50 protein-coding genes, 2 tRNA genes, 2 rRNA genes and 3 pseudogenes (2 of these 57 running past the window's edge) are annotated in these 57,519 nt (G+C 58.9%); 35 read left to right on the top strand and 22 right to left on the bottom strand.

The window, feature by feature from the left end; genetic code table 11:
* The 7 genes in view from M0746_RS01740 to M0746_RS01710 are tightly spaced (at most 52 nt apart) and all read left to right on the top strand, a layout consistent with a single transcriptional unit that may run on beyond the window.
* Window positions 1–89, top strand: the final stretch of a protein-coding gene (locus M0746_RS01740) for a nuclear transport factor 2 family protein (protein WP_258448033.1). 334 nt of this gene lie to the left of the window's left edge; only the last 89 of its 423 coding nucleotides appear in the window; its start codon lies off the left edge, out of view; it ends in the stop codon at window positions 87–89.
* Window positions 86–868 (top strand): SDR family NAD(P)-dependent oxidoreductase, encoded by a 783-nt coding sequence (locus M0746_RS01735; RefSeq protein WP_208939792.1) that lies wholly within the window; start codon window positions 86–88, stop codon window positions 866–868. The genes M0746_RS01740 and M0746_RS01735 overlap by 4 nt, the downstream gene beginning before the upstream one ends.
* Window positions 865–2,112, top strand: a complete 1,248-nt coding sequence (locus M0746_RS01730; RefSeq protein ID WP_258448032.1) for an NAD(P)/FAD-dependent oxidoreductase — start codon at window positions 865–867, stop codon at window positions 2,110–2,112. The genes M0746_RS01735 and M0746_RS01730 overlap by 4 nt, the downstream gene beginning before the upstream one ends.
* Entirely contained in the window at window positions 2,109–2,924 is an 816-nt protein-coding gene (locus tag M0746_RS01725; RefSeq protein ID WP_258448031.1) for a DUF1365 domain-containing protein, read from the top strand. The genes M0746_RS01730 and M0746_RS01725 overlap by 4 nt, the downstream gene beginning before the upstream one ends.
* The gene (locus tag M0746_RS01720) at window positions 2,911–4,176 is read left to right on the top strand and encodes an SAM-dependent methyltransferase (protein ID WP_258448030.1); all 1,266 of its coding nucleotides are present in this window, start codon (window positions 2,911–2,913) and stop codon (window positions 4,174–4,176) included. Before M0746_RS01725 ends, M0746_RS01720 begins: the two co-directional genes overlap by 14 nt.
* Window positions 4,169–4,660: a DUF2878 domain-containing protein gene (locus tag M0746_RS01715; RefSeq protein WP_258448029.1), complete on the top strand. Its 492-nt coding sequence runs from the start codon at window positions 4,169–4,171 to the stop codon at window positions 4,658–4,660. Before M0746_RS01720 ends, M0746_RS01715 begins: the two co-directional genes overlap by 8 nt.
* Before the next feature lie 52 nt (window positions 4,661–4,712).
* Window positions 4,713–5,018: a YkgJ family cysteine cluster protein gene (locus M0746_RS01710; protein ID WP_258448028.1), complete on the top strand. Its 306-nt coding sequence runs from the start codon at window positions 4,713–4,715 to the stop codon at window positions 5,016–5,018.
* Window positions 5,019–5,152: 134 nt separating this feature from the next.
* On the opposite strand, the gene M0746_RS01705 is transcribed toward M0746_RS01710, so the two are convergent.
* The 6 genes from M0746_RS01705 to hemA all read right to left on the bottom strand — a co-directional run bounded on the left by M0746_RS01705 (window position 5,153) and on the right by hemA (window position 10,511).
* Entirely contained in the window at window positions 5,153–5,671 is a 519-nt protein-coding gene (locus tag M0746_RS01705) for an acyloxyacyl hydrolase (RefSeq protein WP_024014291.1), read from the bottom strand.
* A 110-nt stretch (window positions 5,672–5,781) separates the two neighbouring features.
* Window positions 5,782–6,573 carry a glutamate racemase gene (gene murI / locus M0746_RS01700; RefSeq protein WP_258448027.1) on the bottom strand — a complete coding sequence of 264 codons (792 nt, stop codon included), beginning with the start codon at window positions 6,571–6,573 and terminating at the stop codon, window positions 5,782–5,784.
* A complete protein-coding gene (locus M0746_RS01695) occupies window positions 6,566–7,321 on the bottom strand; it encodes a molybdopterin-synthase adenylyltransferase MoeB (RefSeq protein WP_258448026.1) in 756 nt (251 codons plus the stop codon). The genes murI and M0746_RS01695 overlap by 8 nt, the downstream gene beginning before the upstream one ends.
* Window positions 7,315–8,145: a peptide chain release factor N(5)-glutamine methyltransferase gene (prmC, locus tag M0746_RS01690; protein ID WP_258448025.1), complete on the bottom strand. Its 831-nt coding sequence runs from the start codon at window positions 8,143–8,145 to the stop codon at window positions 7,315–7,317. The genes M0746_RS01695 and prmC overlap by 7 nt, the downstream gene beginning before the upstream one ends.
* Entirely contained in the window at window positions 8,146–9,228 is a 1,083-nt protein-coding gene (gene prfA, locus M0746_RS01685) for a peptide chain release factor 1 (RefSeq protein WP_258448024.1), read from the bottom strand.
* The gene (gene hemA / locus M0746_RS01680) at window positions 9,225–10,511 is read right to left on the bottom strand and encodes a glutamyl-tRNA reductase (protein ID WP_093098369.1); all 1,287 of its coding nucleotides are present in this window, start codon (window positions 10,509–10,511) and stop codon (window positions 9,225–9,227) included. The genes prfA and hemA overlap by 4 nt, the downstream gene beginning before the upstream one ends.
* 183 nt (window positions 10,512–10,694) lie before the next feature.
* On the opposite strand from hemA, the gene M0746_RS01675 reads away from it, so the two are divergent.
* The 8 genes from M0746_RS01675 (at window position 10,695) to ychF (ending at window position 17,616) form a co-directional block, all read left to right on the top strand.
* A complete protein-coding gene (locus M0746_RS01675; RefSeq protein ID WP_208939782.1) occupies window positions 10,695–12,419 on the top strand; it encodes a tetratricopeptide repeat protein in 1,725 nt (574 codons plus the stop codon).
* Window positions 12,420–12,422: 3 nt separating this feature from the next.
* Window positions 12,423–13,040 (top strand): lipoprotein insertase outer membrane protein LolB, encoded by a 618-nt coding sequence (lolB, locus tag M0746_RS01670; RefSeq protein ID WP_258448023.1) that lies wholly within the window; start codon window positions 12,423–12,425, stop codon window positions 13,038–13,040.
* Between the two features lie 3 nt (window positions 13,041–13,043).
* Window positions 13,044–13,895 carry a 4-(cytidine 5'-diphospho)-2-C-methyl-D-erythritol kinase gene (ispE, locus tag M0746_RS01665; protein ID WP_258448022.1) on the top strand — a complete coding sequence of 284 codons (852 nt, stop codon included), beginning with the start codon at window positions 13,044–13,046 and terminating at the stop codon, window positions 13,893–13,895.
* 36 nt (window positions 13,896–13,931) lie between these two features.
* Window positions 13,932–14,006, top strand: a tRNA-Gln gene (locus M0746_RS01660).
* A gap of 45 nt (window positions 14,007–14,051) precedes the next feature.
* Window positions 14,052–14,993, top strand: a complete 942-nt coding sequence (locus M0746_RS01655) for a ribose-phosphate pyrophosphokinase (protein ID WP_003171603.1) — start codon at window positions 14,052–14,054, stop codon at window positions 14,991–14,993.
* Between the two features lie 141 nt (window positions 14,994–15,134).
* On the top strand, window positions 15,135–15,737 hold the full coding sequence (locus M0746_RS01650) for a 50S ribosomal protein L25/general stress protein Ctc (protein WP_090286251.1): 603 nt from the start codon (window positions 15,135–15,137) through the stop codon (window positions 15,735–15,737).
* Between the two features lie 171 nt (window positions 15,738–15,908).
* Window positions 15,909–16,493 carry an aminoacyl-tRNA hydrolase gene (pth, locus tag M0746_RS01645; RefSeq protein WP_258448021.1) on the top strand — a complete coding sequence of 195 codons (585 nt, stop codon included), beginning with the start codon at window positions 15,909–15,911 and terminating at the stop codon, window positions 16,491–16,493.
* 22 nt (window positions 16,494–16,515) lie between these two features.
* On the top strand, window positions 16,516–17,616 hold the full coding sequence (gene ychF / locus M0746_RS01640; RefSeq protein ID WP_258448020.1) for a redox-regulated ATPase YchF: 1,101 nt from the start codon (window positions 16,516–16,518) through the stop codon (window positions 17,614–17,616).
* Window positions 17,617–17,708: 92 nt separating this feature from the next.
* On the opposite strand, the gene M0746_RS01635 is transcribed toward ychF, so the two are convergent.
* Entirely contained in the window at window positions 17,709–18,926 is a 1,218-nt protein-coding gene (locus M0746_RS01635) for an MFS transporter (protein WP_258448019.1), read from the bottom strand.
* 333 nt (window positions 18,927–19,259) lie between these two features.
* Between M0746_RS01635 and M0746_RS01630 the strand changes: the two genes are divergently transcribed.
* The 12 genes and pseudogenes from M0746_RS01630 (at window position 19,260) to M0746_RS01575 (ending at window position 32,208) form a co-directional block, all read left to right on the top strand.
* On the top strand, window positions 19,260–21,317 hold the full coding sequence (locus tag M0746_RS01630) for a methyl-accepting chemotaxis protein (RefSeq protein ID WP_258448018.1): 2,058 nt from the start codon (window positions 19,260–19,262) through the stop codon (window positions 21,315–21,317).
* Between the two features lie 115 nt (window positions 21,318–21,432).
* Window positions 21,433–21,509: transfer RNA gene (locus M0746_RS01625), tRNA-Met, on the top strand.
* 137 nt (window positions 21,510–21,646) lie between these two features.
* Window positions 21,647–22,918, top strand: a complete 1,272-nt coding sequence (locus tag M0746_RS01620) for a tyrosine-type recombinase/integrase (RefSeq protein ID WP_258448017.1) — start codon at window positions 21,647–21,649, stop codon at window positions 22,916–22,918.
* Between the two features lie 252 nt (window positions 22,919–23,170).
* The gene (locus M0746_RS01615) at window positions 23,171–23,710 is read left to right on the top strand and encodes a hypothetical protein (RefSeq protein ID WP_139273548.1); all 540 of its coding nucleotides are present in this window, start codon (window positions 23,171–23,173) and stop codon (window positions 23,708–23,710) included.
* Between the two features lie 74 nt (window positions 23,711–23,784).
* Window positions 23,785–24,018 carry a helix-turn-helix transcriptional regulator gene (locus M0746_RS01610; RefSeq protein ID WP_092233482.1) on the top strand — a complete coding sequence of 78 codons (234 nt, stop codon included), beginning with the start codon at window positions 23,785–23,787 and terminating at the stop codon, window positions 24,016–24,018.
* A gap of 2 nt (window positions 24,019–24,020) precedes the next feature.
* Complete coding sequence (locus tag M0746_RS01605; protein ID WP_092233480.1) at window positions 24,021–24,293, top strand: helix-turn-helix transcriptional regulator; 273 nt, start codon at window positions 24,021–24,023, stop codon at window positions 24,291–24,293.
* The gene (locus M0746_RS01600) at window positions 24,290–24,619 is read left to right on the top strand and encodes a hypothetical protein (RefSeq protein ID WP_092233477.1); all 330 of its coding nucleotides are present in this window, start codon (window positions 24,290–24,292) and stop codon (window positions 24,617–24,619) included. The genes M0746_RS01605 and M0746_RS01600 overlap by 4 nt, the downstream gene beginning before the upstream one ends.
* A gap of 537 nt (window positions 24,620–25,156) precedes the next feature.
* Window positions 25,157–25,441, top strand: coding sequence for a DUF3077 domain-containing protein (locus M0746_RS01595; RefSeq protein ID WP_235860982.1), 285 nt, complete (start codon window positions 25,157–25,159; stop codon window positions 25,439–25,441).
* 31 nt (window positions 25,442–25,472) lie between these two features.
* A pseudogene (locus tag M0746_RS01590) lies at window positions 25,473–28,226 on the top strand (DUF927 domain-containing protein).
* Between the two features lie 142 nt (window positions 28,227–28,368).
* On the top strand, window positions 28,369–29,037 hold the full coding sequence (locus tag M0746_RS01585) for an HK97 family phage prohead protease (protein WP_258448016.1): 669 nt from the start codon (window positions 28,369–28,371) through the stop codon (window positions 29,035–29,037).
* A gap of 1 nt (window position 29,038) precedes the next feature.
* Window positions 29,039–30,301, top strand: a complete 1,263-nt coding sequence (locus M0746_RS01580) for a phage major capsid protein (protein WP_258448015.1) — start codon at window positions 29,039–29,041, stop codon at window positions 30,299–30,301.
* 752 nt (window positions 30,302–31,053) lie between these two features.
* Window positions 31,054–32,208 (top strand): Fic family protein, encoded by a 1,155-nt coding sequence (locus M0746_RS01575; protein WP_258448014.1) that lies wholly within the window; start codon window positions 31,054–31,056, stop codon window positions 32,206–32,208.
* A 172-nt stretch (window positions 32,209–32,380) separates the two neighbouring features.
* On the opposite strand, the gene M0746_RS01570 is transcribed toward M0746_RS01575, so the two are convergent.
* Together M0746_RS01570 and M0746_RS01565 are read right to left on the bottom strand one after the other, a co-directional pair.
* Window positions 32,381–32,605, bottom strand: coding sequence for a SymE family type I addiction module toxin (locus M0746_RS01570; RefSeq protein ID WP_258448013.1), 225 nt, complete (start codon window positions 32,603–32,605; stop codon window positions 32,381–32,383).
* Window positions 32,606–32,685: 80 nt separating this feature from the next.
* Window positions 32,686–33,081, bottom strand: a complete 396-nt coding sequence (locus tag M0746_RS01565; RefSeq protein WP_208939774.1) for a helix-turn-helix domain-containing protein — start codon at window positions 33,079–33,081, stop codon at window positions 32,686–32,688.
* 328 nt (window positions 33,082–33,409) lie between these two features.
* On the opposite strand from M0746_RS01565, the gene ggt reads away from it, so the two are divergent.
* Window positions 33,410–35,242 carry a gamma-glutamyltransferase gene (ggt, locus tag M0746_RS01560; protein WP_258448012.1) on the top strand — a complete coding sequence of 611 codons (1,833 nt, stop codon included), beginning with the start codon at window positions 33,410–33,412 and terminating at the stop codon, window positions 35,240–35,242.
* A 73-nt stretch (window positions 35,243–35,315) separates the two neighbouring features.
* On the opposite strand, the gene M0746_RS01555 is transcribed toward ggt, so the two are convergent.
* The 5 genes and pseudogenes from M0746_RS01555 to M0746_RS01540 form a co-directional block, all read right to left on the bottom strand.
* On the bottom strand, window positions 35,316–35,948 hold the full coding sequence (locus tag M0746_RS01555) for a LysE family translocator (RefSeq protein ID WP_258448011.1): 633 nt from the start codon (window positions 35,946–35,948) through the stop codon (window positions 35,316–35,318).
* A 71-nt stretch (window positions 35,949–36,019) separates the two neighbouring features.
* Window positions 36,020–36,619 (bottom strand): flavin reductase family protein, encoded by a 600-nt coding sequence (locus tag M0746_RS01550; RefSeq protein WP_258448010.1) that lies wholly within the window; start codon window positions 36,617–36,619, stop codon window positions 36,020–36,022.
* A gap of 195 nt (window positions 36,620–36,814) precedes the next feature.
* Window positions 36,815–37,252: pseudogene (locus M0746_RS29345) on the bottom strand (methyl-accepting chemotaxis protein); the annotation flags it as partial.
* A 150-nt stretch (window positions 37,253–37,402) separates the two neighbouring features.
* A pseudogene (locus M0746_RS29340) lies at window positions 37,403–38,041 on the bottom strand (PAS domain-containing protein); the annotation flags it as partial.
* Window positions 38,042–38,245: 204 nt separating this feature from the next.
* The gene (locus tag M0746_RS01540; protein ID WP_258448008.1) at window positions 38,246–39,559 is read right to left on the bottom strand and encodes an MFS transporter; all 1,314 of its coding nucleotides are present in this window, start codon (window positions 39,557–39,559) and stop codon (window positions 38,246–38,248) included.
* Between the two features lie 315 nt (window positions 39,560–39,874).
* Here M0746_RS01540 and M0746_RS01535 point away from each other — a divergent pair, with 315 nt between their 5' ends.
* From M0746_RS01535 to M0746_RS01525, 3 genes are all read left to right on the top strand, one after another.
* Window positions 39,875–41,293, top strand: a complete 1,419-nt coding sequence (locus tag M0746_RS01535) for a short-chain fatty acid transporter (RefSeq protein ID WP_258448007.1) — start codon at window positions 39,875–39,877, stop codon at window positions 41,291–41,293.
* A 193-nt stretch (window positions 41,294–41,486) separates the two neighbouring features.
* Entirely contained in the window at window positions 41,487–42,674 is a 1,188-nt protein-coding gene (locus M0746_RS01530; RefSeq protein WP_258448006.1) for a hypothetical protein, read from the top strand.
* Between the two features lie 177 nt (window positions 42,675–42,851).
* Window positions 42,852–43,385 carry a lysine methyltransferase gene (locus tag M0746_RS01525; protein ID WP_258448005.1) on the top strand — a complete coding sequence of 178 codons (534 nt, stop codon included), beginning with the start codon at window positions 42,852–42,854 and terminating at the stop codon, window positions 43,383–43,385.
* On the opposite strand, the gene can is transcribed toward M0746_RS01525, so the two are convergent.
* Entirely contained in the window at window positions 43,382–44,026 is a 645-nt protein-coding gene (gene can / locus M0746_RS01520; protein WP_258448004.1) for a carbonate dehydratase, read from the bottom strand. The genes M0746_RS01525 and can overlap by 4 nt on opposite strands.
* A 142-nt stretch (window positions 44,027–44,168) precedes the next feature.
* Here can and M0746_RS01515 point away from each other — a divergent pair, with 142 nt between their 5' ends.
* On the top strand, window positions 44,169–44,573 hold the full coding sequence (locus M0746_RS01515; protein ID WP_208939765.1) for a serine kinase/phosphatase: 405 nt from the start codon (window positions 44,169–44,171) through the stop codon (window positions 44,571–44,573).
* Between the two features lie 100 nt (window positions 44,574–44,673).
* Here the strand turns inward: M0746_RS01515 and rimI are convergent, their stop codons facing one another.
* Together rimI and M0746_RS01505 are read right to left on the bottom strand one after the other, a co-directional pair.
* Window positions 44,674–45,126, bottom strand: coding sequence for a ribosomal protein S18-alanine N-acetyltransferase (rimI, locus tag M0746_RS01510; RefSeq protein WP_258448003.1), 453 nt, complete (start codon window positions 45,124–45,126; stop codon window positions 44,674–44,676).
* The gene (locus M0746_RS01505) at window positions 45,119–45,868 is read right to left on the bottom strand and encodes an energy transducer TonB (RefSeq protein ID WP_258451419.1); all 750 of its coding nucleotides are present in this window, start codon (window positions 45,866–45,868) and stop codon (window positions 45,119–45,121) included. The genes rimI and M0746_RS01505 overlap by 8 nt, the downstream gene beginning before the upstream one ends.
* 221 nt (window positions 45,869–46,089) lie before the next feature.
* Between M0746_RS01505 and mksB the strand changes: the two genes are divergently transcribed.
* Genes mksB through mksF form a run of 3 tightly spaced genes read left to right on the top strand, consistent with a single transcriptional unit; the run spans window position 46,090 to window position 50,898 of the window.
* The gene (gene mksB / locus M0746_RS01500) at window positions 46,090–47,370 is read left to right on the top strand and encodes an Mks condensin complex protein MksB (RefSeq protein WP_208939763.1); all 1,281 of its coding nucleotides are present in this window, start codon (window positions 46,090–46,092) and stop codon (window positions 47,368–47,370) included.
* Window positions 47,360–48,061: an Mks condensin complex protein MksE gene (mksE, locus tag M0746_RS01495; protein ID WP_064589195.1), complete on the top strand. Its 702-nt coding sequence runs from the start codon at window positions 47,360–47,362 to the stop codon at window positions 48,059–48,061. Before mksB ends, mksE begins: the two co-directional genes overlap by 11 nt.
* Window positions 48,058–50,898 (top strand): Mks condensin complex protein MksF, encoded by a 2,841-nt coding sequence (mksF, locus tag M0746_RS01490; protein ID WP_208939762.1) that lies wholly within the window; start codon window positions 48,058–48,060, stop codon window positions 50,896–50,898. The genes mksE and mksF overlap by 4 nt, the downstream gene beginning before the upstream one ends.
* Before the next feature lie 214 nt (window positions 50,899–51,112).
* Here the strand turns inward: mksF and M0746_RS01485 are convergent, their stop codons facing one another.
* The 5 genes from M0746_RS01485 to M0746_RS01465 form a co-directional block, all read right to left on the bottom strand.
* Window positions 51,113–53,416, bottom strand: coding sequence for a PqiB family protein (locus tag M0746_RS01485; protein ID WP_258448002.1), 2,304 nt, complete (start codon window positions 53,414–53,416; stop codon window positions 51,113–51,115).
* Window positions 53,409–54,032, bottom strand: coding sequence for a paraquat-inducible protein A (locus M0746_RS01480; protein WP_258448001.1), 624 nt, complete (start codon window positions 54,030–54,032; stop codon window positions 53,409–53,411). Before M0746_RS01480 ends, M0746_RS01485 begins: the two co-directional genes overlap by 8 nt.
* Window positions 54,019–54,678: a paraquat-inducible protein A gene (locus M0746_RS01475; protein ID WP_208939759.1), complete on the bottom strand. Its 660-nt coding sequence runs from the start codon at window positions 54,676–54,678 to the stop codon at window positions 54,019–54,021. The genes M0746_RS01480 and M0746_RS01475 overlap by 14 nt, the downstream gene beginning before the upstream one ends.
* A 146-nt stretch (window positions 54,679–54,824) precedes the next feature.
* A 5S ribosomal RNA gene (rrf, locus tag M0746_RS01470) occupies window positions 54,825–54,940 on the bottom strand.
* A gap of 156 nt (window positions 54,941–55,096) precedes the next feature.
* A 23S ribosomal RNA gene (locus M0746_RS01465) occupies window positions 55,097–57,519 on the bottom strand; it runs 471 nt beyond the window's last position.

Here is a 57,519-nt window from a genome sequence, read left to right as displayed (position 1 = left end):
GGGATTATTTCGATGCCGGGGCGCTGCTGTATGAGCATTTACCCGTATTGGGCCGGGTCATCGCCTGGCTAAAAAGGAGAATGGGATGAGTCGTACACCTCCACGGCGTTATTGGCTGACCGGTGCCAGCAGTGGCATCGGCGCGGCACTGGCTGAGGAAATTCTGAAAACCGGCGCGCACCTGGCGGTCAGTTCGCGGCAGATTGCGCCGCTGAAAGTCTTGTCGCAACGCTATCCGGGACAAGTGCTGGTGGTGCCGGGCGACCTGACCAACAGCCAGACCGTGCGCGAGATCGGCGAGCAGATCGCCGAAGACTGGGGCTCGCTGGATTCGGTGATCCTCAACGCCGGCACCTGTGAATATGTCGACGCGAAACAGTTCGACTCATCGATCATCGAGCACGTGGTGCGCACCAATCTGCTCGCCAGCAGCTACTGCATCGAAGCCGCCCTGCCCCTGCTGCGCAAAGGCACCGCGCCGCATCTGGTCGGTGTTGCCAGTTCGGTGACTTACCTGCCGCTGCCACGCGCCGAAGCTTATGGCGCGTCGAAGGCCGGCCTGCGTTATCTGTTCGAATCACTGCGCATTGACTTGGCCGACGAAGGCATCGAAGTCACCGTGGTCAGCCCTGGTTTTGTCGATACGCCGCTGACCGCGAAAAACGATTTCCCCATGCCGCTGAGCTGGCCTGTGGATAAAGCCGCGCGGCACATCTTCGCCAAGCTCAAGGACCGGCCGCTGGAGATCGCTTTTCCGGCGCTGTTCATGGCTGCGCTGTGGCCACTGTCGAAGCTGCCGTCGCGTGTGCAACTGGCGATCGGCAAACGCATGGTGCGCAAATCTCCGCCATTGACGGACCCGACATGAAAATCGCCATCATCGGCAGCGGCATCGCCGGGCTGACCTGCGCCTACCTGCTCAATCGCCGCCACGACATCACGGTGTTCGAGGCCAGCGACTGGATTGGCGGCCACACGCATACCGTGCCGGTGACGGTCGACGGGCGTGACTATGCGGTGGACACCGGTTTCATCGTGTTCAACGACTGGACGTACCCGAACTTCATCCGCTTGCTCGGGCAGCTGGGCGTGGCGTTCAAACCGACCCAGATGAGTTTCTCGGTCAGCGATCCCGACACCGGTCTGGAGTACAACGGCAACAATCTCAACAGTCTTTTCGCCCAGCGCAGCAATCTGTTGTCGCCGGGGTTCTGGGGCATGTTGCGCGACATTCTGCGCTTCAACAAAGAAGCCCAGCGCGACCTGCTCGAACTGCGCATCGCCGCCGACACCACGCTGGATGAATACCTCAAGGCCGGCGGCTACGGAGAGCGCTTCATCCTGCATTACATCGTGCCGATGGGCTCGGCGATCTGGTCGATGTCGATGGCGGAAATGCTCAATTTCCCGCTGCAGTTCTTTGTGCGCTTTTTCAAAAATCATGGACTGCTGTCGGTCAGCGACCGTCCGCAATGGCAAGTCATCGAGGGCGGTTCAAGCGCCTATATCGCGCCATTGACTGCTTCGTTCAAGGAACGCATTCGCACCAACTGCCCGGTCACCCGCGTCGATCGCGACACCCACGGCGTGGTCACTCACAGCCCGGCCGGCATCGAACACTTCGACCGCGTGGTGTTTGCCTGCCACAGCGATCAGGCACTGAAACTGCTGGCGACACCGAGTGACGCCGAACGGGCGATCCTCGGCGCCCTGCCCTACGCCGACAATGAAGTGGTGCTGCACACCGACACGCGCCTGCTGCCGACACGCAAACTGGCGTGGGCGAGCTGGAACTACCGGCTCAGTGGCGCCGGCCACACCCACGCCGCCGTCACCTACGACATGAATATTCTGCAGGGCATTCAAAGCGACACGACGTTTTGCGTAAGCCTCAACCAGAGCGCCGGCATCAGCCCGGACAAGGTACTCGCCCGCTACACTTACGCGCACCCTCAGTTCAGCATGGCGGCGGTCGCAGCACAGGAGCGCTGGGGCGAACTGGACGGCGCGCAGCACACGCATTATTGCGGCGCCTACTGGGCCAACGGTTTTCACGAGGACGGCGTGGTCAGCGGTTTGCGCGTGGCCGCCGCGTTCGGGGAAACCCTATGAACAGCGCCCTGTACAGCGGCTGGATCGGCCACCGGCGTTTCTCGCCGCGCCGCCATGAATTCCGCTACCGCATCGGTCTGCTGTATCTCGACCTGAGCGAACAGGACACGGTGCTCGCCCTGTCGCCGCTGGCCGGGCGCAGTCGCTTCGCGCCGTTTTCCTTCCGTGAAACCGACTACCTCAAGGCCTTCACCGGCCAGGGCATGCGCCTGATTGATGCGGTGCGCCAGCAGGTCGGCGTGGCCATCGGGCATGAGCCGCAAGGTTCGATCTGCCTGCTGACCCAGGTGCGCAGTTGGGGCTTGTCGTTCAACCCGGTGAGTTTCTTTTATTGCCACGAGGCGGACGGGCAACTGGCGGCGATTGTCTGTGAAGTCACCAACACACCGTGGCGCGAGCGCTATCACTACGTGCTGCCGGCGCGTGCACCGGTCAGTCTGGGCGATTTTCATCAGCACTTCGCCGTGGCCAAGGCTTTTCATGTGTCGCCGTTTTTGCCACGCAACCTCGAATACCGCATGAGCTTCAGCCCCGCCGCGCACAACCTCGGCGTGCACATGGCCGACTGGCAGGGCGAGCAGAAACTGTTCGACGCCACGCTCAATCTGCAACGCGAACTTCTTGACCGGCAGAGCCTGCATCGCTACCTGCGACGCTTTCCGTGGATGACCGCAAAAACCGCCTTGGCCATTTATTGGCAGGCCCTGCGCCTGCTGCTCAAGCGCGCGCCGATTTTCTCCCACCAGACTGCCGACGGCAGCTTTCAAACCGCCACTGTGCCTCCCAAGGAGCACCGCCATGAAACCCTCTAGTCTGTCGGCCGGTTGGCTCAGCACCAACGGTTTGACCGGTTCGCTGTTGCGCCGTGGCGTCTTGCGCCAATTGAGCCTGCTTAAACACGGACAACTGCTGGTGGTCGAGGATGGCGAACGCCTGCTGTTCGGCACCCCGGGCAGCTCGCTGCTGGGGGAAATTCACGTCAACGATCCTGCGCTCTGGGGCATGGTCGCCGGCAACGGTTCGATTGGCGCTGGCGAAGCGTTTATTCACGGCTATTGGAGCTCGCCGGATCTGACCGCGGTGGTGCGCGTGTTCGTCAGCAACCTCGACGTGCTCGATGCCATGGAGGGCGGCCTGGCGCGCATCAGTCGGCCGTTGGTGCAAGGTCTGCACTGGCTCAACCGCAACACGCGCAAGGGGTCGCAGAAAAACATCGCCGCGCACTACGACCTGGGCAACGACCTGTTCGAGCAGTTTCTCGACCCAACCATGATGTACTCGGCCGGGCAATTCCTGCGCCCCGACGACAGCCTCGAACAGGCGCAACTGAACAAACTGCAACGCATCTGCCAGAAGCTCGCACTGCAACCCGGCGACCACTTGCTGGAGATCGGCACCGGCTGGGGCAGCATGGCGCTTTACGCCGCGCAGCATTACGGCTGCCGCGTGACCACCACGACCCTGTCGAAAGAGCAGTACGCATTCACCGCGCAACGCATCGAACAACTGGGCCTGCAAGACCGCGTCACGCTGCTGTTGCAGGACTATCGCGACCTCACCGGGCAGTACGACAAACTGGTGTCGATCGAGATGATCGAAGCAGTCGGCCATCGCTTCCTGCCGACCTACTTCAAGCAGTGCGCGCAGTTGCTCAAAAGCAACGGCCTGATGCTGATCCAGGCCATCACCATTCGTGAGCAGCGCTACGAACAGGCCTGCCGCAGTGTGGATTTCATTCAGCGCTACATTTTCCCCGGGGGCGCCTTGCCCAGCGTGCAGAAGATGCTCGATGTGGTCAGTCGCGACACCGACATGAACCTGCTGCACATGGAAGATTTTGGCCTGCACTACGCGCGGACCCTGCGCCTGTGGCACGAAAACTTTCGCCAGGCCCACGGTCGGTTGACTGAGCTCGGCTACGACGATTATTTCCTGCGTTTGTGGGAGTTCTATCTGTGCTACTGCGAGGGCGGATTTCTCGAGCGTGCGATTGGCACCGCGCAATTGGTGCTGGCCAAACCGGCAGCAATCACCGCGCCGCTGCTCGGGCGCTTCGATGCTTAAAACTGTCGCCAACGCCGTGCTGTTCCAGCTCGGCTGGCTGACCTGCGTGATCGGCGGCAACAGTTTGTGGTTGCTGCTGGCATTGGCGGTGTTGGTGATTCATTTGCGCTGGGTCAGCAGTTGGGCGGCCGAGGGGCGGCTGGTGCTCAGTGTGGTGATTGTCGGCACCGCGCTGGACAGCGTTTTGCGCGCCTTGGGCGTGTTCGAGTTCAGCGATCAGTCGCCGCTGATTCCGCTGTGGCTGATGTTGCTCTGGGCCTTGCTGGCGACGACGTTGCGCCATTGTCTGCAGTGGAGCGCTCGGCCGTGGTGGCTGGCCAGCGCGCTGGGGGCCGTCGGCGGTGCACTGTCGTATTACGCGGGCGGGCGTCTGGCCGGGGTGCAATTGCCTTACGGCGAATGGCCGACGCTGATCGGCATCGCTGTGCTGTGGGCGCTGGTGTTTCCGTTGCTGCATGCGATGGCCCGGCGCCTGGCGCAGTGAGCGTCTGTCAGCGCATTCACACGCACAGCGGCCGCTGCCTTACACTGGCGCCATGAAAACCATCCCTCACCAACAAATCGCCGAACCGGCGGTCACTTGCTCGACCTGCGCCGCCTGCTGTTGCCAGCTCGAAGTCATGCTGATCACCGACACAGGCGTGCCTGAGCGTTTTATCGATACCGATGAGTGGGGCGGCGAAGTCATGCTGCGTCTGGACGACGGCTGGTGCGCGGCACTGGATCGCGACAGCATGATGTGCACGATCTACGAAAAACGCCCGCTGATCTGCCGCGAATTCGAAATGGGTGCGCCGGAGTGCATCGAGGAACGCAAAGGCATCACCACGGCCTACCGCTGACTTCAGGTACACCCTGAAAACCAATGTGGGAGCGAGCCTGCTCGCGAAAGCTGTTTCATGCTCAACGAAGATGTTGAATGAAATAGCACTTTCGCGAGCAGGCTCGCTCCCACAAAGGTTAAGGCGTTTAGTGGTTAGAGCGGCATCGTGTAATGCAGCGCGTAACTCTCTACGCCATCGTTGTCGCTGGACAAACCGGCGTTGGAATAGTGCGTCGCACGAATCCCGACTTCATGCCCGCCATTGAAGCGCAGGCCGAAACCGATGCGGTCTTCGAACTGGAAGGAGCCGCCCAGTTTGTTGCTTTCATATTCGGTGTTGGAGAAGAACGCCGCGCCGATACCCGCCTCAACGTACGGCTTGACCGACTGGCCGGCAAACTCGTAAACAAATACAGGCGAGAACGACAGGCTGTTGTTGCTGGAAGTCTTGTCACCTTCCCAGTAGGTGTAAGCGCCACTCCAGTAGCCGGTCAGGCGACCGACGTCGCTCTGCAGCCAGCTCTTGTCCCAGTCGAAATTCATGCCCAGGCGATAAGTCATGGTCGAATCGCTGGTACCGCCAACGGCGAATTCAACGCCAGCGGCTTGTGCAGAAATGCTTTGCCCCATCAGTGCGGCCGCAATCGCGGCCAAGCAGAATAGTCGCTTCACTTTGAAACTTCCTTTTCCGGAACGATCGTTTGGTTTTTAGTGCTGCTGTCGCTATAGAAGTCAGCGCTTGAACAGAAGTTCAGCGAATTTCGACTTATTTCACATTTTTTTTACAAGTCGAAGTTTTGCACATCAGCGGCGGGTTGGCCCAGCAGCGGCAGGATCTTTCTGAAGGACGCCGGATCGGCGCTGGTCCAGAATTTCACTGGCTGGCATGGGCCTGCGGCAAGCAGATCACGTTCACCGAGCAACCGTTGCAGTTGCCGCGCCACTGCCGCACCGGTATCGATCAGGCTGATATCGTCGCCGATCATTGTCTTTAACAGCGGCTTCAGGAAAGGATAATGCGTGCAGCCGAGAATTATCGTATCGCAGCCCTGGGCCAATAAGGGCGCGACATAGCCTTGCAATAAAATGCGCAGTTGCGCGCTGTGCAAGTCACCGTTTTCAATCAACTCGACCAGCCCCGGGCACGGCTGAGTGATGACCTTCACGTCAGCCGCGAAGCGATCAAGCAGCGCGGCGAACTTGGCGCTCTGCAAGGTGCCCGTGGTGGCGAGTACGCCGACCACACCGCTACGGGTTGCGGCGGCAGCAGGTTTGACCGCCGGCTCCATACCGACAATTGGCCACTCGGGGAAGTCGCGGCGCAGATCGGCCACACCGGCAACGGTCGCGGTATTGCACGCCAGCACCAGCGCCTTGGCGCCCTGCTCGCGGAAAAACCCGGCCATCGCAGTGCAGCGCTGGCGGATGAATTCCGGGGTTTTTTCACCATAGGGAATGTGCCCGCAATCGGCGACATAGAGCAGCGACTCGTTGGGCAGCAAGCGCTGGATTTCCGCCAGTACCGACAAGCCGCCGACACCGGAATCGAACACGCCGATCGGCGCTTCACGCATGGCGCGAACCACAGACACTGCAGCCCGGATCACGCTTGACGCGCAATTCGCGAAAACGCGAACCGAGCGCATCGATCAGCAGCAGGCGTCCCACCAGCGGCTCACCGAAACCGACCAGCAGCTTCAACGCCTCCAGTGCTTGCAGACTGCCGACCAGACCTACCAGCGGCCCGACCACGCCGGCCTCGCTGCAAGTCAGTTCGGCCTCGCTGCCATGCCCGTACAGACAGTGATAACACGGGCTCTCGGCACGCCGCGGATCGAACACCGACAACTGCCCTTCCAGGCGAATCGCCGCGCCGCTGACCAGCGGTTTACCCGCCGCTACGCACGCCGCATTGACGGCCTCGCGGGTGGAAAAGTTATCCGAACAGTCGAGCACCAGATCCACCGCCGTCACCGCAGCCGCCAGAGAATCCTCGTCGAGCGCCTGACGGTGGGCAATCAGCTGAATCTCGGGGTTGATCGCGCCCAGGCGCTTGAGTGCCGAATCGACCTTGCTCATGCCGACACTGTCGGTGTCATGAATGATTTGCCGTTGCAGATTGGTCAGGTCGACCGTGTCGAAATCCGCCAGATGCAACTCCCCGACCCCGGCGGCGGCCAGATACAACGCCACCGGCGCACCGAGACCGCCAAGGCCGACAATCAACACGCGACTGTCCTTGAGCTTCAGTTGCCCGTCGATGTCGATGTGTTGCAGCAGAATCTGCCGGCTGTAGCGCAGCAATTCCTGATCATTCAGCACGGCAGGCGCCCCAGACTGATGCGTTGGTGACCACCGAGATCGGTGCGGCTGTGAACCTCGGTAAACCCACGGGTCAGCAGCAGATCGCGCACGGCTTCGGCCTGGTCATAGCCATGTTCGAGCATCAGCCAGCCACCGGCTTCGAGATGATCCGGCGCCTGGGCGACGATCAAACGCAGATCGTCGAGCCCGTCTTCACCGGCGACCAAAGCACTGGCCGGCTCAAAGCGCACATCGCCTTCGACCAGATGCGGATCGGCTGCCGCAATGTAGGGCGGATTGCTGATGATCAACTGAAAACGCTGACCGGCCAGCGCGCTGAACCAATGACTGCTCAGCACCGTGGCGTTGTTCAGGTGCAGGCGCTGACGATTACGTTCGGCCAACGCGACGGCTTCGAGCACGCGATCCACCGCCGTCACTCGCCACGCCGGGCGCTCGCTGGCCAAGGCCAGGGCGATGGCACCGCTGCCGGTGCCAAGATCGAGCACTTTCGACGGGGTCGCGGGCAACAGCTCCAGCGCCGCTTCCACCAACAGTTCAGTGTCGGGGCGTGGGATCAGCGTGTGCGGCGCCACTTCCAGATCGAGTTTCCAGAAACCCTGCTGGCCAAGAATGTAAGCCACCGGCTCGCCGCCACGGCGCCGTTGCAGATACTCAGCAAAGGTCAGCGCCGCCTCGCTCGGCACGATGCGCTCGGGCCAGGTGTGCAGAAAACTGCGCGATTTGCCCAGCGCTGCGGCGAGAAGCAATTCGGCGTCCAGACGCGCGGTCGGCGAATCCGGCAGTTCGGCGGCGCGCAACAGGCTGGCGATGATGGTCATTTATTCACCTATCGCCGCGAGTTGGTCCGCCTGATATTCGGCCAGCAACGGCTCGATCACCGCTTCCACGCCACCGGCAAGAATTTCATCCAGCGAGTACAGGGTCAGGTTGACGCGATGGTCGGTGACCCGGCCCTGAGCATAGTTGTAGGTGCGGATGCGCTCGGAACGGTCGCCAGAACCGACCAGCAGTTTGCGCTCGCTGGCAATGGCGTTGGCCGCCGCGGCGTTCTGCTGATCATTGAGTTTGGCCGACAGCCACGCCATCGCCCGCGCACGGTTCTTGTGCTGGGAACGTTCTTCCTGGCACTCGACCACGGTGCCGGTCGGTATGTGGGTGATGCGGATCGCCGAGTCGGTGGTGTTGACGTGCTGACCACCGGCCCCGGAGGAGCGGTAGGTGTCGACGCGCAAATCCGCCGGGTTGATCTCGATGGCTTCGCGTTCGTCCGGCTCGGGCAACACCGCCACGGTGCACGCCGACGTGTGGATACGGCCCTGGGATTCGGTGGCGGGTACGCGCTGTACGCGGTGCGCGCCGGACTCGAATTTCAGCTTGCCGTAAACGTTGTCGCCCTCAATGCGCGCGATGACTTCTTTATAGCCGCCGTGTTCGCCTTCGTTTTCCGAGAGGATCTCCACGCGCCAGCCACGGCGTTCGGCGTAACGCGAGTACATGCGGAACAGGTCGCCGGAGAAAATCGCCGCTTCGTCGCCACCGGTGCCGGCGCGAATTTCCAGAAACACGTTGCGGCCATCGTTGGGATCCTTGGGCAGCAACATGCGCTGCAGGTCGGATTCCAGAGTAATCAGCAATTCCTTGGCGTCGCGGACTTCTTCCACGGCCATTTCGCGCATGTCCGGGTCGTTGTCCTTGAGCAGCGCCTGTGCGCCTTCAAGATCGCTTTGTACACCGAGCAGTTTTTTATAACCCTGCACGACCGGCTCGAGTTCGGCGTATTCCTTGGAATAGGCGCGAAACTTCGTCTGATCGGAAATGACTTCGGCGTCGCCGAGCAACGCGGTCAGTTCCTCGAAACGGTCCTGGAGGGTGTCCAGCTTGTTGAGCAGTGACGCTTTCATTGCGGTTTTTTATCCGAAAAACTATCCGGTGAGCCCTCAAGGGCAAAGAGTTCCTGGGCCATGGCCAGCGCATCGAGGCGGCCTTCGGCAGACAGCTTTTTCAGCTGCACGCTGGGCGCATGCAGCAATTTGTTGGTCAGGCCCCGGGCCAGTTGCCCGAGCACATCTTCGGCATTACCGCCGTTGGCCAGCAGGCGCAGGGCCTTTTGCAATTCTTCGTCGCGCAGGCGTTCGCTCTGTTGACGATAGGCCTTGAGCACGTCGACTGCCGCCAGTTCACGCAGGCGCACCATGAAATCGTCAGCGCCGACCGACACCATCTCTTCCGCCGCCTGCGCTGCGCCCTGGCGGCTTTTGAGGTTTTCGGCGACCACTTCGTGCAGGTCATCGACGCTGTACAGGTAAACGTCGTCCAACTCGCCGACTTCCGGCTCGATATCGCGTGGAACGGCGATGTCGACCATGAAGATCGGCTTGTGCTTGCGCAGCTTCAGCGCACTTTCAACCGCGCCTTTGCCGAGGATCGGCAACTGACTGGCGGTCGAGCTGATGACGATGTCACTGCGCACCAGCTCCGCCGGAATATCCGACAGCAGCACCGCATGGGCACCGAACTGCTCGGCCAACAGGCTGGCACGCTCCAGCGTACGGTTGGCAACGACGATGCGCTTGACCCCCAGCTCATGCAAATGGCGGGCAACCAGGGTGATGGTCTCGCCGGCGCCGATCAGCAAGGCCTGGCTGCGCTGCAAGTCGCTGAAAATCTGCTTGGCCAGGCTGACGGCGGCAAACGCCACCGACACCGGGTTTTCGCCGATCGCGGTGTCGGTGCGCACCTGCTTGGCGGCATTGAAGGTGGCTTGAAACAGCCGCCCCAGCAGCGGGCCGATGGTGCCAGCCTCGCGGGCCACGGCGTAGGCCGACTTCATCTGACCGAGAATCTGTGGCTCGCCCAGTACCAGCGAATCGAGCCCGGAGGCGACGCGCATCATGTGACGAACCGCCGCATCGTCTTCATGCACATACGCACTGGCGCGCAGCTCATCGAGACTGAGCTTGTGATAATCGGCCAGCCAGCGCAGCACGATATCCGCCGATAGCTGATCCTGTTCTATATAAAGCTCACTGCGATTGCAGGTGGAGAGGATCGCGGCTTCGCGGCTGTCGGTCAGTCGGCAGAGCTGCTGCAAGGCCTCCACCAGCTGTTCTGGCGTAAAGGCCACGCGCTCGCGGACGTCTACGGAAGCAGTCTTGTGGTTGATACCGAGTGCAAGGAAGGCCATTCAAGGTCGCTGGTGGTGACGTGAAGCCGGCAATTGTCCTACTTCGAAAGATCCAGAACAACTACCGCTGACTATTGTCCCAATTGTCGGCCCCTATAATGGCCACAATCGAGACTCGGTTATGTTTGGCCGAAGGCTTGTGTCATGATGATCCGACCGCAGGTTTAGCCGTCCTCTTCCTATATGAATAGATCTTCCGCGTTGCTCCTCGCTTTTGTCTTCCTCAGCGGCTGCCAAGCCTTGGCTCCCGTTTCGCCGAGCGGCACGCCGTCGGTCGAAGACACCACGCCCGCACCTGAAAAGCCCAAGGTTTACGGCTCGTTCAGCGAGGAAACCGTTTTCAGCCTGCTGAGCGCCGAACTCGCCGGCCAGCGCAATCGCTTCGACATTGCCCTGGACAACTACGTGACCCAGGCCATCAACACGCAGGATCCGGGCATTTCCGAGCGTGCATTTCGCATCGCCGAGTACCTGGGCGCCGATCAACCGGCCCTCGATACCGCGCTGATCTGGGCGAGAAACGCTCCGGACGATCTTGAAGCGCAGCGCGCCGCCGCCGTGCAACTGGCACGCGCCGGGCGTTATGACGACTCCATGGTGTATATGGAGAAAGTCCTGCAGGGCAAGGGCGACACGCATTTCGACTTCCTCGCGCTGTCCGCCGCTGACACCGATCAGGAAACCCGCAACGGCCTGATGAAAAGTTTCGACCGTTTGTTGCAGCGCCATCCGAACAACAGTCAGCTGATTTTCGGCAAGGCCTTGCTGCTGCAACAAGACGGCGACAACAAAGGTGCGCTGGCCCTGCTCGAAGACAATCCACCGGAAGACGGCGAGATCGCGCCGATTCTGCTGCGCGCGCGCTTGCTGCAAATCCTCAACCGTGGCGACGAAGCGCTGCCGCTGCTGCAGAAAAGCATCAAGAAATACCCGGACGACAAGCGCCTGCGCCTGACTTACGCACGCATGCTGGTAGAACAGGACCGCATGGACGACGCCAAGGCCGAGTTCTCCAGCCTCGTTCAGCAATACCCCGAAGACGACGAACTGCGTTATTCGCTGGCACTGGTATGCCTGGAAGCCAAGGCCTGGGACGAGGCCAAGGGTTATCTGGAAGACCTGATCGCCCGTGAAAGCCACGTCGATTCGGCGCACCTGAACCTGGGTCGCATCGCCGAAGAACGCAACGACCCGCAAGGCGCGCTCATCGAATACGCACAAGTCGGCCCGGGCAACGACTATCTGCCAGCGCAGTTGCGTCAGGCCGACATACTGATGAACAACGGCAAGACCGCCGAAGCACAACGCAAACTCGCCGCCGAACGTGACGAACAACCCGATTACGCGATCCAGCTGTTCCTGATCGAGTCGGAAACCCTGTCGGCCAATAAACACGACGACAAGGCCTGGACGGTTCTGCAGCAAGCGCTGGTGCAATACCCGGACGATCTGAATCTGCTCTACACCCGGGCCATGCTCGCGGAAAAACGCAATGATCTGGCGCAAATGGAAAAAGACCTGCGCCTGATCATCAAGCGTGACCCGGACAACGCCATGGCGCTCAATGCGCTGGGCTACACCCTGTCCGACCGCACCACCCGCTACGCCGAAGCGAAAACCCTGATCGAGCAGGCACACCAGATCAACCCGGATGATCCAGCGGTGCTCGATAGCCTTGGCTGGGTGAATTACCGCCTGGGCAATCTGGACGACGCGGAGAAATACCTGCGTCAGGCCCTGGAGCGCTTCCCCGATCACGAAGTCGCCGCGCACCTGGGCGAAGTGTTGTGGGCCAAGGGCAATCAACGCGAAGCCAAACAAGTGTGGGGCAAGTTCCTCAAGGACCAGCCCGACAGCACCATTCTGCGCAGCACCATCAAGCGCCTGACCGGATCCGAGACTCTTTAACCCATGTTTTTGCGCCACGTCATTGTTTTCAGCTTCATCGCCCTGCTCGCCGGCTGCTCGGGTTTTGGCACTCGCGAATCGGTCGAAGGCCACGGCACCCCGGCTCAATGGGCCGCCAACAAACAGCAACTGACCGCCCTCGATGGCTGGCAGATCGACGGCAAGATCGGCATTCGCGCGCCAAAAGACTCCGGCAGCGGCACGCTGTTCTGGCTGCAGCGTCAGGACTATTACGACATTCGCCTGTCCGGCCCGCTGGGTCGTGGCGCGGCACGCCTGACCGGGCGCCCGGGCAAGGTCTCGCTGGAAGTCGCCAATCAGGGCCGCTACGAAGCGCAATCGCCCGAAGCTTTGCTTGAAGAACAGCTGGGCTGGAAATTACCCGTGTCGAATCTGGCGTGGTGGGTGCGTGGTTTGCCGGCTCCGGAAAGCAAGAGTCGCCTGAATCTCGACGCAAACAGCCGCCTGGCCAGCCTCGAACAGGATGGCTGGAAAGTCGAATACACCGCCTACACCGAACAAAATGGTTACTGGTTGCCCGAGCGCATCAAGCTGCACGGCACCGACCTCGACGTGACGCTGGTGATCAAGACCTGGCAACCGCGCAAGCTGGGGCAGTAAACGATGACCGCTGCGCGCCTGACCCTGCCCTCGCCGGCCAAACTCAACCTGATGCTGCACATTCTCGGACGCCGCGCTGACGGTTATCACGAATTGCAGACCCTGTTTCAGTTTGTCGATTACGGCGATGAAATCACCTATGCCGTGCGCGATGACGGCGTGATTCGCCTGCACACCGAGTTCACCGGTGTGCCGCACGACAGCAATCTGATCGTGCGCGCGGCGAAAATGCTCCAGCAGCAATCCGGCTGCACACTCGGTATCGATATCTGGATCGACAAGGTGCTGCCCATGGGCGGCGGCATCGGTGGCGGCAGTTCGAATGCGGCGACGACACTGCTCGGTCTCAATCACCTGTGGCAGTTGGGCTGGGATGAAGATCGACTGGCCGCGCTGGGTCTGACACTCGGCGCCGACGTGCCGGTTTTCGTGCGTGGCCACGCGGCGTTCGCCGAGGGTGTGGGCGAGAAACTGACCCCGGTCGACCCCGAAGAACCGTGGTATCTGGTGCTTGTGCCGCAAGTCTCTGTTAGTACGGCAGAAATTTTTTCCGATCCTTTGTTGACACGTAACACACCGCCCATTAAAGTGCGCCCCGTTCCCGAGGGAAACAGTCGAAATGACTGCTTGCCGGTGGTTGCAAGGCGTTATCCAGAGGTACGTAACGCATTGAATTTGTTAGGTAAATTTACCGAAGCAAAGCTCACCGGAACTGGAAGTTGTGTGTTTGGGGGCTTCCCAAGCAAAGCTGAAGCTGATAAAGTCTCGGCCCTTCTGACAGAGACCCTTACAGGGTTTGTAGCCAAAGGCAGCAACGTTTCGATGTTGCACCGCAAGCTGCAAAGTCTGCTCTAAAGGAACCAGGTGCTCGGCACTTGATGCAACAGATACAGGGGCGTCGCCAAGCGGTAAGGCAGCAGGTTTTGATCCTGCCATGCGTTGGTTCGAATCCAGCCGCCCCTGCCATTTTCTCTACTCATCCAGGTTACCCTCAGCCTCTAGGTACTGCGCGTGTCCAAGATGATGGTCTTTACGGGGAACGCTAACCCCGATCTGGCTCGGCGTGTCGTACGTCAGCTGCATATCCCTCTCGGTGACATCTCTGTCGGCAAGTTTTCCGACGGCGAAATCACAGCCGAGATCAATGAAAACGTTCGCGGTAAAGACGTCTTCATTATTCAGCCGACTTGCGCTCCGACCAACGATAACCTGATGGAACTGGTAGTGATGGCTGATGCCTTCCGCCGCTCCTCGGCTACTCGCATCACTGCTGTTATTCCTTATTTTGGTTATGCCCGTCAGGATCGCCGTCCGCGTTCCGCACGTGTGGCCATCAGCGCGAAAGTCGTCGCTGACATGCTTACCGTAGTCGGCATCGACCGTGTTCTCACGGTTGATCTGCATGCTGACCAGATTCAGGGCTTCTTCGATATTCCGGTAGATAACATCTACGGCTCCCCGGTTCTGGTGGATGACATTGAAGATCAGCGCTTCGAAAACCTGATGATCGTGTCCCCGGACATTGGTGGCGTCGTGCGTGCACGGGCCGTTGCCAAGTCGCTGGGTGTCGATCTCGGGATCATCGACAAACGCCGTGAGAAAGCCAATCACTCTGAAGTGATGCATATCATCGGTGATGTCGAAGGGCGTACCTGTATTCTGGTCGATGACATGGTCGATACCGCCGGCACTCTGTGCCATGCGGCCAAGGCCCTGAAAGAGCATGGCGCAGCCAAGGTCTTTGCCTATTGCACACACCCTGTGCTGTCGGGTCGGGCCATCGAGAATATCGAAAATTCCGTGCTGGACGAGCTGGTGGTGACTAACACCATCCCGCTGTCCGCTGCAGCACAAGCCTGTGCACGTATCCGTCAACTGGATATCGCACCGGTTGTTGCCGAAGCGGTTCGCCGCATCAGCAATGAAGAATCGATCAGCGCGATGTTCCGTTAAGGGCCCTGCCCTTCACGAAATGTCTCGTTGACGAAAAGCGCCCCGCCCCGGCATCTCTGCCGGGGCGGGGCTTTTTTGCCCATACCGTGTTCGGCGCTGGTCGCAAACGCCACGCGGTCATGGCTATTTTGGAGATACAAAATGAACGATTTTACTCTGAATGCTGAAGTGCGTTCCGACCTGGGGAAAGGTGCGAGCCGCCGCCTGCGTCGTCTCGCAAGCCTGGTTCCAGCTGTAGTTTACGGTGGCGACAAAGCCCCTGAATCCATCAGCATGCTGGCCAAAGAAGTTGCCAAACTGCTCGAAAACGAAGCGGCTTACAGCCACATCATCGAGCTGAACGTTGGTGGCACCAAGCAAAACGTTATCATCAAGGCTCTGCAGCGTCACCCGGCCAAAGGCCACGTGATGCACGCTGACTTCGTACGCGTTGTTGCCGGCCAGAAACTGACCGCCATCGTGCCTGTACACTTTGTTGGCGAAGAAGCTCCAGTGAAGAAAGGCGGCGAAGTTTCGCACGTTGTTGCTGAAATCGAAGTGACCTGCCTGCCGAAAGACCTGCCTGAGTTCATCGAAGTCGACCTGTCGAAAGCAGAAATCGGCACCATCATTCACCTGTCGGACCTCAAAGCTCCTAAAGGTGTTGAGTTCGTTGCTCTGGCACACGGCGATGACAAGGCTGTTGCCAACGTCCACGCTCCACGTGTTGCTCCAGAAGCTACCGAAGAAGGCGCAGCAGAGTAATCCACTCTGTTCTGTCTGAGTGAGCAAGTAACATCGCGGACTGGAACGTAGCGAGAAAGCGGGCGAGAACGCGGAGTTTACATCCATGGTAAATGAGCATTTTTCGTCCACTTTCGCCGCTGTCACAGATTGCGGCGATGTTATTCACCACTCAAAGGAAGGGCCCCTATCGTGACTGCCATCAAACTGATCGTTGGCCTGGGAAATCCAGGCGCCGAATACGACCAGACCCGGCATAACGCAGGGGCCCTTTTTGTTGAGCGCATCGCCCATGCCCAGAACGTGAATCTGGTGGCCGATCGCAAATATTTCGGCCTGACCGGGCGCTATTCGCACCAGGGTCAGGATGTTCGTCTGCTGATTCCCACGACCTATATGAACCGCAGCGGCCAGGCCGTGGCGGCACTCGCCGGTTTCTTCCGCATCAAGCCTGAAGAAATCCTCGTGGCGCACGACGAACTCGACTTGCCTCCGGGCGTCGCCAAGCTCAAGCAGGGCGGCGGCCATGGCGGTCACAACGGGTTGCGCGACATCATCGCGCAACTGGGCAATCAGAATACGTTCTACCGCCTGCGGCTTGGCATTGGCCACCCGGGCGTTGCCAATATGGTTTCAAATTTCGTCCTGGGTCGTGCGCCACGCGCCGAACAGGAAAAACTCGATGCCAGCATCGACTTTGCCCTCGGCGTGCTGCCGGATATCCTCGCCGGGGAATGGAACCGCGCGATGAAAAACCTGCACAGCCAGAAGGCCTGACTTTTACCCGAGGGGAAACACCATGGGATTCAATTGCGGCATCGTCGGCCTGCCTAACGTCGGCAAGTCCACCCTGTTCAACGCCCTGACCAAGTCCGGTATCGCGGCCGAAAACTTCCCCTTCTGCACCATTGAGCCGAACAGCGGCATCGTGGCAATGCCGGATCCGCGCCTGCAAGCACTGGCGGAAATCGTCAATCCCAAGCGCATCCTGCCGACCACCATGGAATTCGTCGACATCGCAGGCCTCGTTGCCGGCGCCTCGAAAGGTGAAGGCCTGGGCAACAAGTTCCTCGCCAACATCCGCGAAACCGATGCCATCGCTCACGTCGTGCGCTGCTTCGAAGACGAAAACGTGATCCACGTTTCCAACAGCGTCGACCCCAAGCGCGACATTGAAATCATCGACCTGGAACTGATCTTCGCCGACCTCGACAGCTGCGAGAAGCAATTACAGAAAGTCGCGCGCAACGCTAAGGGCGGTGACAAGGAAGCCGTGGTGCAGAAGGCGCTGCTGGAGCAACTGATCACGCACTTCACCGAAGCCAAACCGGCGCGCAGCCTGATGAAGAACATGAGCACTGACGAAAAGGCAGTAATCAAGGGCTTCCACCTGCTGACCACCAAACCGGTCATGTACATCGCCAACGTCGCTGAAGACGGCTTCGACAACAACCCGCACCTGGACGTGGTTCGCGCCATCGCCGAAGAAGAAGGCGCCATGGTCGTGCCGGTGTGCAACAAGATCGAAGCGGAAATCGCCGAGCTCGATGACGGCGAAGAGAAAGACATGTTCCTCGAGGCCCTGGGCCTGGAAGAGCCGGGCCTGAACCGCGTGATCCGCGCCGGCTACGAAATGCTGCACCTGCAGACCTACTTCACCGCCGGTGTCGAAGAAGTCCGCGCCTGGACCGTCAAGGTCGGTGCAACTGCCCCGCAAGCCGCTGGCGTGATCCACACCGACTTCGAAAAAGGCTTTATCCGCGCCGAAGTCATCGCCTACAACGACTTCATCCAGTACAAGGGCGAAGCCGGTGCCAAGGAAGCGGGCAAATGGCGTCTGGAAGGCAAGGAATACATCGTCAAGGACGGCGACGTGATGCACTTCCGCTTCAACGTCTAAGCAACACCCGCACAAGAAAAAGCCGCGTTTGATACGCGGTTTTTTTGTGCCTGAAATTTATAGCCCAACACATTTCCCTGTAGGAGTGGGGGTCAGGCCTTTTTGGTACGCGGCAAGAAAATTGCCAACACGCCAAACAACGGTAAAAACGAACACAGGAAATACACATACTCAATCCCGTGTATATCCGCCAGGTGCCCGAGCAACGCCGCACCAATCCCGCCAAAACCAAACATCAGGCCGAAGAAAATCCCGGCAATCATCCCGACATTGCCCGGCACCAGCTCCTGCGCGTACACGACGATAGCCGAGAACGCCGAGGCCAGAATGAAGCCGATTACCACGCTGAGCACGCTGGTCCAGAACAGATCGACGTGAGGCATCAGCAAAGTGAATGGCGCCACACCGAGGATCGAAAACCAGATAACCGCCTTACGGCCAATCCTGTCGCCGATCGGCCCGCCGAAGAACGTCCCCGCCGCCACCGCGCCGAGAAACAGGAACAGGTGCAACTGCGAGCTGGCCACCGACAGGTCGAATTTCTCGATCAGGTAAAAGGTGAAATAGCTGGTGAGGCTGGCCATGTAGAAATACTTGGAAAACACCAACAGCCCCAGCACCACCAGCGCAGTGGTCACCCTGCCCTTCGACAGTCCGTGAGTCGCTGCCTGACCAGCCTTGAGCTTGAACAGGTTCAAGTGATGGGCGTACCAGCGGCTGATGCGGTACAGCACGAACAGCGCAAACACCGCGAACAGGCCGAACCACGCGACATTGCCCTGACCGAACGGAATGATGATCGCCGCCGCCAGCAGCGGGCCGAATGCCGAACCTGCGTTACCACCGACCTGGAAAGTCGATTGCGCCAGACCGTAACGCCCGCCCGAAGCCAGGCGCGCGATCCGCGACGCTTCGGGGTGGAATGTCGACGAACCGATACCGATCAGCGCCGCTGCCAGCAAAATCAAGGGGAAGCTGCCGACCATCGACATCATCACAATGCCGATCAGCGTGCAGATCGAACCGGCTGGCAGCAGCCACGGTTTCGGATGTCGATCGGTGTGATAACCCACCCACGGCTGCAACAACGACGCGGTCAATTGGAAAGTCAAAGTGATCAGGCCGACCTGGGTAAACGTGAGGCCGTAATTGGCCTTGAGCATCGGATAGATCGACGGCAGCACTGACTGGATCAGGTCGTTGATCAAATGCGCCAGCGCCACCGCGCCGATGATGCGCATCACCAAAGGGCTGCTTTGCGAAGCAGCGGTCGCCGAGGCAGCGGCGGTCTGAGCGTTGCTGATAGCCATGGAAGTTTCCGGACAGCAGAGAGGTGCCCGCAGGCAGGTGCGTCAATGTGCCATTTTTCGGTGCATCTGCGCTATCCCCTTAGCCAGCTAACTAACTGACGGATCGTCGACTGCAAGGTGATAGCGCAACGCCATGGTCTGAATCTTGCCTTGCTTCTCTGCTTGAACGCGGCCGCCTTACAAAGACGACCGACAATGGGAAGTTTCGCTACAGAGCCGGCCTACAGAGCGGGCAACAGTGAACTTTCGAGGCCTTTTAGCAGGGCACAACATCAAGGTCGAACGACCGTGGTGCACGCCAATGGTGCGTGGTGTCCAGGGGAGTCATGGGGCATGCAGGCTTTTCTTTCGCCGGGGATCAAATTGCTGGGGCGATTTGGCTTCGCACGTAAATTCCAATTGTTGTTTCTGCTGTTCATTCTGCCGTTGGCCGGTAGCCTTTTGATGATCGGCCAGGACTATCGTGAAAAGCTCCATCTGATCTCCGGCGAACGCGCCGGCGTGCGTCAGTTGCTGGCGCTGGATGCGCTGGACAACCTGCTCGCCGCGCAACGCGACCGTGCGGCCCGCTGGCGCGCGACGGAAACGAATCGTCAACCGACGCCGGCCACTCTCGCGGCGATGGGCGCGTTCGATGCCGTACAACCGGCCGTACAGCAAGCCACCACGGACTTGGGAAACGCCCTGAAAAACGAAGGCGCACAAGGCGAAACCCTCACCCGCTATCAGGCGCTGCAAACCGCACTCAATGGTCTGGATTCGAAAAGCCTGAGCAGCGTCGGCTGGTGGCCGGATGGCTACGATCGTTTCACCAACGCCCTCAGTGCCCTGCAAGCGTTGCGCGAGCAGATCGTCATGGACAACCGCCTGACGCTCGCACCTTGGCTGGAAACCTATCTGCTGACGCAGATATCAACGCAGCACGCGCCGGACCTGATCGAACGGGTGGGCCGCCTCGCTGCCGTCGGCCAGGCCTCGGTGGTCTCCGGCCAATTTACCTTGCAGAGCCGTTTGCAATTGCGTGACCTGCGCAGCCGCATCGGCGATGCCCGCGAGCAACTGGTCAAAACTGCCACGCTGCTCGAAGTCCGCCTGCCGAAAGATCAGCAGAGCTGGGCCAACCAATACCACGACAGCCTCAAACACCTCGACAGCGGCTTGAAAGTGCTCGACGACGGTGTGTTCGGCGGCAGCATCAATCTGAAACCGGAAGACTTCGAGCGCAGCCTCGACGCTCTGCTGACCGACCTCGCGTCTTTGCGCCAGCAATCGCTGGTGTCGCTGGATCAACGGCTCGATGCTTATCACAGCTCGGCGATCCGTCAGTTCATCCTGGTCGCGGCGATCTTCGGTTGCCTGCTGCTGGCCGCGCTGTACCTGTTCATCTGCCTGCAAGCCTCGATCCGTCGCAGCGCCAGCGGCATCACGCTGCTCGCCGAAGCCCTGCGTGACGGCAACCTGAGCCTGCAAGTGCCGGTGGTCGGGCGGGATGAGCTGGCGGCCATCAGCACAGCGCTCAACGTGGCCGTGGTGCAATTGCGCAGCAGCATGCTCGGTGTCGATCACGAGACCTCGCAACTGAGCAACGCGGTACGCAGCCTCAACGACCATTCCAGCGGTGCGCTCAGCGAAGTTGAGGCGCAGCAGTTGCAGATCAGCCAGATCGCCGCAGCGGCCACGCAACTGGCAGCCACTTCGCAAGGTGTTGCACAGAGTTGCGAACAGGCATCCGGCAGTGCTCAACACACCCGGCGCATCGCCGCCGACAGCAGCCGCGACAGCCAGCGCACCACCGCGAGCATTCAGCAGCTCAATCAGCGCTTGAACGAAACAGCAGCGGCATTGGGCCGGGTCAGCGAACAAGGCCAGCAGATTCAACTGGTCGTCGACACCATCCGCGGCGTCGCCGAGCAAACCAACCTGCTGGCGCTCAACGCGGCCATCGAAGCGGCACGCGCCGGGGAACAGGGCCGTGGCTTTGCCGTGGTTGCTGACGAAGTGCGCAGCCTGTCGCAACGCACCCAGTCATCCACCGCACAGATCGCTGGCACCGTCGACAGCCTGCGCGCCACGGTCAACGAAGCGGTGAACCTGATGGAAGCCGCGTGCGGTCAGGCGCAATCGGATGCCGCCGCCGTCACCGGCCTCGGTGAACGCCTGGGCGAAATTGCCAGCGCCGTGCAAAGCGTCACCGACACCCTGGCGCAGATCGCCACGGCGGTTGAGGAGCAGGCCAGCACCGCCGATGAGGTGAGCGGCAACATCCAGCAGGTCGATCAGGCGGCGGTGCGTTTACTCGAAGGCGCGCGGGCGGTGAACATTGCGGCGGACACCCTGAGCCAGGGCAGCGAAGCCTTGAGCGCCAATACCGCCAGATTCCGCCTGCGCTGACACCCTCCCCGGCCCCGATTTTCGGGGCCGGAGGATAAGCGGTTGAAAATAAGAAGAAATATTTTGGATTTACGCTTGACGCTTTTCCATTTCAGGGGAATAATGCGCGCCACTTGGCTACATAGCTCAGTTGGTTAGAGCATAGCATTCATAATGCTGGGGTCCGGGGTTCAAGTCCCTGTGTAGCCACCAAGTACCTGTTTACAGATGTCTCCATGAGTCTCTAAACAACCTCAAGAAGCCCGCCTAGTGCGGGCTTTCTTGTTTCTGGCTGTATCTCCTTATCTACCCCTATATCTTCCCGCCGTGTATCCCACTGTGTATCCTTGATGAAAAATCGAACCGAGGGGATACAAGTCAATGAAGCGCTCGAAATCAAGCGCCGCCCGCTGTCTGATACCGCCCTAGCGGGCCTGGAGCCCGACACCAAGGAATACCGGGAACAAGATGGCAACGGCCTGTATTTCCGCGTGAAGCCTGACGGCCAGAAGTCCCGGCAACTACGTTACAAGACGCCTGCAGGTAAGTGGAGCTGGCTGGGGTTAGGTGGTTACCCGGAGGTCGGTGGGGCGCTGGCCAGACAGAAGGCTTCCGAACTGCGCGCCGATGCAGCTGAGGGCAAGAATCCGATAGCAACCAAACAGGCCCGCCAAGCTGCCGATATGGCAGCCAGCAACAGCACCTTTGAATCATTGGCGCGGGAGTGGCACACCTCCCGGCTCAACTCTTGGGATGCTGGCACCGCTAAACGAGTTATGGGCGCACTGGAGCGTCATGTGTTCCCTACCTTCGGCAAACGGCTGTACACCGGCATCCTGTCGATGGAGTGGATGGAGCTGCTACGCGGACTGGAACAGCAAGGCATTCTTGAGCAAATGAGCCGAGTGAGGGCCTACTGCAAGGATGTGTACGATCTGGCCCGAGTGACGGGGCGAGCCGTGAACAACCCGCTTGAGGGCGTCCACAAGTTCTTGGCCTCAGGTAAAGCTGAGAACTATGCCCATGTCAGCCTTGAGGAGCTGCCTGCCCTGCTCCGTGCTATCCGCTCCTATCCCCACGCCAAAGACGTACAACTCGGCTTACGCCTGCTGACCATGATAGCCGTGCGCCCCAGCGAGCTGCGCGAAGCCCACTGGGAAGAATTCGATCTAAACAAAAAGCTTTGGACAATCCCAGTAGAACGCAAGGGCCGCAAGAAAGGGCTTGAACACCTGGTGCCACTCAGCCGTCAGGCCATTGAAATACTGGAAGAGCTGCGCGGCCTGACTGGAGCCTACCCACTGCTATTCCCCGGAAGAAGCGACCGCACCAAACCCCGTAGCGATACCGTGTTTCTGATGGCCTTGCGTCGCCTTGGCTATGAGGGCAGACAGACCGGTCATGGTTTCCGCCATATCGCCAGCACCATCCTGAACGAACACGAGTTTGATGCCGACCACGTCGAAGCCCAGCTCAGCCACAAGGCGCCAGGTGTACGCGGGATCTACAACAAGGCTCAGTATTTGACACAACGCACAACGATGATGCAGTGGTACGCCGATTACCTTGACAGACTGGAGAAAGGCAACGTAATCCAAGGTAATTTTGGAAAGGTGGTTTGAGCATGCACCAGAGCCCCGGCCTAAAATCTCGTGTTCTTAGTGTTCTTGGTGTTCCTAAATCCGTGAAGCCCTTTAAATTCGTGGCTTTCAGATCTGGAACACGAACAAAAAAAAGATGGAACACAACACACAGATACGGTGAAAGGTGTTCTTCAAAACCGCCTCTTCTGCCTGCGGGCCAAGGTGATGGAAACGCTGTGTCGAATCACGGCGCGGGGGGTTCGCAGAGCTTTCGGGGCGAGGGGTTCTGTAATGGATGATGAATTAGAGGACATGGATAACACTTTTAAAAACGCGGTATCTGTTCGTAGTACACGCAGCTGGGTCCTAATTCCTGATGGTGAGAATCCAAAGCGCATGCTTTGGCATTGGGTGCCATGGGCTGAGGACGATCTCGATAAGCTGTTTCGGCGAGTGAACGATGGGAGTTCTTCCGAGGAGGATCACGAACTGTTTGACGCCTGCATGCTGGACAGATTCATTGGCAGGGTTGAAGCCGGAGAACCAGTCGAGCCATGGATTCTCGCCAGCTTGGCCAAGTCCTTCACTCACGTGCTAATGGGAGCGCAATGGAGTGATGCAATCCGGCTACCTGGGCGCCCCGCTCCACGGGTCAGGAGCTGGCGTGAACAGCGGGATCTAGATATTTTTTTTGACGTGATGCATTGCGTAGGCAGGGAAGGGCTTGTGGTAACTAAGGCAATCGAAACGGTAGCTGAAAAGCATGCTGTTTCTTACCAGGCCGCCAGAGCCGCCTACTACCGGTGGAAAGCACTTTCTAAAAACTGGTAAAAACCTTAGAAAGACCCATAACAACCGAATGTCTAAATTTCGTCCTGTCTCTCCCAAGTTACAGGACGCTCACCATGAACACCGTAATTCAGCGATTTGCCGAATCGCTCCAGCTCCACCCCTCTGGTCTTCTTACGCCTGCCCAAGTTGCCGTCGAGCTGGGCGTCTCGCATAGGACGCTTGCCGCCTGGCGCAGCTCCCGCAATACGGGCCCAGCTTGGATGCGAATCGGTTCGCGAGTGCGCTATAGCAAAGCAGCATTGCTGGCCTGGCTCAAAGATCGCTCCCAGAAAACGAGCGAGGCCTGACCATGTCTGCGACAACAGAAACCAAGTCAAACAAATCCAACGTAGTTTTGCTCGACCCGGCCACGACGCTCATTCGAATCCCAGAAGTCATGGCGATTGTAGGGTTGGCGCGGCCCACCATTTACAAGTTGATGCGGCGAGCTGACAGCGGCTTTCCGCTGCCTGTAAAGCTCAGTCACAGCAATGCACGTGGTGCCCCTGTTGCTTGGGTATTGAGTGAGGTTCAGGAGTGGGTTCGGGGACGGATCGCAGCCCGTGGGCAGGTGGCAGCATGACCCCTGTGTTCCTGCCGCATTCCCTTCTTGATGCAGTTGAAGCGACTCTGCCTCCAGCGGTAGCCAAGGGCAAACATGACCTCTGCGCGCTGCGTGATCGTGCGATCGCAGAGGGTGCCCATGTTCTGCTGTTGGCCTGGCCGACGCTCGACTGGGTGTTGCTGGCCATCGAGATCCCAGAGGGAGTGGTGATCAAGGATGCACAACAGCTCATCCCCAACCTGCTGGCCAACCCTACCGCCCTGGAGCACATGCGCTCAGAGTCCCGTAAAGGCCAGCACCTGAGCTGGTTGTCTCTGACTCGCTCCGTCGCCACTCAGCACTAACGAAAACGCCCCCGGCTGCAACCGGAGGCGTTAGAGGTAGACTCATATGCCCATTCAATTTATGACGCATTGCGCAATCGCGCAAGCTCCGCTTGTTGCACTTCTAAAATCGAGGCGCTATGCTCCGGCTGTCGCTGCAAATTCAGTGACCGGGTTTGACGGCCCGAGCAACTTGGCGCACAGGCGCCCCATCCGACAGCAGGCGCTTTTTTTGTGCCCGCAGTTTCGTGTTATGGCGGCTGTGCGTGGGAGACCTTCGGGTCTGCCGGGTTCCAAGTTCCCGGTCCGTCAACCTGCGCACAGCTGCCACCTTAAATCGTTTGACGGCGATTCGTGGCAGCTCCATTTAAACTTGGAGTATCGCCTCATGAAGCACGCAAACGCCCTCAATCCGTCCAGTAACTCCAGTCGAGCCGCCGCACACCGTGCCATGGCCATGTCTGCCCTTCATGCAAACTCCAGCCTGTCCACTCGACTGGCTCGCTACAACCAACACATGAGCAAAGCTCGCACCTTGGAAAATGCTGGGGGCGCGCTATGAAGACCACTCACATCGAAGCCAAAACAGCAGGCGGTATGTCCTTCGGCGCCTGCAACGTGGACGGGCAAAAAATATTCCGTATCAACCCTGACATCCCTGTAGGGGACGCTCTGGAACACGCCTCGAATCTGCTGGGAATAGTAAACAGGTTGACTTTGGTTAGCGGCATGGATGACGGCAATGAGACTGTTACGTGGGCCGCTCACGAATTGGGCGAGATGGCAAAAGCGATAATTGACGATGTTACGACCGGCCTTCTAATCGCGGGGAACACCCCATGAGTACGGAAAAAAACACCCCAGCTTCGCCAGCGTGAAAGCCGCTGCCCTGGGGGCCATTGACCGCGTGCTGGCTCACTGGCTGCCAAACGGAAAACGCGAAGACGGCGGCAAAGAATACTCGGCCCCGAACCCAACCCGCGCAGACAAACACGCCGGATCGTTCAAGGTGAATCTGAACAAGGGTACTTGGTCAGATTTCGCCACGGGCGACAAGGGTGGCGACCTAATTGACCTGGTGCGTTACCTCGATGGCGGAACAGATGTTGAGGCGTGCAATAAGCTGGCTGGCTTTCTCGGCGTAACCGCCGGCGCCTCCAGCAATGAAAAATCGCCTCCCAGCAAAACAGCCGCCTGGGTGCCCATACTTCCAATCCCTGATAGTGCCATGCGTAAGATTCCGGCTAAGCATCGCCAGCACGGAGCGCCATCGAGAATGTGGATCTATCGGGACGCCGCCAGCCAGCCACTGATGGTCCTATACCGCTTCGACCTGGGTTTGGATGACAGTGGTACAGCACGCAAGGTGTTCGCGCCGCTGACCTGGTGCAAAGGTGCCAGCGGATCCAGTCAGTGGCGGTGGCAAGGTCTAAATGCACCTCGGCCACTTTTGCGGCTAGATGAGTTGGCGAAACGCTCTGCTGATCCTGTCGTTTTATGTGAGGGTGAAAAAGCCGCCGATGCTGCCGGAAAGCTGCTACCTGGCTACGTCTCTACGTGCTGGCTCAACGGCACGAACTCTTGGCAAAAAGCGGATTTCCTACCCTTGGCAGGCCGTGATGTATTGCTCTGGCCAGACAACGATAGTCCGGGCTTGCATTGCATGGTGGAGATCGAAAAGCACCTGCTCAAAATCGGCGCAGGGTCAATACGGAGCGTTCCGGTAACCGCACTAAGCGATCAGCTTTCCGAAGGGGATGATGCGGCGGATTTTGAGTCCGCTGGATGGACCAGCGAGCGACTTGATGCGCTGATTGCAGGCTTGAGCCTCGCAAAAAAGAGGTGATCCCTACCAAGCAAAAACCGAATTCGTCCCATCCAACGGGTTTTCGTGTAACCGCGGATGGCGTGTTCTACGCGAGTGAAGATGGCGAGGCGAGGCCCGTATGCTCGCGGCTTGAAATCCTTGCGCGCACACGGGACGAAAAAGGCCACAACTGGGGTTTGCTGGTGGAGTTCGATGATCCTGACGGTGACCGAAAGCGGTGGAACATCCCCGCTCGCAGCATGGCTGGTGACTTTGGCAAAGAAGTACTGGGGCCACTTGTTGATATGGGGCTTCGGCTTGCAGGTAACCGCGCAGCTCGGAATTCACGCAATGACCTCCAAAGCTACTTGCAGGGATATGACAGTAAGGATCGAGCTCGATTGGTGACCCGGCTGGGCTGGCAAGGCAATGCGTATTTACTGCCCGATCAGCAGGTGGGGGCAAGTCCGGAGCGGCTGCATTTTTACGACGCTGGGGCTCAGCTTCCCCTATCAGTCGATCCGGGTCACTCGATCAGTGGCAACGTCATATCGGAGCCCTGTGCATCGACAACCACCGCCTGACTTTTGTCGTGTGTGTTGCGTTCGCGGGTCCGCTGCTGCAGCTGCTGGGACAGGAGTCGGGAGGATTCCATCTGTACGGTGATAGCTCAGGTGGTAAGACTACACACCTCCAGGTAGCGGCCTCAGTTTACGGTGGCCAACGCTTGGTGCGTTCCTGGCGATCAACTGACAACGCCTTGGAATCGATAGCGGCGGCACACTCGGACGGTTTGCTGGTATTGGATGAGATAGGAATGTGCGACCCCCGCATTATCGGGGAAACGGTCTACATGCTGGGTAATGGGGCTGGCAAAGCTCGCGCTAACGATCGTGGCCTGGTGGGTAGGCAGGTTCAAGAATGGAGGCTGCTGTTTCTTTCTACCGGTGAAAAAACACTGGCTCAACACATGTCTGAGGCCCATAAGGAATTGAAAGCGGGCATGGAGGTTCGTCTACTTGCTGTACCTGCCGATGCGGGAAAAGGTATGGGTATGTTTGAGGCGCTCCATGGCTTTGCTGATGCGGCGGCGCTCTCTGATGCGTTGAAAGCAAGAGCAGGAAAGTACTACGGCGCCCCTCTACTGGAGTTCCTAAATAACCTCTGCACGCCTGGTCAAATTGAGGGTTATCGGATCCTTCTGCGGCGAACTGTAGAGCGCTTCGTGACTGAGTCATTGCCGCCCAACCCCAGCGGACAAGCACAGCGCGCCGCCGGCAGATTTGGCTTAGCGGCAGCAGCCGGGGAGCTTGCAACCGCCCTTGGCGTCACTGGGTGGCCGGATGGCACGGCCACTAAAGCAGCGGAGGTCTGCTTGGCAGCCTGGCTCGGTGAGCGAGGTGGGGCCGGGAACATGGAAGGTGACGCCATCATTTCGCGTCTGAGAGGTGTAATCGAGCGGTATGGGGAAAGCCGATTCACAAGGTGGGATGCCATCGCGGCAAAAACAGACGATCACGCCCCCGAACTGTTGACCGACTGGGCTTCAGACGAACTATTGAACACGGCCTGGGTGATGAAACCTATACCTCCGTTACATATTATTTCCTTGCAACAACTTGGCGAGACGACGTATTCAAAGGAATGAACGTTATTGCCGTAAATAAAGAGTTGATAAAGCGAGGTGTTCTTGAACCGGCAGGCGATGGAAAGGCTTCACAATCCATTTCTCTGCCGGGGATGCCCAAGACAAGAGCATATATAGTTAATGCGTCGGCGCTACTTGACTTGGATTCCGCCCGACGACCTATCGCTGCCTAAATTTAATAATTGCCGCTTGCATTTTCAGCGCACCGTAAGATAATGGCAATGTAGAGCGCGTGACGCGCTTTGCACCCGTTACAGTTGCGCGTGATGCGACCCTGAGCGGCAAATATCATATTTGTCACTTATGGATTTTTATATGCACACATTCCACTCTGCGCCACTTCATCTTAAGCTTCTAGACGCCAATCAAGCCCGCACCGGTGAGTTCTCTGGATATGCCTCAACTTTTGGTGGCGATCCGGACTCGCAGGGGCATGTTATTGAGCCTGGCGCCTTCAACAAGAGCCTGACCCGCCATGCTGTTGAAGGGACAAAGCCTGCAATGTTGTGGCAGCACAATAGAAACCAGCCAGTCGGAGTCTGGCTGTCCATGGTTGAAGATAGCCGAGGACTACTTGTTTCCGGCAAGCTAACACTCGATGTTGCGATTGCAAAAGAGAGTTATGCGCTTATGAAGGACGGCGCCCTAGCAATGAGCATTGGCTTTTTCATGCTGGATGCCAAGCCGCTAGGCGCCGGTCTGAGCCTGGTAAAAGAAATAGATCTATTAGAAGTTAGCTTGGTGTCCTTACCAGCCAACAAGCATGCAGTAATTACCGAGGTTAAATCCTTTAACCCAAACAACCCCAGAGAATTCGAAAGGCAAGTGCGCGACGCACTTGGACTTTCATCCCGTGAAGCCAAACGGCTTATGTCGGGCGGCTGGTCTGCTCTTGTCCGAGATGAACAGAGTGATAACAGCCAAGAGCTTGCTTTGATTGCAAGCAGACTTGAAGAAATCACTAAAACATTGAGGACGAATTAAAATGAGCAATGAAATCGTATTAAAAGCCCTTGAAGAGCACGCCAAAGCGATGGATGGTTTTCGCGCCGGAATCCAGTCGGATATTGCTGCTGTAAAAGGCCAGGTGAGCGACCTCAGTACCGAGGTTGATAAAAAATTGGGTATCCGAAAAAGCTTGTCCGCCGCTGACGTTCTTGGTGGCGGGCGCGGCACCAACACTTTCGAGAACTTGAATACTGGCGACATTACCGACGCAGCCGGCAACATCATCAAGCGAGGCAGTATGGAGCGCAGTGACACAAAAGGACTGATTGGCGAGTTCTCGCACAGTGAGCAATTCAAATCCTTGGCTAATGGTGCCCCATCTACTGGTCGGGTCCAGATCGAGGGCATTACGCTCAAAGCGTTAACCAACTCAGGCCAAGGTGTCGCGGGCACCACGGGATTCGATGTTCAACCTCAAAGAGCGGAGGGTATTTACAACGACCCTCGGCGTCCACTCACGCTGCTGGATGTCATTCCGTCTCTGCCTGTTGACTCAAGCGCTTTCGAATACATGCAGTTGCAAAACTACGTCAACACAGCGGCGTTCCAGACTGAGGAGGGTCAGCAAAAAGCTGAGTCCAACTTTGAAATGACTCCCGAGACGGCGAACATCGCCACTGTTGCTCACTGGACGAAAGCATCGGTTCAAGTGCTTTCCGATGCTCCAGCGCTCGGCCAAAAGCTGATGAATCTCTTGGAGTATGGCGTGCTCGCCAAGCTTGAAAGTGAGATCGTCGCGGGTGCTGGTGGGAAAGGTAAAATCAAAGGGCTGGTAGAGTTGGGGATGGATTTCGTGCCGAGCGGTGTAGCCGCCCCTGCGGCGCTCACTCCAACTGATCGCATTGGCGCCGCAGTGGTCAATCTTCAGGCAAATGGATGGAAGCCTGGGCTGATCATCATGAACCCGGTTGACTGGCAGCTCATTGCGTCTCAGAAGGGCACAGACGGTCAGTACGTATTGGGCAGTCCGCGAGACCCTTCTCCATTGACGTTGTGGAACGTACCGGTGGTGCTGACCCCGAGCCTTGCTCGGAACATCGCCATCGTGATGGATCCGGCTCAAGCTGCCATCCTCGATCGGGAGCAGCCTTCCCTGTTGGCAAGCCGTGAGGACGGGCAGAACTTCACGACCAACATGGTTACGTTGCTCGGTGAACTACGCGCCGGCCTTGCGGTGTTCGCTCCAGGTGCAGTGTTGATCGTCGATGTGAATGGTGATCTTGGCGCGACTGTACCCTGACAGGCATAGCTAACCGTGTTGGAGCCCGCTCATGCAGCGGGCTTTTTAATGCCTGTTTAGAACACCGACAGCTATTAGATAGCAGGTGTGTTCTTTATCGTTAAGAACGTGTTCCATCCCTCAAACCCTTGATTTTCTTGGCCTTCAGCGCGAAAGGAACACCGAGAACACGAAGAACACCGATATTTGGGCGTATCTGTAGCAGCATCAAAGGGAGGGGGGTAAAAAACTTCGTTGCCGATCCACTCTAGACCGCTCGCCCCCCTCTCTGCGCAAAGTCGGGAAAAATGGGAGGGGGGGCTATAGGCAGTAGAGACCACCTTGTATCCCCACGTGTATCCCTAACCGAAGTCAAAGACTTTATATCCATATAAATCAGTACTTTAATAACTCAGTTCAAATGACTGTGTACCACCAAGTACTAAAAACGGCTTACCGAAAGGTAGGCCGTTTTTTTATGCGTGAAATAAACCGGCCTGCTTCTGTCCTCACAGAGTCATGGGTTTCGATCGTGGCTCAGTAATGGTTAGCAATGGACGCTTGGCAAAAAGCAGCCAGTCAGCCCGGTTCGAAAAGGCTTTCAATTGCCGTGAAACATTGTCTTCCAATTTTCACTTCGCCTTTTCTCACATAGACAAATCTCCAATTCAAGATAATGCTAATCTCAACTACCAGCTTAAAGCCAATATATACGGGCTTTTCCACAGGATAATTTTAGATAACCAAAACCGATTTTTGAGATAGCTATTATCATGGCCGAATTCAACCATCACGATCTGGCTCTGCTTAATCCATCCTTTGACTCTGATTTGGTTGATGTCTTGAGTGAGCTGGAGCACTTGCGTCGCTTAAGGCTCGAAGGGGATACACCGCCACAGGTGTTCTACCAACTCAAATCGCTGTTCCACGCCTTGGAAAGCCTCGGCTCGGCGCGCATCGAGGGCAACCACACCACCCTCGCGGACTACATCGACAGCAAAGTAGAGGGTAAGGCCCGCGACACGGATCAGTTGCGGGAGGTCGCCAATATTGAGAAAGCGATGGATTACATCGAGCAGGTCATGGAGCCGGGCGCCGACCTGACCGAACATACGATTCGAGAGCTGCATGCGATGACAGTCGACGACCTCCAGCGCGAAGGGGACAAAACACCAGGCGCGTATCGCAGTGGCGGCGTCAGTATTTCGCAATCCGATCACCTGCCACCCGACTTCGTCCAGGTGCAGGCATATATGGAGGAACTCGTCGAATTCGTAAATCGAAAGGATTCTCCCAAATATGACCTCATGAAGGTCGCGCTAGCGCATCACAGGTTTGGCTGGATACACCCGTTCGGCAACGGCAATGGCCGGGTGGTCAGACTCCTCACTTACGCCCTGCTAATGAAGTACGGCTTTAACGTCAATGCGGGTGGTCGCGTACTGAATCCTACCGCAGTGTTTTGCAATGACCGTGAACGCTATTACACGATGCTTGCAGCAGCTGATAAAGGAACAAAGGAAGGGTTGGAGCAATGGTGTACCTACGTACTGGTCGGGATTCGTGACGAACTCGAAAAGGTCGACCGGCTTACAAATTATGCCTACCTCACCAAAGCGATCCTCGTCCCTGCCATTGCCTTCGCTCGGGAGCGAGAATGGATCACTGAAACAGAGGAGTTAGTGCTCTCCGCAGCCATTAAACACAAGGTAGTGAAATCGGCTGATGTAGCAGCAGTACTAACCAAACACTCAAGTAATCAGAGAACCTATCTGATCAGGAAATTGGTGGATCAGGGAATGCTGTTACCTCTGACCACCGGAGCGCGCCAGTACACGATCGGGTTTTCCAACAATTACCTGATTCGGGGAGTCATCAAATCACTCAGGGAGCAAGGCTTCATACCTGCCCCCCTGGAAACGCCCTGAACCTGTGAGCCGTCAGTCCATAGGATGGATCGGTGACCAACTGCTTTAGGCTGACAGTTCGCACATCGATACAGAAGTAAGCGAAAAACCGCTGTTCAAAGCGCCGCTATTCAATAAAGGGTAGCGGCGCTTTTCTTATGCGAGCCGCGTTGGTGCATTCTTTGGTTGTTTGCTATTGCGCAGTAATCACCAGACAACCTTTCATCACACGGACTTTCACGATCTCGCTCACCTCGAATCCTGCCTGCCTTAACCACAGTCCACGTAGCCTGATCCAAGGCACCGGTTTGGCGGGGCTGTGAGGTTTATCCTTTATGTGGACCGGGTAAAAGTCTGCGGCGATTTTCAACCGGCGTTCAGTGATGGGGGATGATGACGTATGATTGGCCTTAGCCATAATTAGCTCCTTCTTAGCTGCTTGTGGTTAGCGGGGCCAAAGTGTTGGTAGCACCTTGGTTCCGCGTTCTTTGAGTTACTTCAAACTTCTCTTTCTTCGTTGCTTGCCTTGCTCGTTGCTTGTGCGATCAGGGCATCGAGCATCTGCGCTACTACCTTCTGCTGGACTTTCGGCAGCTCATTGATGGACTGCAGCCGTCGATACCAGGTCGAGGTCAAGCTGCGTTTGGGCGTTTCCGTGCACGAGGGAACCCCGAGCAGCTCTTCAACAGGAACGCGAAGCGCAAATGCCATCTTCACCAGTGTCGTGACCGGCATGCTGCGCGTGCCCTCTTCGTAACCCTGAAAGGTCTGTCGAGAAAGACCTAAAGCCCGTGCCAACCGAGTCTGTGTGATCTCGTGCACTGTGCGTAAGTGAGCAATGCGACTGCCCATCGCCACCAGAAAAGCGCGGTCCTCCTCATTGGAAACGCTCATGACAATCGCCGACTGGAAATGGAGTCGAATAACAACGGACTTGTCCCTCTACCTGAAATCAATCCTGGGGAATTTCAATAGAAAACATCCTCAGGCAAGGATGCGTAGGTTGTCGACCTGAAAAGTCTGTAGGAGAAATGAAGGGCAAATACCAATCCAGAGCGGAGTACTACAAGTACAAAACCTTTGATTTGACTGAGCCCATTACGAGAAGCCCGAGTGATTCCGAAACACTTTGACCAAGGATCAAATCCTCACCCGGTTTGCACCCCCACCGCCCGCTCGCTAAAGTCCCCCAACACTTCTATCCCACGGACGGAGAGCCCGCGTGTTTTCAACCCAGCCCTTGAGCCGCTTTCGCCTGCCAGTTCTTGCACTGCTTGTCAGCGCCCTGCCCCTCACCGCGTGCAACGCCCCGCCCTCCTCGACCCAGCCATTGGCACCGGAAGCCGCTTCCGGTTACCGCACCGATCTACAAACCCGTCACGCCAGCCAACATATGGCTGCTGCCGCCAATCCACTCGCTGCTGAAGCAGGTCGGGAGATGCTGCGTCAGGGCGGTTCAGCGATTGATGCGGCGATTGCGATGCAGGCGGTGCTGACGCTGGTCGAGCCGCAGTCTTCCGGGATCGGCGGCGGCGCGATGATCGTGCTGTGGGACGGCAAACAGGTGCGCACCTATGACGGTCGCGAAACGGCGCCGGCCGGCGCTACCGAGAAGCTGTTCTTGCGCGCCGATGGCCAACCGATGTCGTTCCCGCAAGCACAGATCGGCGGTCGCTCGGTCGGGACACCGGGCGTGTTGCGCGCACTGGAGATGGCACATAAACAACACGGTCGCCTGCCATGGGCGAAGCTGTTTGAACCAGCGATCAAACTGTCCGAGCAAGGCTTTGCCATTTCGCCGCGCCTGCATTCGCTGCTGGAATCAGATCCAGTCATCCGCCAGTCGCCGGACATGGCCAAGTATTTCCTCAACGCCGATGGCAGCGTCAAAGCCGTCGGCACACGCCTGCAAAACCCGGCGCTGGCCGCAGTGCTCAAACGCATCGCCAACGAAGGCGCGGACGCGTTGTACAAAGGCCCGATCGCCGAAGAAATCATCGCCAAGGTGCAGGGCCACGCCAATCCCGGCAGCTTGTCGCTGAATGATTTGCAACGCTATCAGGCCAGGGAGCGTGCGCCGCTGTGCACCGATTACAAGCGCTGGCAGGTGTGCGGCATGCCGCCACCGTCGTCGGGCGGGATCGCCGTGGCGCAAATTCTCGGCACGCTGCAGGCCCTGGAAACCCGTGATCCGCGTTTGTCGCTGACACCGCTCAAACCGGTCAAGACCAACAAACCGGCCGGCATTGAACCGGATCCACAAGCCGTGCACCTGATCGCCGAAGCCGAACGCCTGGCCTACGCCGACCGCGCGCAATATGTCGCGGATACCGACTTCGTGCCGGTGCCGGTCAAAGGCCTGGTCGACCCGAATTATCTGGCCAGCCGCGCCAGCCTGATCGGCGAACGCAGCATGGGCAGCGCCAAACCGGGCACGCCACCGGGCGTGCAGGTGGCCTTCGCGCCGGACCGTTCGCCGCTGCGCATCTCCACCTCGCAAGTGGTCGCGGTGGATGACCTCGGCGGCGCGGTGTCGATGACCACCACCATCGAAGCCGCGTTCGGCTCGCACCTGATGGTTCAGGGCTTTCTGCTCAATAACCAGATGACTGATTTCTCGTTCATCCCCGAAGAGAACGGCCAGAAAGTCGCCAACCGCGTCGAGCCCGGCAAACGCCCGCGCTCGTCGATGGCGCCAACCCTGATCTTCGATCGCCAGAGCGGCGAATTCGTCGCCACGGTCGGCTCGCCCGGCGGTTCGCAAATCATCGAATACGTGGCCAAAACCACCCTCGGCCTGCTCGACTGGAATCTCGACGCACAACGCGCGATCAGCCTGCCCAACTTCGGCAGCCGCAACGGCCCGACCGAACTGGAACAGGGCCAGTTCAGCCCGGCGCTGGTACAGGCGCTGAAAGACAGAGGGCATACCGTGAGCGAAATCGACATGACCAGCGGCACCCAAGCCATCGTGCGGGTCAAGGATGCGCAGGGGAAAGTGTCGTTGGAGGGTGGCGCTGATCCACGGCGTGAAGGCGAAGCGCTGGGCGACTGAGGCTACGATGCAAAGATAAAAGGCTTACCGGGTGGTAGGCCTTTTATATCCGCGCTCAGTCCCTCAATCGGTTTCAACGATTCGCCACCAAATGCGCGCCAAATAACAAATAGCACCCACCCGCCAACCGATCCAGCCACTGCCGTGACCGCTCGTAAACACCGGCAACCCGGCGGCTGGCGAAGAACAATGCAACGCTGCAATACCAACTGAAGGACAATGTGGCCATGGTCAGCACGGCCAGCGCCAGTAAGAGCGGCGATACGTGAGCCGGCATGGCGGTGGCGAAGATGGTGGTGACGAACAGTGCCGATTTCGGGTTGGTCATATTGCCGAGCAAACCGCGAGCGTAAACGCTGAGATAGGTCTGGTGGGTTGCAGCGGGCTCACCGGGAGCAATCGCTGACTTGCGCTTGAATTGCTTCAATCCCAGATAAATCAGATAGCAACCGCCGGCGATCTTGAAGCCCAGATAAAGCGCCGGCGCAACGCTGAACAGTGTCTTGATTCCCAAGCCGCCCGCGAGCCCCCAGAGCACCGTGCCGGTCGCCACGCCCAGCGCAGCCACCACACCATGCCGACGCGACTGACTCGCCGCCAACTGAGCGATGTTGAAAAAATTCGGGCCGGGCGTGACCACGGCAACCGTCCACAACAGGGCCAGCGACAACAGCGGGGCGAGATAACCGGCAGCGGAAAAGTCCATGATTCAGGCGCCTGAAATAAGGTGAGGCTTATACCTTGCTACATCCGCTGACGGTTTTCCATCAACGCCGCTTAAACCTCTAGCATCTTGCCATCCACCGCATCACCAATCTTCAAAAAATGCCCCCCGGCAACATGGTGCAGCGTGCGCAAACCGTCATGCCCGTCGAAATGCCAGCGTCCGTCGCTGAACACGCGCTCATCGGCATGGGCGGCTATGACTTCGGCGAGGAACAGGTCGTATTGCTGATGGTTGCGCGGTTCCGGCAGCAGGCGGCATTCGAGCCAGGCGACGCAGCCGTCGAGCAGTGGCGCGGCAACCTGCTCGCCGATAAAGGTCTGCAGACCGTAGGCCTGAAACTTGTCCCGCCCCCGGCTCTGGGTGATGTCCAGACCCGAGGTGTTGCCGACGGTTTGCACGATGTCGGCCTGATCGGCGCAAGGGACGTTAAGTACGAAGGTGCCGGAGGCTTCGAGCAACTGGCGGGTCCAGGTGGATTTATCGAGCACCACAGCGACTTTTGGCGGTTCGAAGTCCAGAGGCATGGCCCAGGCGGCGGCCATGATGTTGCGCTGGCCGTCGTGGGCCGCGCTGACCAGCACGGTCGGGCCGTGATTGAGCAAACGGTAGGCTTTGTTCAGGGGCACCGGGCGGCGGTGAGAATCGCTCATGGGGTCTGCTCCGCGAGTAAAGGAGCCGATTGTAGCGCTGCGACTGAAGAAACACAGAACCCGTGGCAATTCGGTGATCGTTCCCACGCTCTGCGTGGGAATGCATCCTGTGACGCTCTGCGTCACCCCGGCGAAGGAACGCGGAGCGTCCCCGGAGGCGTTCCCACGCAGAGCATAGGAACGATCAGCAGGGTGTCAGTGCGACAGCTGATTGGCGAACTGCCCCACCGCATCCACGACTTTCTGCGCACCGTCCTGAATCTCGACAATCACCGTCCCCGCTTCTGCCGCCAGCGCCAGCCCTTGCTCGGCCTGGAGCTTGCCGTCGGTCATCAGCGCCACGGCGTTGCGCGCCATCTCCTGGTTCTGCCGCACCACGGTGACGATCTCTTCTGTCGCCTGGCTGGTGCGCGAGGCCAGTTGTCGCACCTCATCGGCCACCACGGCAAAACCACGGCCCTGCTCACCGGCGCGCGCCGCCTCAATGGCAGCGTTGAGCGCCAGCAGGTTGGTCTGTTCGGCAATGCCGCTGATGGTCTTGACGATGGTGCCGATCACCTGCGACTGCTCGTTCAGTGCCTCAATGCCCTCACCCGCCGCTTGCATGTGTCGCGACAGATCACGCATGACGTTGACCGCCTCGGTGACCACGGTGGTGCCACGTTGCGCCGTGCTGTCGGTTTGTTGCGAGGTGCTGTAGGCAATGCTGGCCGCGTCGGCAACGGCTTGCTCGCGGTTGACCTGATCGGTGATGACCGTGGCGAACTTCACCACTTTGTACAGTTTGTCGTTGGCATCAACCACCGGGTTGTAGGACGCTTCCAGCCAGACATGACGGCCATGGCTGTCGATACGCTTGAAACGACCCGCGACGAACTCACCATTGTTCAAGCGCCGCCAGAAATTCTGATACTCGCCGCTGTTGTATTCCTCCGGCGCGCAGAACGTGCGGTGATGTTTGCCCTTGATCTGCGCCAGGCTGTAACCCATGCCGTTGAGAAAGCGGTCGTTGGCTGTCAGCACGTTACCGTTGAGATCGAATTCGATCACGGCGGTAGAGCGCACCAGCGCACCGATCAGGTTTTCATGCTCGCGGGAGGCTTCGATGGTGCGGGTCAGGTCGCTGGCGTAGAACGAAATGTGTCGGATCCGGCCATCGGAAGCACGCACCGGCTGGACGATCGAGCGCAGCCATGCTTCCTCGCCGTTGCCACGCATCAGACGCACGGCACCGGCAAAATGCTCGCCACGGGTCATCGCGTTCTTGAAGCGCAGGTGGAATTCGTCGGTTTTGACGTGGGCCGGGACGATGTCCTCGAGCGCCCGGCCGATCAGGTCCTGGCTCTTGTAAAACATCTCGCCAAGGAAGTTCTGGTTGACCAGGCGAATTCGCCCGTCGGACTCGAGCGTCAGCGCCAGCATCTCGCTTTCCAGGCTTTCCTTCACTTGCACAAGGCTGGAGAGTTCTTCACGGAGAGCGGCCAGCTCTTGCTTCAAGCGTTTATTGAACATGGAAAGCACCAATGGCAGGGTTGAACGCGGCGTACAACCTAGCCATCGGCCTTGCGGAGCTTTTCTGAAGCGGCCTCGATACCCGTCAGTCGAAAATAGTTCAGCGGTTCCGGCTCACGCAGCGCCGGCAGCCTGGCACGGTCCCGTGCGAGGCATGCGAGCGCCGAAATAACCTGCCGTGAGAATGCCCACCACGCCCATCACTGCGCAGAACATTACGCAGATCCAAGGGCTCCACGGCATCAATCCGATCAGCAGCAGCGGCGTGATGCTCGCCCACGCCGCATAGGCAATGTTGTAGGTAAAAGAAATGCCCGACACACGAATGCGCGCCGGAAACAGCCCGACCATCACCGAAGGCACCGCACCCACCACCCCGCAGCCGAGCCCGGCCACGGCATAGGCCAGGCCAATCCACTGCCCACCTGCGATCAGACAGGCATACAGCACGCCGATGCCCAGCGGCAGCAACAGGCTATAGAGCATGACCGTGCGCCAGGCGCCAATGCGATCGACCAGCAGACCGGCCAGCACGCAACCGATGTTGAGGAAAACGATGCCCAGCGCACTAAGGCCGAAGGTATGGCTGGCGGTCATGCCAAAGGTCTTTTGCATCATCGTCGGCGTAATCACCACGAACACCACCACCGCCGACGTCAGCACGCAGGTCAGCAGCATCGCCGGCAACATCGCCAACCGATGCTCGCGCAGCACGGTGCGCAGCGGCAGTTCGATCCGCGCTTCACGCTGCGCTTCCATGGCCACGAATACCGGTGTTTCACTCAACCAGCGGCGCAGATAAACCCCAATCACGCCGAACACACCGCCGAGCAGGAAGGGATAGCGCCAGGCGTAATCAAGAATTTCCGCTGGAGTGAATACCTGGGCGAGGAAGGTCGCGGTCAGTGCGCCGATCAGGTAACCGAAGGTCAGCCCGGCCTGCAAAAAGCCCAGGGCATACCCGCGATGTCCGGCTGGCGCGTGTTCGGCGACGAACACCCAGGCGCTCGGCACTTCGCCGCCCACGGCCGCGCCCTGAAGAATGCGCAGCGCCAGCAACAGCAGCGGCGCGAAATAACCGATCTGGGCATACGTCGGCATGATCCCGATCAGCAGGCACGGCAGCGCCATCATCAGGATGCTCAGGCTGAAAACTTTTTTGCGCCCCAGACGGTCGGCGAAATGCGCCATCAGGATGCCGCCCAGCGGCCGTGCCAGATAGCCGGTGACGAAGATGCCGAAGCTCTGCAGCAGACGCAGCCACTCGGGCATTTCCGGCGGGAAGAACAACTGACTGAGGGTCAGGGCAAAAAATACGAAAATGATGAAGTCGTAAATTTCCAGCGCCCCGCCAAGGGCCGCAAGGCCGAGGGTCTTGTAGTCGGAGCGGCTGAACGGCGCAGGTCTGGCCGGGATTTGGGCAGTCATCGCAAAGAACTCTGGATCAGGCAGAAAACCAAGGCGCCCATGGTCTACGCAAATGGGCGGGGGACAAGCCGTTAGACCATGGTCATGGTTTGCGAAAACCTGCTCAACAAAACGGTAGCGCTTGATTTACTGTAAATGCCTGTCTGCAGGATGAACACCGCTGCCCTGTAGGAGTGAGCCTGCTCGCGATGGCGTCCGCTCAGTCACTGAATGTGTTGAATGCGCTTGCGCTATCGCGAGCAGGCTCACTCCTGCAAGGGATTTGCGTTTCGCCTGCCAGATCAAAATAACCATAAAAATTCCGAGGTATTCCCCGTGGCCGTTGATATCGAAGATAGCCGCTCTGCGCGCTTTGCCCTGCGCTGTTCAAGTTTTGCCGAACGCTGGTTTCCCGATACCTGGGTATTCGCTGCGCTGGCCGTGATCATCGTCGCCCTCGCCACGCTGGCGATGGGCGCCAAACCGACGGCGGCAGCGATGGCCTTCGGCGACGGCTTCTGGAGCCTGATTCCGTTCACCATGCAGATGGCCTTCGTGGTGATCGGCGGCTACGTGGTCGCCAGCTCTCCGCCTGCGGTCAAACTGATCGACCGACTGGCGCGGATCCCGAAAAACGGCCGCTCCGCCGTGGCCTGGGTGGCGTTGATCTCGATGGTCGCATCGTTGCTCAACTGGGGCCTGTCGCTGGTCTTCGGCGGTTTGCTGGTGCGTGCCCTCGCTCGGCGTACCGACCTGAAAATGGATTACCGCGCCGCCGGTGCGGCGGCCTATCTGGGCCTTGGCGCGGTGTGGGCGCTGGGTTTGTCGTCGTCCGCCGCGCAACTGCAGGCCAACCCTGCCAGCCTGCCGCCGTCGATCCTGTCGATCACCGGGGTGATTCCGTTCACCGAAACGATTTTCCTCTGGCAGTCAGGCGTGATGCTCCTGGCACTCATCGTGATCTCGATCATCATCGCGTACGCCACCGCACCCGGCCCGAACTCGGCGCGCGACGCCAAGGCCTGCGGCATCGACCCGGCGTTCAACCTGCCGCCACTGCAACCGCGCACGCGACCGGGCGAATGGCTGGAACACAGCCCGCTGTTGATTATCGTGCTGGTGCTGCTAGCGGCGGGATGGCTGTTCCACGAGTTCTCGACGAAACCGGCAATCACCGCGATTTCCGGGCTCAATACCTACAACTTCCTGTTCATCATGCTCGGCGCCCTGCTGCACTGGCGCCCGCGCAGCTTCCTCGATGCGGTGGCGCGCGCCGTGCCGACCACCACTGGCGTGCTGATCCAGTTCCCGCTGTACGGCTCGATCGCTGCGCTGATGACCACGGTCAAAGGCGCCGACGCACAGACCCTGGCGCATCACATCTCGACGTTCTTCGTCAGCATCGCCTCGCATGACACCTATGCGCTGCTGATGGGCGTTTATTCGGCGATTCTGGGCTTTTTCATTCCGTCGGGCGGCGGCAAGTGGATCATCGAAGCGCCTTACGTGATGCAGGTCGCCAACGACTTGCAGTACCACCTGGGCTGGGCGGTGCAGATCTACAACGCCGCCGAAGCGCTGCCGAACCTGATCAACCCGTTTTACATGCTGCCGCTGCTCGGCGTACTGGGCTTGAAGGCGCGGGATCTGATCGGCTTCTCGTTCGTGCAGTTGCTGGTGCATACGCCGCTGGTGCTGGTGCTGCTGTGGGCGCTGGGGACAACATTGGCATACACGCCGCCGGTGATGCCGTAAGCCGATTTGAATGCACCTGCTCTTGGGCAGGTGCATTCAACCCTGATGTCCCAGTCGTTACACGGCATGTTTGCTGCCGGATCGAAGCACTCATGAAAGAATCACAACCAACCGCTTTTCTGTCAAACGCCACTGATCCACTATGAGCCGGCCCCGACACTCGCGGGAATCCCACGCTGAAAAGGATCTGAGCATGTTCAAGTTCGCAGGACTTTCCCCCGCCGCACTGGCCCTCACCGCACTGATGCCGAGCGCGTCCGCCCACGCCGATGTCGATCTGAAACTGGGCAGCACCGAACGCGTTACCCGCCTCTTCGCTTACCCCAACAACTGCAGCGTGATCTGCTTCCGCAACTGGACGCTGGAACAGACTGTCGCTCATTACCTCACCCAGAGTGTGCAACGCGATGGTTATGCCGACGCCAAGGTGCTGGTGAAAACCGACAACGACCAGCTTTACGCCGAAATCTCTGGTGTGCCGCAGGGTTACGACAAAGCGCTGACCGCACTCCTTGATGCGGGGGATCTGGCCTACAGCGGTGCCAGCAAGCTCAACGCCGATGGCAAATGGGCTTACAGCTGGTATCTGTTCCTGCCGCTGGGCATGGCCCTGGAAAACCGCAAAAGCATCGAGTTGCTGCACTTTCCGCCGGATTACTCGCTGACTCAGGCGCAGGATTACTTGCGCTCCAACACCACCGATCGCTGGGCGACGTTGCTCACGGACAATGGCATCCCTGCCGAGCAGACGCCGGCTTATCAGACCATCATCGACATCGCCCCGATTGCCGCGCCGTCCAATGCCGGTAGCGACCTGGAAGGCGTGTACGACTATTTCAAGGATTACCAGACCACGCTGGTCAAACAGTTCAGCCAGACCACCAGCGGCACGACGCTGCCGATGGTCGCGTTCGGTGCGCCGGTGCGGAACTGGATCAAACAGCAATATGGGCCGACCGTCAGCGTGTTGGGCCTGGCGACCATCAGCCCGAGCGAAGGCGTGAACGTGCCGGTGCTCGGCTCCAACCACCCTAGCTACATCTGGTACGCCGCCGACCCGAAAAGCTATACCGGTGACGATGCGCAGGCCAAAGCGGATGCCGCCGGCCTGAAAGTCATGGGCCAGGATTTGAGCGCCGCCTGCTGGCAGGCCGGCATGGGCAGCAAACCCGGCAGCAACGCGCAGACTACGCTCAACACTTGCACGCAAACCTGGCAGGTCACGCAGAAAGTCAAAACCTGCGAACTGTTCTATACCTCGATCCGCAACCTGACACCGGAGCAGGCGGCAACGCAGTGCGCGACCCCGCCTGTCAAAGCCCAACTGCAACAGTTGAAAGCGCCCCTTCCGGCTACCGCCATCCCCGCCCCGCACCTGTAAACACGACAACGTGATTCCCGTGTCAGCCTTGGCTGACGCGGGAATACGCGATTCTCGCTGTCAGATATGACAGTAGACCGGCTATACCTTTAAGCACTAGATTGGATCCATGTTTTACCGGAGGGCCGACAGGACGTCGTCCCGGCAAAGTCGCGTATCACGCGACAAAGGACGGTTATGAATACCCACGCCGTGGCAGGCTCTGCCCCGCACGATACCGAAGGCATTTACCCTTTCTGCGGCCTGCCCGTGCGCCTCGGGTTTCCGTCCAGTGCCGACTTTGAAATCATTCGCGACCCTTACGCCAACCCGGTGGCAATCGCCGCGCGGCGGGATTTTCTGGGTACGCATCGGATGTGCCGGGTGTCCGGGCAATTGCTGCCTTATCGCTGCCGGCAAACCCGCCAACTGCTCAGCGGCATTCACCTGTACGACCCGCGCTTTTGCGGATTGCTCGAACACGCCTGCGATCCCAACACGTTTCTCGACATGACCGAATTGTGGCTGTGGTCGCTCAAGGACATTCAGCGCGGCGAGCATCTGAGCATTGATTACGCCGCCACCGAAGACAAACTGTTACGCCAGTTTGCCTGCGGTTGCGGCTCATCGCGTTGTCGCGGCTGGATCACCGGTTTCGACGAACCGCCAAACCTGGAAGGCCAGCGCTTTCTCCAGCACTGGCGGCAATCGGCGGGCGCCAAGCGTTTTTAAGCCTGACCCACCGGGCGCAGACGATACTGCGGCGGCAATTGCTCGAACCCGCTGATGGTGGTGTTCAGACTTTTCCAGCGGCCATCCTTGATGCCGTAGATGCAGCCGTGGATCGACAGGCTCTGCCCGCGATGCCAGGCGTTCTGGATGATGCTGGTGTGCGCGACGTTGGCCACTTGCTGGATGACGTTGAGTTCGCACATCCGGTCGACCTGCTCTTCTTCGGTCGCCAGCTTGGCCAGCTCTTCACGCTTTTCATAGTACAGATCGCGGATCGAACGCAGCCAGCCGTCGATCAGGCCGAACTGACGGTCCTGCATCGACGCGCGCACACCACCGCAGCCATAGTGGCCGGTGACGAGGATGTGTTTGACCTTGAGCACGTCCACCGCGTACTGGATCACCGACAGGCAGTTGAGGTCGGTGTGCAGCACCACGTTGGCGACGTTGCGGTGCACGAACAGATCGCCGGGCAGCATGCCGACGATTTCGTTGGCCGGCACTCGCGCGTCGGAACAGCCGATCCACAGGTACTCGGGCGTCTGCTGGCGCGCCAGTTTGGCGAAGAAATCCGGGTCTTCCTTGGTGATCGCGTCAGCCCAACGCTCGTTGTTATCAATCAGGTCTTGTAAGTCGTGCATGGATAAGGCCTCAAGAAAGATGCGCTGGTTTGATAGACAACCGCCCGTCGGAGTCACGCCGGTAGGGCAAAGTGTTTCCGTTGGAATTCTCGTGCGCCGGATGAGTCCACTCCAAGTAAGGCCCACAGTATGAGGATTTGCCATGACTGATTCACGACGCCCCTACGATGCGGCGCAACCGGAGCCCATCGATGATAACGAAGACCGCATGGGTTCGGTGCATGAGCTGGATTTCGACGACGAAGAGCCCAGCGCGAAGATCGGTGATGAGATTCCTGAACGTGAACGCGAGCAATTGATGCCCGGTGAGCGCGTGCGTGAGGCAGGTCTGACTGGCGGTTCGGTCGATGATCATCAGCCGACTGACGACGATCTGAGCCCGGAAACACTGATTCGCGACGACGGTGCCCGCGATGCCGAGGAAATTGGCGAGGGCAATCCGGCGGACTGGGATCTAAGCGAGGTCGGTGAAAACGACATCGGCGGCGGTGACGGGCTGGACGAGGCTGAACTGGCGGACCTGGATCCGCTGGATGGCAAGCGCTGATCAGCGGCACCTGATAAATCGCTATCGCGAGCAGGCTCACTCCTACAGGGGAACGCATTCCAAATTGTAGGAGTGAGCCTGCTCGCGATGCTTTCAAGCTTCAGTCAACAAGGGTACAGGCCATCACCACCGCATCCTCACGCCCGCCCACCGCCGGATAATAATCCCGGCGCCGGCCAATCTCGTTGAAGCCATACCGCTCATACAACCTGAACGCTGCGGTATTGCTGTCGCGCACTTCCAGAAAGCACTCCCGAGCGTCGGCCTTGTAGGCAATCGACATCAAATGCTCCAACAACGTCAGCCCCAGCCCACGTCCCTGGTTCTCGGGTTTGACGGTGATGTTGAGCAGGTGCGCCTCGTCGAGAATGATCTGCACCACGCCGTGGCCGACCTGCTGCTGCCCTTCGAACATCAGCCAGATCTGGTATTTGCCGAGGCCGTCGAGAAAAATCCCGCGGGTCCACGGATGGCTGTAGGCGGCGTACTCGATTTCCAGCACTGCCTCGAGATCCGCCTCGGTCATCGGGCGGAAGGTTACCGCGTCACTCATTCGATTCTTTCCAGCGCGCCATCAGCCGACGCATGGCTTGCCACACAGCGGCTTTGCGCTGCGGCTCTTCCATTAACAATTCCAGACCGGGAATCGCCCAGGCCGAGCCCAGACCTTCGATCTGCAATTCACGATTGAACGCCTCGGCGTCCGCTTCGCCGGCAAAGCGCACGGCCGGCAGGCCGATCAGCCAAAGGCAGGCGCAGGGTGCCGCTTCCATTTGGACCGAGAGGAAACCCTGGACGAAGTCGCGCGCTGCGTCCGGGCCCTGATCCAGCGTGCCGCGATTGAGCCACGGCCAGCGCACCGGCTCACCGACGATTTGCGGCGCATCCGGCAGACCGGCGGCGCGCAGCATGTCCTTGAGCAGAAGATAAGCCGGATCGCGGCTCTGGAACGCTTCGCCTGTGGGTAACTCGACCAGCAGCAGGCAACGCCCGGCGCGCAGCAATTGCAGGGCAAAACGTGGCGGCGGCACCGGCGCTGGTTTGGCGACGACCGGCGTGGCGTCGGCCTCTTCCACCGGTTTGGCGCCATTGCGGGTGCTGGCCAGCGAAGGTCGTGGCACTTCGATTTTCGGCCGTTCGCTCGGCCGCGCGACCGCCGGCTGCGCCGGTGCCTGGGCCTCAGCCGCCGGCGCGACGGGCGCTTCAGGCTCAGGCTCGGGCATGTCCAGCAACTCGGGCCGGGACGGCGCGGCGAAGGGCAATTCGGTGCGCGGCAGCCAGTTGACCACCTGCATGGCGTTCAAATAGGCGCGGCGGCGGGACTCGATAAGCAAGGGTCGGCCACTTGTGGATAACTGAAAGTGCGCTGATTCTACCGCCCTTCGCTCAAGATCGCCTGCTGTTGATCGATGCACTTGATTGAAAAGAAAGGCAGCAGTCCGTCCCGAGAGTGAATCGCATCGGCTTCGATGCAGTACAATCGCGGCTTTTAATCGCCAACCAGCCGGCCATTCCGATGATCGAACCCAAGCGCGTCTTGCGCGCCCTCGCTGAACACTGGGCACTTCTGGAGCCACTGTGCGAGCACTTCGACCAAGGCACCCTGAGCCTCAACGAACTGCGCACGCAACTGGCCGCCCAACAACTCGACAGTACGCCGCAGGACATCACCAGTCTGCTCGACGTGTGGATTCGCCTCGATATTCTGGTGCCGGTGGCGAAAAGCCCGAACCGTTTCGAGCTGAACGCGCAGATCCATGACTTCCTTGCCTACCTGCGCCGCGAACACCGGCTGGGCCTGTGCCTGGAAATCGAAGCCTACCTGCGTCACCTCGAACGCTTGGCCGGTTACATTCAGGACGCCTTTGAAGTCCGCGACGGCAACGACCTCGCCCGCCAGTTGCGCCTGCTCGACATGCGCGTGCGCGACGTGCTGAAGAAACTCGACAACGACGAACAGGCGCTGGTCGCTGTGGCCGAACGCGCCAAGACCAGCGACCGGCAGATTCCGTTGCGTCAGCGTTACGCGGAAGTACTGGCGACATGGGACGAGTACGTCGAGCCGATGATCGATCTGGTCAACGCCGACGGCGCCTTTGAACAAGGCGTGCGCAAGGTCGAAACGGTGTTGCTGAAAATGCTCAGCGAACAGCAGCGCCTCGGCCATCTGGTCGATGACGACATGCTCCTGCGCACCCACGCGCGCATCCTCGAAATGCAGACCAGCGCGCAATTGACCCTGCGCCATGCCCGCGAACTGCTGCTGCCGCTGCGTGAAGAAGCGCGCCGGCACAACGCCGTGACCCGTGGCGCGGCACTGGCGCTGGCGGCGATCCGGCGTAAAGGCATCGACGCCGTGCCGCAAGCGGCGATGCCATTGTTCACCCGCCCGCAAAGCACCTTCCTCGGCAGCGCCAGTCAGGTCGAAGCCTACGTCTATGCGCTGGCGCGTTTCGAGCCGAAACCGGCGCGCTTCCCCAAGGCGCACAAGACCCAGAAGGCTGGCGATGCACCGCGTGCGCCGCGCACCGTGCGCGAGATGGTCGACCGCTGCGAAGAATCGCTGCCGATGCCGGATCTGATGACCTGGCTGCTGGAACAGGAACCGGACGGCGCCACCGACGAATTGCTCTACTGGTTCTCGCGCCTGTCGCGGGAAAAACGCTTCAAGCGCGAGCGTCTGGAACGCCGCGAATACCACACTCACGAGCATCAGGTCAGCCTGCGCTCCTTCGCCCTGCTCTCGGCCAGCGACACCGCCGCCGAGGATTCTGCGAGCATCCCCCATGCATCTTGATCTTTCCGAACTGTCGCAACTGGCGCCGATCTTCCGCGAGTTGTTCAAGGGCTATCACGTCAGCCGCCGCGACCCGGAGCTGTACGCCCAGTTGTCGAATTTCCAGGACCAGTACCGCACGCTGTTCAAGGCGCTGGGCTTCGAACTGGTCTGCGACACCCGTGGCTTCTATTACTTCGTGCCGGACATGGCCGCCGCGGCGGTGAACAAAACTGCGCAGCGTCTGGCGTTGTTCACCTTCATCCTCGTAGAGCATCTGGCCGATCAGGGCCGTGACCCGATCGCCGTACTCGACGGCGGTAGCCTCGGCCGTGAAGAACTGCCGTCACTGCTGGACAAGTACCGCGACCTGTTCATTCAGGCCGAAGTGCAGACCGTCGAAGAACTCGAAGAAAAGATCATGCGCCGCATGACTCAACTGGGTTTCGCCGGCGAAGAAAACGGCGTGTACCGCTTCCTGCCACCGATGCACCGTTTCCTCGACGTGTGCCTGTCGGTGCAGCAGGACCGCGATCTGGCGGCCAGCGTACACAGTGTTCTGCCGCTGCCGGCACCGGTGCTGATCGACGAAGCGGCGGAAGCGAAATTTCTCGAAACCGACGACCCGTTGGATTTGAGCGAATTTGAAGAAGAAAGCGAAGAAGACGCACTGGCCCGCGCCATTGCCGAAGAACAGGAGTCCGACGCATGAGCCAGGAACGTTACGGCATCCGCCGCTTTGCCCTTTTGAACACCGCCGGTTACAGCCTCGGCCTGTTCCCGCTGGAAGAACCGCTGTCGGTTTACGGCGCGAACAACCTCGGCAAGTCGGCCTCGATCAACGCCCTGCAGTTCCCGATTCTGGCGCGCATGTCGGACATGAGTTTCGGCAAGTACAGCCTCGAGCAATCGCGGCGCTTCTACTTCGCCTCCGACACCAGCTACATCCTCGTTGAAGTGAACCTGCCTCACGGCCCGCATGTGATTGGCGTGGTCGGTCGTGGCCCGGGCGGTGGTTTCGGCCACCAGTTCTTCGCCTACGCCGGGAAGCTCGATCTGGCCCATTACCAGAAAAACGACACCTGCCTGCGTCAGAAAGAGCTGTTCAGCAACCTCGAAAAAGAAGGCCTGAAAGCCTACGAACTCAAGCCTGACGAACTGCGTCGTTTGCTGGTCGGCGGTCACACGTCAATCCCCCTCGACCTGACGCTGATCCCGCTGCGCTCGACCAGCGAGCAGAGCCTGAAGACCTTCCGCGCGCTGTTCATCAACCTGCTGCACATGCGCGAAATCACCGCGGCCAAGCTCAAGCAGCTGTTCCTCGATGCCTTCGAGCACAGCCTGCGTTCCGGCAGCGTCGATTACATCGCTGCCTGCGAAGAAGCCTTCCGCGACGTGCGGCGCATGGAGCAGGACTACAACTCGCTGGTCGCCGCCGGTCCGTTGGTCGAAGCGCTGGCCAACGGCGTGAAACAGCGCGACGTATTGCGCGGCAAATTGCATCGCCTGTCGCCGCTGCTCGATTCGCTGCTTGGCACCTGGTCTGACTATGCAACCGCGCGCAAGGAAGAGCTGACCCTGCAGGCCGAGCACTACCGTCGCGAGCAGGACGACCTGCAAAACGATCAGCGTGGCGGCACTCAGGAACTGATGCGTCTGGAGCGGGAGATTTCCGGCATCCAGCGCTGGCTCGGCGAGCTGTCGGTGCTGAAGAACCGCTTCGCGCTGGTTGATGACGTCAAAGTGCTCGAGCAACAACTGCTCGCGGCCAAAGACGCCCACGACGAACTGGCCGGTGCGCTGGCGCAGTCGCGGCAGTTCAGCGCCGAAGATCTCGAAGAGCGTCTGCGCGATCTGGAAAAACGTCTGAAGTCGGTGAAGCAGCAACTCGATAACGCCGACAACAACAGCTACGCCCGTCTGCGCGAAGAGTTCTCGCAACAGGACGTTGAACGCTTGATGCGCTTGTTCAACAGCGCGCTGTTCAGCCTGCCGCTGGGCGAACACGGCATCACCCTCGACGAGAATGGCGAGTGGGTTAAATCGGTCGAGCTGATTCTTGATGGCTTCAAAGGCGAGCGCTTCGAAGTGCCGGGCCTGTCGATCGACATTTCGCACATCGAGCCACCGGCCCTGCAAGCGCTGGCCGATCGCGCCGCGTTGCGCGATCAGAAAGAACGTCTGGAAAAAGAACTCAAGCAGCTGAAAACCCAGCAAGCCGTGGCCGCCGACCGCGCCGCAAGCAAGACCCAGACCGAAGCGCTGTACCAGCAAGTTCTGGACGCGCAGAAAGCGCTGGAAGATTTCCGCCGCACGCAAACCCTGAGCGCCGAAGAAGCCGACAAGCTCGAGCAACTGGCGCAAATGGAAGCCGCGCAGGACGAGCTCAAGCGCTCCAGCGATGCCTTCACCGAGCGCGTCCAGCAACTGTCGGCCAAGCTGCAACTGGTCGGCCGGCAGATTGCCGACATGGAAGCCAAGCAACGCACCCTCGACGATGCGCTGCGTCGTCGTCAGTTGCTGCCGGCGGATCTGCCGTTCGGTACGCCGTTCATGGACCCGGTCGACGATTCGATGGACAACCTGCTGCCGCTGCTCAACGACTATCAGGACAGCTGGCAGGGCTTGCTGCGCGCCGACGGTCAGATCGAAGCGCTGTATGCGCAGGTGCGCCTCAAAGGCGTGGCCAAGTTCGACAGCGAAGACGACATGGAGCGCCGCCTGTCGCTGCTGATCAACGCTTATGCGCACCGCACCGATGAAGCACTGACCCTGGGCAAGGCGCGCCGCGCGGCGGTCACCGACATCGCCCGCACGCTGCGCAACATCCGCAGCGACTACGACAGCCTCGAGCATCAACTGGCGCTGTTCAACCGCGAGATCAACAAGCGTCAGGTCTCCAACCTGCAAAGCTTCCGCATCGTCCTCGCGCCGAACAAAGAAGCGCTCAAGCACATCGATCAGATCATCCACAGCGCCGGTCAGTACGAAGAAGGCGAAACCCTGTCGGTGTTCGATCTGAGCCAGAGCGCCGAGCAGGACAACAAGAACGAAGAAGCCAAGGAATATCTGGCGCGGCTGGTGGCGGCGAACCACAACCAGCTCGGTCTCAAGGACTTGTTCGAACTGGCGTTCGAGATCACCAAGGTCAACGGCCAACCGGTGATCCACACCGACATCGACGGCGCGGCGTCCAACGGTACGACCATGACCATCAAGGCGCTGACCAACATGTACTTGTTGCTGCACTTGATGGACCGCGACCTGGCCGGTCGCGTGCGCCTGCCGTACTACCTCGACGAGGCGGCGGACATTGACGAGAAGAACCAGGCGGCGTTGCTGGAAACCAGTCTGCAACTGGGCTTCGTGCCGATCCTGGCGAGTGTGAAGCCGCAGGTCTGCGCCAGTGTTGCGATCGACCTTGAGGGCGGCAGCGGCCCGGCGGGGATCTACATTGATGAGGCAGACTGGAAGTACATCCGTCGCCATGATGTGGTGAAGGCGACGTTGAATGTTCAGGCGGACGAGCCGGAGCTGGATGCGGTTTGATCGGCTTTGACTGAAAACGAAAAAGGGCCGCGATCTGACGAGATCGCGGCCCTTTTTTATGGCTTGAGATTTGTGCTGCTTTTTAGGGCCTCATCGCTGGCAAGCCAGCTCCCACAGGTTTTTGTTTCATGCACAGATTGCATGTACACCATCGACCACTGTGGGAGCTGGCTTGCCAGCGATGGCGTCCTTCCAGACGCCAATAAGCTTGAGGTTACTTACCGAGCGAAATCTTCGGCGCCCAGGTCAGCCACTCGTCCTCAAACTTGTCGAACAACGGGAACGTCTGCTCGGCCCGCGCCGGGTTGCCCATGCGCTCACCATCCGGCGTGGCGAAAGCAATGCCGCCCTGAATCAGCGTTTCCAGCGATTCAGTGCGCACCGTCACGCCTTTGAACAAACCGTAATCGAAGCCTACGCCACTGGTGTTCCAGAAGCGGCTGCCACTGCGCACCAACGGCGCGTATTTCGGTTCGATCAGAATGTGTACCAGCACCCGGTCAGCAGTCTGCCCCAGTTCATAACCGGTGACTTTGCCCACGGTAATTTCGCGATAGGTGACCGGCACACCCGGCTTCAGCGAACCACGACGCGCCGCGCTCAATACCAGACTCAACCCCGCCTCCTGCTTCGTCACTTCCGGGGCCTCAGCCAGGGCGACAAAGTTTTTCTGCGGGCCAAGGTTCTTCGCCGCTGGCTGCACCTCGATGTACTTACCGGTGACCAGAGTTTCCAGGTTTTCAGTCTTGATCAGGCCCAGCTCGGGTTTGACCACCCAGAACTGACTGCCGACCCGGGCGATCTTCTCCGGCACTTCGGTAATGCGTGCGGTGAGGATGACCGACTGCAGATCGTCGGTCAGGTCGACGCTTTCGATCTTGCCGACGTCCAGCCCCTTGAAGCGCACCGGGGTGCCGCTGCGCAGACCATCGGCGCGATCAACCTTGATGGTGACCACGGCGCCCTTCTGGTTGGCCTCGTCGTGACTGGCGAACAGGCGAAAGCGCGGAATACGCTTTTGCAAAGGCGCCTTGGCTTGCGGCGTCTCGAAGGCAATACCACCAGCCATCAGCGTCTGCAGCGACTCGCTCTTGACCTGAATCCCGCCGGTCAAACCGCCGGTCAGCGTAACGCCGCTGACATTCCAGAAGCGCGTCGAGGCGTTGACCAGACTTTCGTATTCCTTCTCGATGTGCACGCCGATGACCAGCTGCTTGCGGGTCTTGGAAAACTGGTAGCTCTGCACCGAACCGACTTTGACTTGTTTGTACAGAATCGGACTGCCGACATCGATCGAGCCGAGGGTGTCAGTAAACAGTACAAGGTGCAGGCCCGGCGAGCGCAGGTCGAGTGGCGGCGCTTTTGGTCGCGCCTCGAATTCACGCTTCGGCGCCGCGCCTTTGTCGCCCGGACGCACAGCGATGTAGTTACCTTTGACCAGCGCTTCCAGCCCGGTGATACCGGCCAGAGAAATCGACGGTTTGACCACCCAGAATTGTGTACCGTCGACCAGATAATCTTCGGCCAAAGGATCAAGGGTCAGCTCGGCGGTGGCGCTGTTCAGATCCGGATCGACCTTGAGGGCTTTCAGGTTGCCGACCTGAATGCCTTTGTACATCACCGGCGTACGACCGGCCTGCAGGCCTTCGAAATCGCTGAGTTTGACTTTGACGCGAATACCCGCTGCGGCCGCATCAAAGTCTTCGTAGAGACGGAACGGCAGGCTAGGATCGGTCGGTGGACTGTCCTTGCGGTTCTCCGGCGTGGCGAAGGCGATACCGCCGGCGACGATACTGGCCAGCGACTCGCTGCGCACTTTCACCCCGGACAGGTTGGCGTCGATGCTGATGCCACTGGCGTTCCAGAAACGCGTGTGTTTGCGCACCAGTTTGGCGTAGGTCGGCTCGATGAAGACCTTGAGCTCAACGGTGCTCTGGTCTTCCGACAGCAGATAGCTTTTAACCTGACCCACCTGAATTTGTTTGTAGAACACCGGGCTGCCGCGATTCAGCGAGCCGAGGCGGTCAGCCTTGATGGTCAGGTGCAGACCGGGTTTGGCGTCAGACAGCGGCGGTTCTTCAGCCAGCGCCTTGAACTTGCGCGTCGGCTCGCCTTCGCCCGGACTGATGGCGACGTAGTTACCCGACACCAGGGTTTCCAGACCGGTGATCCCGGCCAGCGTCACGCTCGGTTTCACCAGCCAGAACCGCGTACTGGTTTTTAGATACTGCTCGACGTCCTTGTTCATTTCGACGGTGGCGATCACGCCTTTGGAGTTGCCTTCATCGTCGAGTTTGAGCGCTTTGACCTTACCGACCGGCATGCCTTTGTAGACCACTTCAGTCTTGTTGGCCTGGATGCCTTCGCCGCTTTCAAAACGAACCTGGATTTCGATACCGGTTTCGGAGTAGGCACGCCAGCCAAGCCAGCCGCCGATGATCAGCGCGATCAGAGGCAACACCCAGATGGCAGACCAGTTCGAGGCCGGTCGGGTTTTCGCTACAGGCAAATCAGTCATGGTCGGCGTCCGACTCCGTGTTATCCCAAATCAGGCGGGGATCAAAAGTTACTGCGGCGAGCATCGTCAGAATCACCACACTGGCGAACGCGACGGCACCAAGATTGGCTTCGACACTGGCGAGTCGGCCGAAGTTGACGACCGCCACCAGAATGGCGATCACAAAAATATCGAGCATCGACCAGCGACCGATGAATTCGATAAAGCGGTACATCCAGATACGCTGGCGCGCGGATAACGGTTGACGTCGTTGCACTGAAAACAGCAGCAACGCGATGCCGACCAGTTTGAAGGTCGGCACCAGAATGCTGGCGATAAACACCACGGCTGCAATCGGAATCATGCCGTGCTGCACCAACTGGATCACCCCGGACATGATCGTGCTCGGATCACCCTGCCCCAGCGAACTGACCGTCATGATCGGCAGAACATTGGCCGGGATGTAAATGATCGCAGCGGTGATCAGCAGCGCCCAGGTGCGGGTCAGGCTATTCGGACGCCGGGCGTGTACCAGCGCACCGCAACGGGTGCACGTCTGCTCATCGGTGTCGGCTTCCTGCTTGTTCAGTTCGTGGCACTCGGTGCACACCAGAATGCCTGCATCAATCGCCCGCATGGGCATCCTCTCCTGATAACGCTTGCCAGATCTGGTGCGGCGACATCACCACTTCCAGCCAGACCTGTACCAGCAACAAGCCGATAAAGCACGCCAAGCCGAGGCCGACGGTAATCGCCGCCATGTCAGCCAGTTTGACGATCGCCACCAGAACACCCATGAGGTAGACCTCGAGCATTCCCCAGTCTCTGAGGTGGTGGTAAATACGGTAAAGCAGCAAACCGTAACTGCGACCAACATTGAATTGGATCGTCAGCAAAACGAATAATTGGCACAGCAGCTTCAGCAGCGGTATGGCCATGCTGCACAAGAAAACGACAATCGAAACGCCCTGCATGTCAGTGTTGAACAGCCCCACAACACCGCTCCACACGGTGTCTTGCGCGGACTGACCGAGGATATTGAGCTGCATGATGGGTAAAAAGTTTGCCGGGACGTACAACAACAGTGCCGCGATGACCAAGGCGAGGCTGCGCTGTACCACGTTATGGCGATGCGCATACAACTCGTAACCGCAACGCGGGCAGATGGCCTTCTCGCCGTGAGCGAGTTGAGGCTTGCGCATCAGCAGGTCGCACTCATGACAGGCCACCAGGTCTTCCAGCGGTAATTCTGACAGCCCTGGGGCGTCAACCGACTCTGACATACAGGCTCTGGCTCCGAAAAGGGTGGGGCTATTCTAGTGCTGTGATTGGAAAATAACTGTGCAAATTTGTTCGCTACTGCGGGTAAACTTTCTCCCAGGCAAAACAAAACCCCAACTGCTTTCGCAATTGGGGTTTCGGAATTTAATCTTGACGATGACCTACTCTCACATGGGGAAACCCCACACTACCATCGGCGATGCATCGTTTCACTGCTGAGTTCGGGATGGGATCAGGTGGTTCCAACGCTCTATGGTCGTCAAGAAATTCGGGTACTGACTCGTGACCAGATGGCCTCGCTTCAGCAAATTGGGTATGTGACAGCTGTCGGTGTTTGTGCGCTTCGAACTTTCGGTTCGTTTCGTCTTCACACACCGCAATCTGGTGCCTTCTCAGGTCAGCAAATTGCTTGGGTGTTATATGGTCAAGCCTCACGGGCAATTAGTATTGGTTAGCTCAACGCCTCACAGCGCTTACACACCCAACCTATCAACGTCGTAGTCTTCGACGGCCCTTCAGGGAACTCAAGGTTCCAGTGAGATCTCATCTTGAGGCAAGTTTCCCGCTTAGATGCTTTCAGCGGTTATCTTTCCCGAACATAGCTACCCGGCAATGCCACTGGCGTGACAACCGGAACACCAGAGGTTCGTCCACTCCGGTCCTCTCGTACTAGGAGCAGCCCCTCTCAAATCTCAAACGTCCACGGCAGATAGGGACCGAACTGTCTCACGACGTTCTAAACCCAGCTCGCGTACCACTTTAAATGGCGAACAGCCATACCCTTGGGACCGGCTTCAGCCCCAGGATGTGATGAGCCGACATCGAGGTGCCAAACACCGCCGTCGATATGAACTCTTGGGCGGTATCAGCCTGTTATCCCCGGAGTACCTTTTATCCGTTGAGCGATGGCCCTTCCATACAGAACCACCGGATCACTAAGACCTACTTTCGTACCTGCTCGACGTGTCTGTCTCGCAGTCAAGCGCGCTTTTGCCTTTATACTCTACGACCGATTTCCGACCGGTCTGAGCGCACCTTCGTACTCCTCCGTTACTCTTTAGGAGGAGACCGCCCCAGTCAAACTACCCACCATACACTGTCCTCGATCCGGATAACGGACCTGAGTTAGAACCTCAAAGTTGCCAGGGTGGTATTTCAAGGATGGCTCCACGCGAACTGGCGTCCACGCTTCAAAGCCTCCCACCTATCCTACACAAGCAAATTCAAAGTCCAGTGCAAAGCTATAGTAAAGGTTCACGGGGTCTTTCCGTCTAGCCGCGGATACACTGCATCTTCACAGCGATTTCAATTTCACTGAGTCTCGGGTGGAGACAGCGCCGCCATCGTTACGCCATTCGTGCAGGTCGGAACTTACCCGACAAGGAATTTCGCTACCTTAGGACCGTTATAGTTACGGCCGCCGTTTACCGGGGCTTCGATCAAGAGCTTCGCGTTAGCTAACCCCATCAATTAACCTTCCGGCACCGGGCAGGCGTCACACCCTATACGTCCACTTTCGTGTTTGCAGAGTGCTGTGTTTTTAATAAACAGTCGCAGCGGCCTGGTATCTTCGACCGGCATGAGCTTACGGAGCAAGTCCTTCACCCTCACCGGCGCACCTTCTCCCGAAGTTACGGTGCCATTTTGCCTAGTTCCTTCACCCGAGTTCTCTCAAGCGCCTTGGTATTCTCTACCCAACCACCTGTGTCGGTTTGGGGTACGGTTCCTGGTTACCTGAAGCTTAGAAGCTTTTCTTGGAAGCATGGCATCAACCACTTCGTCACCCAAAGGGTAACTCGTCATCAGCTCTCGGCCTTAAGATCCCGGATTTACCTAAGATCTCAGCCTACCACCTTAAACTTGGACAACCAACGCCAAGCTGGCCTAGCCTTCTCCGTCCCTCCATCGCAATAACCAGAAGTACAGGAATATTAACCTGTTTTCCATCGACTACGCTTTTCAGCCTCGCCTTAGGGACCGACTAACCCTGCGTCGATTAACGTTGCGCAGGAAACCTTGGTCTTTCGGCGTGGGTGTTTTTCACACCCATTGTCGTTACTCATGTCAGCATTCGCACTTCTGATACCTCCAGCAAGCTTCTCAACTCACCTTCACAGGCTTACAGAACGCTCCTCTACCGCATCATCCGAAGATGATACCCGTAGCTTCGGTGTATGGTTTGAGCCCCGTTACATCTTCCGCGCAGGCCGACTCGACTAGTGAGCTATTACGCTTTCTTTAAAGGGTGGCTGCTTCTAAGCCAACCTCCTAGCTGTCTAAGCCTTCCCACATCGTTTCCCACTTAACCATAACTTTGGGACCTTAGCTGACGGTCTGGGTTGTTTCCCTTTTCACGACGGACGTTAGCACCCGCCGTGTGTCTCCCATGCTCGGCACTTGTAGGTATTCGGAGTTTGCATCGGTTTGGTAAGTCGGGATGACCCCCTAGCCGAAACAGTGCTCTACCCCCTACAGTGATACATGAGGCGCTACCTAAATAGCTTTCGAGGAGAACCAGCTATCTCCGAGCTTGATTAGCCTTTCACTCCGATCCACAGGTCATCCGCTAACTTTTCAACGGTAGTCGGTTCGGTCCTCCAGTCAGTGTTACCTAACCTTCAACCTGCCCATGGATAGATCGCCCGGTTTCGGGTCTATTCCCAGCGACTAGACGCCCTATTAAGACTCGCTTTCGCTACGCCTCCCCTATTCGGTTAAGCTCGCCACTGAAAATAAGTCGCTGACCCATTATACAAAAGGTACGCAGTCACCCAACAAAGTGGGCTCCCACTGCTTGTACGCATACGGTTTCAGGATCTATTTCACTCCCCTCTCCGGGGTTC

It is taken from the genome of Pseudomonas sp. S11P7 (assembly GCF_023195435.1).
Lineage (GTDB): Bacteria > Pseudomonadota > Gammaproteobacteria > Pseudomonadales > Pseudomonadaceae > Aquipseudomonas > Aquipseudomonas fluorescens_G.
This window is presented reverse-complemented; position numbering and strand designations above follow the sequence as displayed.

Excerpts from the sequence above, each read along its gene's own strand:
- M0746_RS01735 (WP_208939792.1), top strand. The coding sequence starts at position 86 with ATGAGTCGTACACCTCCACGGCGTTATTGGCTGACCGGTGCCAGCAGT.
- M0746_RS01730 (WP_258448032.1), top strand. The coding sequence starts at position 865 with ATGAAAATCGCCATCATCGGCAGCGGCATCGCCGGGCTGACCTGCGCC.
- M0746_RS01725 (WP_258448031.1), top strand. The coding sequence starts at position 2,109 with ATGAACAGCGCCCTGTACAGCGGCTGGATCGGCCACCGGCGTTTCTCG.
- M0746_RS01720 (WP_258448030.1), top strand. The coding sequence starts at position 2,911 with ATGAAACCCTCTAGTCTGTCGGCCGGTTGGCTCAGCACCAACGGTTTG.
- M0746_RS01715 (WP_258448029.1), top strand. The coding sequence starts at position 4,169 with ATGCTTAAAACTGTCGCCAACGCCGTGCTGTTCCAGCTCGGCTGGCTG.
- M0746_RS01710 (WP_258448028.1), top strand. The coding sequence starts at position 4,713 with ATGAAAACCATCCCTCACCAACAAATCGCCGAACCGGCGGTCACTTGC.
- murI (WP_258448027.1), bottom strand. The coding sequence starts at position 6,573 with ATGCGTGAAGCGCCGATCGGCGTGTTCGATTCCGGTGTCGGCGGCTTG.
- prmC (WP_258448025.1), bottom strand. The coding sequence starts at position 8,145 with ATGACCATCATCGCCAGCCTGTTGCGCGCCGCCGAACTGCCGGATTCG.
- prfA (WP_258448024.1), bottom strand. The coding sequence starts at position 9,228 with ATGAAAGCGTCACTGCTCAACAAGCTGGACACCCTCCAGGACCGTTTC.
- hemA (WP_093098369.1), bottom strand. The coding sequence starts at position 10,511 with ATGGCCTTCCTTGCACTCGGTATCAACCACAAGACTGCTTCCGTAGAC.
- M0746_RS01675 (WP_208939782.1), top strand. The coding sequence starts at position 10,695 with ATGAATAGATCTTCCGCGTTGCTCCTCGCTTTTGTCTTCCTCAGCGGC.
- lolB (WP_258448023.1), top strand. The coding sequence starts at position 12,423 with ATGTTTTTGCGCCACGTCATTGTTTTCAGCTTCATCGCCCTGCTCGCC.
- ispE (WP_258448022.1), top strand. The coding sequence starts at position 13,044 with ATGACCGCTGCGCGCCTGACCCTGCCCTCGCCGGCCAAACTCAACCTG.
- M0746_RS01650 (WP_090286251.1), top strand. The coding sequence starts at position 15,135 with ATGAACGATTTTACTCTGAATGCTGAAGTGCGTTCCGACCTGGGGAAA.
- ychF (WP_258448020.1), top strand. The coding sequence starts at position 16,516 with ATGGGATTCAATTGCGGCATCGTCGGCCTGCCTAACGTCGGCAAGTCC.
- M0746_RS01635 (WP_258448019.1), bottom strand. The coding sequence starts at position 18,926 with ATGGCTATCAGCAACGCTCAGACCGCCGCTGCCTCGGCGACCGCTGCT.
- M0746_RS01630 (WP_258448018.1), top strand. The coding sequence starts at position 19,260 with ATGCAGGCTTTTCTTTCGCCGGGGATCAAATTGCTGGGGCGATTTGGC.
- M0746_RS01620 (WP_258448017.1), top strand. The coding sequence starts at position 21,647 with ATGAAAAATCGAACCGAGGGGATACAAGTCAATGAAGCGCTCGAAATC.
- M0746_RS01615 (WP_139273548.1), top strand. The coding sequence starts at position 23,171 with ATGGATGATGAATTAGAGGACATGGATAACACTTTTAAAAACGCGGTA.
- M0746_RS01610 (WP_092233482.1), top strand. The coding sequence starts at position 23,785 with ATGAACACCGTAATTCAGCGATTTGCCGAATCGCTCCAGCTCCACCCC.
- M0746_RS01605 (WP_092233480.1), top strand. The coding sequence starts at position 24,021 with ATGTCTGCGACAACAGAAACCAAGTCAAACAAATCCAACGTAGTTTTG.
- M0746_RS01600 (WP_092233477.1), top strand. The coding sequence starts at position 24,290 with ATGACCCCTGTGTTCCTGCCGCATTCCCTTCTTGATGCAGTTGAAGCG.
- M0746_RS01595 (WP_235860982.1), top strand. The coding sequence starts at position 25,157 with ATGAAGACCACTCACATCGAAGCCAAAACAGCAGGCGGTATGTCCTTC.
- M0746_RS01585 (WP_258448016.1), top strand. The coding sequence starts at position 28,369 with ATGCACACATTCCACTCTGCGCCACTTCATCTTAAGCTTCTAGACGCC.
- M0746_RS01580 (WP_258448015.1), top strand. The coding sequence starts at position 29,039 with ATGAGCAATGAAATCGTATTAAAAGCCCTTGAAGAGCACGCCAAAGCG.
- M0746_RS01575 (WP_258448014.1), top strand. The coding sequence starts at position 31,054 with ATGGCCGAATTCAACCATCACGATCTGGCTCTGCTTAATCCATCCTTT.
- M0746_RS01570 (WP_258448013.1), bottom strand. The coding sequence starts at position 32,605 with ATGGCTAAGGCCAATCATACGTCATCATCCCCCATCACTGAACGCCGG.
- M0746_RS01565 (WP_208939774.1), bottom strand. The coding sequence starts at position 33,081 with ATGAGCGTTTCCAATGAGGAGGACCGCGCTTTTCTGGTGGCGATGGGC.
- M0746_RS01555 (WP_258448011.1), bottom strand. The coding sequence starts at position 35,948 with ATGGACTTTTCCGCTGCCGGTTATCTCGCCCCGCTGTTGTCGCTGGCC.
- M0746_RS01550 (WP_258448010.1), bottom strand. The coding sequence starts at position 36,619 with ATGAGCGATTCTCACCGCCGCCCGGTGCCCCTGAACAAAGCCTACCGT.
- M0746_RS01540 (WP_258448008.1), bottom strand. The coding sequence starts at position 39,559 with ATGACTGCCCAAATCCCGGCCAGACCTGCGCCGTTCAGCCGCTCCGAC.
- M0746_RS01530 (WP_258448006.1), top strand. The coding sequence starts at position 41,487 with ATGTTCAAGTTCGCAGGACTTTCCCCCGCCGCACTGGCCCTCACCGCA.
- M0746_RS01525 (WP_258448005.1), top strand. The coding sequence starts at position 42,852 with ATGAATACCCACGCCGTGGCAGGCTCTGCCCCGCACGATACCGAAGGC.
- can (WP_258448004.1), bottom strand. The coding sequence starts at position 44,026 with ATGCACGACTTACAAGACCTGATTGATAACAACGAGCGTTGGGCTGAC.
- M0746_RS01515 (WP_208939765.1), top strand. The coding sequence starts at position 44,169 with ATGACTGATTCACGACGCCCCTACGATGCGGCGCAACCGGAGCCCATC.
- rimI (WP_258448003.1), bottom strand. The coding sequence starts at position 45,126 with ATGAGTGACGCGGTAACCTTCCGCCCGATGACCGAGGCGGATCTCGAG.
- M0746_RS01505 (WP_258451419.1), bottom strand. The coding sequence starts at position 45,868 with ATGCAGGTGGTCAACTGGCTGCCGCGCACCGAATTGCCCTTCGCCGCG.
- mksB (WP_208939763.1), top strand. The coding sequence starts at position 46,090 with ATGATCGAACCCAAGCGCGTCTTGCGCGCCCTCGCTGAACACTGGGCA.
- mksE (WP_064589195.1), top strand. The coding sequence starts at position 47,360 with ATGCATCTTGATCTTTCCGAACTGTCGCAACTGGCGCCGATCTTCCGC.
- mksF (WP_208939762.1), top strand. The coding sequence starts at position 48,058 with ATGAGCCAGGAACGTTACGGCATCCGCCGCTTTGCCCTTTTGAACACC.
- M0746_RS01485 (WP_258448002.1), bottom strand. The coding sequence starts at position 53,416 with ATGACTGATTTGCCTGTAGCGAAAACCCGACCGGCCTCGAACTGGTCT.
- M0746_RS01480 (WP_258448001.1), bottom strand. The coding sequence starts at position 54,032 with ATGCGGGCGATTGATGCAGGCATTCTGGTGTGCACCGAGTGCCACGAA.
- M0746_RS01475 (WP_208939759.1), bottom strand. The coding sequence starts at position 54,678 with ATGTCAGAGTCGGTTGACGCCCCAGGGCTGTCAGAATTACCGCTGGAA.